Origin of the sequence: Roseicyclus persicicus (assembly GCF_012395815.1) — a bacterium.
In the GTDB taxonomy this organism is placed as follows: Bacteria; Pseudomonadota; Alphaproteobacteria; order Rhodobacterales; family Rhodobacteraceae; genus Roseicyclus; species Roseicyclus persicicus.
Genome location: NZ_JAAZQQ010000003.1, coordinates 220,288 through 277,299 on the forward strand (window position 1 = coordinate 220,288; position 57,012 = coordinate 277,299).

The following is a 57,012-nucleotide window of genomic DNA, read 5'->3' on the forward strand; positions in this document are numbered from 1 at the left end:
TTCGAGTACGACGGCGAGATGGCGGTGGACGTGGCGCTGAACCCCGAGGTGATGGCGCAGTATCCCTTCACGCGGCTGTCCGGGCCGGCCAACGTGCTGGTCGTGCCGGCGCGGCACTCGGCGTCGATTTCCGTGAAGCTGATGCAGGAGATGGCGGGCGCCACCGTGATCGGGCCGATCCTGACGGGGCTGAAAAGCCCGGTGCAGATCTGTTCCTCGGTCTCGACGGCGAACGACATCCTGAACATGGCCGTGATGGCGGCCTGCGAGATCGGGCGGCGCTGACCGCGTTTGCGCTTTGGATGCGCCTTCCGGGTGTGTATGTTGGGCACACACGGAGGGTGCACCATGGGCAAGCAGCGGACCAACATCACGATCGACGCCGACCTCCTGGCCTATGCGCGGGAGAAGGGCCTGAACGTGTCGGCCATCACGGAGGAGGCACTTCGCGCCGCCCGGCGCGAGGCGTGGGCGCAGGAGAACGCGGCAGCCATCGACTCGCTGAACGCGTGGGTCGAGCAGAACGGTCTGCCGCTGGCGAAATATCAGGTGCTCAAGGTCTGATGGCGCAGTATCGGGTCTACCGCCTGCAAGGGGGCGAGCTGGTGCTCGACCTTCAGACCGACATGATCGCGACGTCCACCCGAATCGTCGCGCGCCTCGTGCCGCCCGAGGAGGTCGGGCCGGCCCTGAAGGACGCCACGCCGATCCTGCGGGTGGACGGGCGGCCCATGTTGCTCCTGACGACGCACATGGCGGCTGTGCCGGGGGCGATCCTGCAGGACGAGGTGCAGGATCTGTCGGGTGACAGCTACACCATCCTCCGCGCCGTCGACATGGTGTTCACCGGGATCTGAGGCTCAGCCGGTCATCCCGTCCCAGAAGTTCTTGACCTTGTCGAAGAACCCGCTGGCGTTGGGGTTGTTCGACTTGGCGCTGATCTCCTCGAACTTGCGCAGCAGGTCCTTCTGCTCGGAGGTCAGCTTCACCGGCGTCTCGACCTGCAGCTCGATGTACATGTCGCCGATGCCGGGGCCGCGGAGCTGGGGCATCCCCTTGCCGCGCAGGCGCATCTGGCGACCCGATTGCGAGCCCTCGGGCACCTTCACGCGGGACCGGCCGCCGTCGATCGTCGGCACCTCGATCTCGCCGCCGAGCGCGGCCTTCACCATCGACACCGGAACCCGGCAGAACAGGTCGATGCCGTCGCGCTGGAACAGGGTGTGCTCGCCGACCTCGATGAAGATGTAGAGATCGCCCGCCGGCCCGCCGCGCAGGCCCGCCTCGCCCTCGCCCGACAGGCGGATGCGGGTGCCGGTCTCCACCCCCGCGGGGATGTTCACCGACAGCGCCCGCTCCTTTTGCTGGCGGCCGGCGCCGCCGCAGGTGCGGCAGGGGTTCTTGACGATCTGGCCGACGCCCGAGCAGGTCGGGCAGGTCCGTTCCACGGTGAAGAAGCCCTGCTGCGCGCGCACCTTGCCCATGCCGGAACAGGTGGGGCAGGTGGTGGGCTCGGCGCCACCCTCCGAGCCGGTCCCGTTGCACGACCCGCAAGCGACCGAGCTGGGCACGGTGATCTGCTTGGTCAGGCCCGCGTAGGCCTCCTCGAGACTGATCCTGAGGTTGTAGCGCAGGTCCGAGCCGCGGCTGGCGCGGGTGCGGGCGCCGCCGCGCTGGCCGCCCATGAAGTCGCCGAACAGGTCCTCGAACACGTCCGAGAAGGCGCTGGCGAAATCGCCCTGCCCGGGCCGCCCGCCGAAGCCGCCGGCGCGCGCGCCGCCCGCCATGCCGCCGTCGAAGGCCGCGTGGCCGAAGCGGTCGTAGGCCGCCTTCTTGTCGGGGTCCTTGAGCACGTCATAGGCCTCGTTCACTTCCTTGAACTGGGCCTCAGCGTCGGGGTTGTCGGAATTGCGGTCGGGGTGAAGCTCCTTCGCCTTCTGGCGATAGGCCTTCTTGAGCTCTTCGGCGGAGGCGCCCTTCGAGACCCCGAGCACCTCGTAGTAATCGCGCTTTGCCATGTCGTTCCTTCCCTGAACGCATGGACCGGCCAGGGTTGCCCCGGCCGGTCGCCTTGGTCACGTCACGCGATCAGCCGCGCTTGCGGGAGTCGTCGAGATCCTCGAAATCGGCGTCGACGATGTCGTCGTCCACCGGGCGGGCGCTGTCGCCATCATCGGAATCGGCCTGCTCCTGCTGCGACTTGTAGATCGCTTCGCCCAGGCGCATGGCCGCATCGGTGACGTTCTGGATGCCGCCCTTGATCTTGCCGGCGTCCTCGGTCTCGATCTGCTCCTTGAGGTTCTTGATGGCGAGCTCGATCGCCTCGACCGTGGCCGGGTCGACCTTGTCGCCGTGCTCCTCGAGCGACTTCTCGGTCGAGTGGATCAGGCTTTCGGCCTGGTTCCGGGTCTCGACCAGCTCGCGGCGCTTCTTGTCGGCGTCGGCGTTCTCCTCGGCCTCGCGCACCATCCGTTCGATATCCTCGTCGGACAGGCCGCCCGAGGCCTGGATCGTGATCTTCTGCTCCTTGCCGGTGCCCTTGTCCTTGGCGGACACCGAGACGATGCCGTTGGCGTCGATGTCGAAGGTCACCTCGATCTGCGGCACGCCGCGGGGCGCGGGCGGGATCTGCTCGAGGTTGAACTGGCCGAGCATCTTGTTGTCGGCCGCCATCTCGCGCTCGCCCTGGAACACGCGGATCGTCACGGCGTTCTGGTTGTCCTCGGCGGTCGAGAAGATCTGCGACTTCTTGGTCGGGATCGTGGTGTTGCGGTCGATCAGGCGGGTGAACACGCCGCCCAGCGTCTCGATGCCGAGCGACAGCGGCGTCACGTCGAGCAGGACCACGTCCTTGACGTCACCCTGCAGCACGCCGGCCTGGATCGCCGCGCCCAGCGCCACGACCTCGTCGGGGTTGACGCCCTTGTGCGGCTCCTTGCCGAAGAACTTGGTCACTTCCTCGACGACCTTGGGCATCCGGGTCATGCCGCCGACGAGGACCACCTCGTCGATGTCGCCCTTGGACAGGCCCGCGTCCTTGAGGGCCGCGGCGCAGGGCTTCATCGACTTGGAGATCAGGTCGCCCACCAGGCTTTCCAGCTTGGCGCGGGTCAGCTTCATCACCAGGTGCAGCGGCTGGCCGGTCTTGCCCATCGAGATGAAGGGCTGGTTGATCTCGGTCTGGCTGGCGGACGACAGCTCGATCTTGGCCTTTTCCGCCGCTTCCTTCAGGCGCTGGAGCGCCATCTTGTCGGCGGTCAGGTCGACGCCATGCTCCTTTTTGAACTCCTCGGCGAGGTAGTTCACGATCCGCATGTCGAAGTCTTCGCCGCCCAGGAAGGTGTCGCCGTTGGTCGACTTCACCTCGAACAGGCCGTCGTCGATTTCCAGGATGGTGATGTCGAAGGTGCCGCCGCCGAGGTCATAGACCGCGATGGTGCGGGTTTCCTTCTTGTCGAGACCGTAGGCCAGCGCCGCGGCCGTCGGCTCGTTGATGATGCGCAGCACCTCGAGGCCCGCGATGCGGCCGGCGTCCTTGGTCGCCTGGCGCTGGGCGTCGTTGAAGTAGGCGGGCACGGTGATGACGGCCTGCGTCACCTCTTCGCCGAGGTAGCTTTCGGCGGTTTCCTTCATCTTGGTCAGGATCTGCGCCGAGACCTGGCTGGGCGAGAACTTCTCGCCGCGCACCTCGACCCAGGCGTCGCCGTTGCCGCCGTCGACGATCTTGTAGGGGACCAGCTTCTTGTCCTTCTCGACCTCGGCGTCGCCGAGGCGGCGGCCGATCAGCCGCTTGACCGCGAAGATGGTGTTTTCCGGGTTGGTGACGGCCTGCCGCTTGGCGGACTGGCCGACCAGCCGCTCGTCCTCGGTGAAGCCGACGATCGAGGGCGTGGTGCGCGCGCCTTCCGAGTTCTCGATGACGCGGGGCTGGCTGCCATCCATGATGGCGACGCAGGAGTTGGTGGTGCCGAGGTCGATGCCGATGACTTTGGCCATGTCGATCAGGTCCCTTCTTTCAAGCGAACGGGCGGTGGCGGGTCCGTTCCGGCCCCCGATGCCGCCTTGCAGATGGCTATGGAATTGGCCGGGATGCACGCCCCGACCGGTTCGGAGGGTATATAGGAGGGGGGTCTGGGCCCTGCAAGCGGGGCCGTCGGACCGGAAAAGGAGGAAATTCGCGTGATTTCGGCGCTGGATGTGGGGGGTGTGGCGGTGTGGGCGGGCTGGCTGTCGCCCGCGGCGCAGGCCCAGATGGTCGCGGATGTCCGCGCGGTGGCCGCGGCCGCGCCCTTCTTCACCCCCGAGACGCCGCGGGGGCAGAAGATGTCGGTGCGGATGACGGCGGCGGGCGACTACGGCTGGGTCAGCGACCGGCGCGGCTATCGCTACGAGCGCCGCCACCCCTCGGGCGTGGCCTGGCCGCCGATCCCCGGGTCGGTGCTGGCGGTGTGGCGGGCGCTGTCGGGGGTCGACCGCGCGCCCCAGTGCTGCCTCGTGAACTGGTACGGCGAGGGCGCGAAGATGGGCCTGCACCAGGACCGCGACGAGGCCGATCTCGCCATGCCGGTGGTGTCGATCTCGCTGGGCGACGACGCGCTGTTCCGTGTCGGCGGGACCGTCCGGGGTGGGCCCACGCGGTCGGTCTGGCTGCGGTCGGGCGACGTGGCGGTGCTGGGCGGTGCGGCGCGGCTGGCCTACCACGGGATCGACCGGGTGCGCCCGGGGTCGTCCACCCTGCTGCCCCGGGGCGGGCGGATCAACCTGACGCTGCGCGTGGTGGATTAGCGCCCGGCGCTCCAGCTCGCCGAGGCGTGCTTGCGGGTATAGGCCTCGGCCATGAAGCCGATGAGCAGGCCGACCAGCGTGAAATACAGCGGGTATTCCCAGTTGGAGTGGTGCGGGAAATAGTTCCGGAACACGAAGCCGCGCGACTGGTCGATGATGTGGAACAGCGGGTTCCAGTCGAAGAAGGCGATGATCGACGTCGGCAGCATGTTGGCGACGAACATCTTGCCCGAGGCGATCATGTTGGCGCGGACATAGACCAGCTGGATGATGTGCACGAGGTCCGGCGCCCAGGGCTTGGCCGCCATCAGGACGATCCCGATCACGCAGCCCGTGGACCAGGCCAGCAGGAACATCAGGAAGGCGCCGGGCCAGTAGTGGATGTCGAGCGGCGTGAACAGCGTGTGCAGCACCAGGAGCAGCACGAACAGGCTGACCGTCTTGATGTAGAGCACGGACAGCGCCGTCGACAGGATCGACACCAGCGTGTTCATCGGCGCGTGCTGCATCATCGCCGAGGTGGGCCCCTCGGCGTTCATCACCTGCTGCACCGCCTGGATATGGGTGAGATAGGCGAAGATGCCGGTCATCAGGTACAGCATGAAATCGCCGCGCACCGAGACCGAGCGTTGCCCCAGCACGGTGAACATCACGTAGAAAGCCGCGATGAACAGCATCGACTGCACCACGCTGAGCACGATCGCCCAGATCGCGTTGCGGTGCTTCTGCCGCACCTGCCGGGCCGCCGCGAAATAGGTCAGCTGCAGCATGTTCAGCGCGAGGCTGAGCGTGGATCGTGTGCGTCTGGCCTCGAACATGCGCGGTGTGCCCCGCTTGCTACCTGTGGTCTGCTCTGCCCGTGTTTCGTCGCGCGGCGGGGAGGGCCGGACTTGCCCCGCGGGCCTGTGGCGACGATAACGCGCGAGGAGTTAACAGGCAATCAAGGCCAAATGGAGGCGGATGTGGATTACGATCGGATGATGCGGGTGTTCCGGGCGGCCGCGATCGAGGCGGGCGACCGCATCATGGAGATCTACGGCGCCGAGGATTTCGAGGTGCGCGCCAAGTCCGACGCCAGCCCTGTGACCGAGGCCGACGAGGCCGCCGACGCGCTGATCTCGGCGCGGCTGCGGGTGGCCTTTCCCGACCTGCCGCTGGTGACCGAGGAACAGGCCGACAGCCACGACCAGTCGGCCGCGACTTTCCTGATCGTCGACCCGCTGGACGGCACCAAGGAATTCGTCCAGCGCCGCGGGGATTTCACCGTGAACATCGCCTTTGTCGAGGCCGGCGTCCCCGTCCGCGGCGTGGTCTATGCCCCGGCCAAGGGGCGGCTGTTCTACACCGACGCCGAGGGCAACAGCGTCGAGGAAGACGGCCCCTTCGACATCGAGAAAACAGGCTCCGTGCGGCCGATCCGGGTCGGAAAACCGGACAACGCGGCGCTCTACGTCGTCGCGTCCAAGTCGCACCGGGACGCGGCGACCGACGCCTACATCGCCCACTACGGCGTCGCCGACCTGAAGAGCGCCGGATCCTCGCTCAAGTTCTGCCTCGTGGCGACCGGCGAGGCCGATCTCTACCCGCGGCTCGGGCGCACGATGGAGTGGGACACGGCGGCCGGCGACGCGGTGCTGCGCGGCGCGGGAGGGCACGTGATCCGCTTCGAGGACCACGCGCCCTTCACCTACGGCAAGCCGGGTTTCGCCAACGGCTTCTTCATCGCCCATGCGCCGGGCGTCGCGCTGGTGAAACCTTGAGCGTCGTCTGCGTCATCCCGGCGCGCTACGCCTCGACCCGCTACCCGGGCAAGCCGCTGGCGTTGCTGCGCGGCGCGACCGGCGAGGCCCGCAGCCTGATCGAACGCAGCTGGCGCGCGGCCTGCGAGGTGTCGGGCTTCGACGCGATCCACGTCGCCACCGATGACGACCGCATCGCCGAGGCCGCCCGCGCCTTTGGCGCCAGTGTCCTGATGACCTCGTCGGACGCCCGCAACGGCACCGAGCGCTGCGCCGAGGCGCTGGCGCAGCTGGGCGAGGGTGTCGAGATGGTGGTGAACCTGCAGGGCGACGCGCCGCTGACGCCGCCCTGGTTCCTCGAGGCGCTGATCGCGGGCCTGCGCGCCGACAGCCAGGCCGCACTCGCCACCCCGATCCTGCGCTGCGACGGCGAGACGCTGGCCGCGCTCAAGGCCGACCGCGCCGCCGGGCGCGTGGGCGGCACCACGGCGGTGGTCGATAGCGCGATGCGGGGGCTCTACTTCTCCAAGGAAGTGATCCCCTACACCTCCAGCCCTTACGCCGCCGAGGCGCCGACGCCGGTGTTCCACCATGTGGGCGTCTACGCCTACCGGCCGTGGGCGCTGCACGCCTATCCCGACTGGCCGGTCGGGCCGCTGGAGACGCTGGAGGGGCTGGAGCAGCTGCGCTTCCTCGAGGCCGGCCATGCCGTGCGCTGCGTCGAGGTCGAGGCGCGCGGGCGCAAGTTCTGGGAGCTGAACAACCCCGAGGACATCCCCCGGATCGAGGCGATGCTGGCCCAGATGGGCCTGCCCTGATGGACGCCCCGCGGCTGAGCGTGGTCGTGGTCAGCGCCGGGCGCCCCCGCGCGCTGGCCCGCTGCCTCACCGCGCTGGGCCAGCTGCGCTCCACCCGGGTCGAGGCGATCGTGGTCGCCGACGCGCCGGGGCTGGCGGTCGCGCGGGCGCATCCGCTGGCCGACCGGCTGGTGCTGCTGCCGCAGGGCGAGGAGAACATCTCGGCCGCGCGCAACGCCGGGATCGCCGCGGCGGCGGGCGAGGTGGTGGCCTTTGTCGACGACGACGCGGTGCCCGAGCCCGGCTGGGCCGAGGCGATCCTGGCCGGGTTCGACGACCCGCAGGTGATGGCGGCGACCGGGCCGGTGATCGGGCGCAACGGGTTCTCGCTTCAGTGGGGGCGGATGGCGGTGGACGCCACCGGCCGCGACCGCTGGCTGGCCGCGGACGAGACGCCGGGGCCGGCCGAGGCGCCGAAGCTGCACGGCACCAACATGGCGCTCCGGCGGGACTGTGTGACCCGAACGGGCGGGTTCGACACCGGTTTCCGCTTCTATCTCGACGAGACCGACCTTGCCCTTCGGTTGCACCGCGCCGGTGACCGGATGGCCTGGCTGCCCGGCGCGGTGGTGCATCACGGCTTTGCGGCCAGCCGGCGCCGGACCGAGGACCGGGTGCCGCTGGACCTGTTCGACGTCGGCGCCTCCACGGCGCTGTTCCTGCGCAAGCACGCCCCCGACGCGCTGGAACCGGCGCTGTCGCAGCTGGAGGCCGACCAGCGGGCGCGTCTGTTGCGGCTGGCGCGGCGGCGCAGGCTCGGGGCGCGCGAGATGCGGGCACTGATGGAGAGCCTGGCCGCCGGGATCGCCGAGGGGCGTGGCCGCGACAGCGCGGTGCCGGCGCTGTCGCCGTCGGACCGGCCCTTCCTGCCGCTCCGCCGCGACCTGCCGCCCGCCATGGCCGGCCTGCACGGCTGGCGGCACCGGGCCGGCGCGCTGCGGGCCGAGGCGGCGGCGCGGGTGGCCGAGGGCCAGCCGGTGGCGCTGGTCCTGCTGGACCCGACGCCGCGCAAGCACCGGTTGAGCTTTACCGAGGGGGGCTGGTGGGAACAGATGGGCGGCCTCTACGGCCCGTCGGACCGTGCCGGACCGCGCCTGCAGCCGTGGCGGTATCGCAGCCGAACCGCCGCCGAATTGCGCAGATGGGCCATGTAACGACGGCGGAGTTCCCGCTATTTGTTCACATGGACATGCAATTCCGATTCGGCCGTGATAGATGGGTGGGGCACCCTCTCCCGGCGGGGCATGTCGCGGGAATTGAGCGAGGACCATTTCCATGAAGAAACGTGTAACGAAGGCCATCTTTCCCGTGGCGGGCCTGGGAACCCGCTTCCTTCCGGCGACGAAGTCGATCCCCAAGGAGATCATGACCCTCGTCGACCGCCCGCTGATCCAGTATGCCATCGACGAGGCGCGCGCGGCGGGGATCAAGGACTTCATCTTCGTCACCAGCCGCGGGAAATCGGCGCTGGAGGACTACTTCGACAACGCCCCCGAGCTCGAGAACGAGCTGCGCAAGAAGGGCAAGACCGAGCTCCTCGAGATGCTCAAGACCACCAACATGGAATCGGGCGCCATCGCCTACATCCGCCAGCACAAGGCGCTGGGCCTCGGCCACGCCGTCTGGTGCGCGCGGCGGCTGCTGTCCGACGAGGCCTTTGCCGTCATCCTGCCCGACGACGTGATCGCCGCCGAAACCCCCTGCCTGCAGCAGATGGTCGAGGCCCATGCCGAGACCGGCGGCAACATGGTCGCCGCGATGGAAGTGCCGGCCAGCAAGACCTCGTCCTACGGCATCCTCGACATCGGCGAGGACATGGGGTCGGTCGTGAAGGTCAAGGGCATGGTGGAAAAGCCGGCGCAGGGCACCGCGCCGTCGAACCTGGCCGTGATCGGCCGCTACATCCTGACGCCCGAGATCATGCAGAACCTGAGCCGCATCAAGTCGGGTGCGGGCGGCGAGCTGCAGCTGACCGACGCCATCGCGCAGGAGATCGAGCAGTCGCAGAACGTCTACGGCTACCGGTTCCGGGGCCAGCGGTTCGACTGCGGGTCCAAGGCGGGCTTCCTGCAGGCGACCGTCGCCTTCGGGCTGGCGCGCGAGGACCTGCGCGACGAGTTCGCGCATTTCCTCAGCGACATGGTCTCATCGCGCAGCGCCGCGCAGTAATCCACGCCATGGCGGGGTTGGGTCAGGCCGGGACGATCTGGCTTGACGTGACCCGGCTTGTGACCCGCGCCGGGCGTGGCGTGCTGACCGGCATCGACCGGGTCGAACTGGCCTACCTCCGACATCTGCTGGCCGCCGATGCGCCGGACACGCGTTACCTGTTGCGGTCGACGCGGGGCCACCTCCTGCTCGACCGGCGCGGGGGCGCGCGGCTGGCCGATCTTGCCGCCGGCGGCGCGCTCCCGGCGCGGGGCGATCTGCTTTCCCGCCTCATCGGAAAAGGCTCGAACCCGCGGCACAGGGTCGAATCCGCGCTGCGCCCGGTGGCGGTCGACCGCTGTCTGCCGTCGGGCCTGCCGCGGATGTTGCGGCGGTCGGGCGGGGCGCTGACCTATCTCAACACCGGGCACGCGAACCTGTCGGAGGCAACGCTCGGCGCACTTGGCGCCGACCCGCGGGTCCGGGTCGCGGTGCTGATCCACGACCTGATCCCCATCGCCCACCCCGACCTCGTCGCCGAGGACATGCCTGCGCGCTTCGCCGGGCGGCTGGGGTGGGTGCGGGCACATGCCGACCTCGTCATCTGCAACTCGGCCGCCACCGCGGCCGAGCTGTCGGCCCATTGGGGCGACGGGGCGCCGCGCCCGCCCGCCGTGGTGGCGCCACTGGGCCTCGACCCGGCCCCGCGGGGCGCCGGCCCGCGCGACCCGCTGCATTTCGTGATGCTGGGCACCATCGAGCCGCGCAAGAATCACGCCCTGATCCTCGCGGTGTGGGAACGGCTGGCCGAGGCGCTGCCGGCCGACCGGATGCCGAACCTCCACGTCATCGGCCCGACCGGCTGGCGGGTCGAGGCGCTGATGGCGCGGCTGGCCCGACATCCGCTGACGGGGCGGTCGATCCACCTGCACGGCGCCCTGCCCGAGGCGGCGGTGCAGGACCACCTGGCGCGCGCCGTGGCGCTCCTGTTCCCGTCGCTGGCCGAGGGCTACGGCTACCCCCCGCTCGAGGCCGCGCTGGCCGGGGCGTTGCCGATCTGCAGCGACCTGCCCGTGTTCCGTGAAACGCTTGGCAAGAGCGCCGTTTACCTTGACGGGACGGACGCTTATCCTTGGCTGGAAACGATCAAGAAACATGTCCTGGGTACAGAGGTGCTGCCGACCCTGCCCGCGCCCGTGGCGCCACGCTGGGGCGCGCACTTCGACACGGTAGGCCCGGCGTTGGGCAGCATCGAGCGGAAGGGCCCTGAATGAAGGCGGTGAAACGGTATGCATTGCGCCTGGAGCGCAAGAAATACCTCGTTCGCGCCTGGCGAAAGAGCCGGTCCCTGCGCGTCGTCGCGGACCGGACGGACGCGATCGGCCCGCGGGACGTGCTGTGCTTCTGCACGCTCCGCAACGAAAGGGTGCGGCTCAAGTATTTCCTGTCCTACTACCGCGACCGGGGCGTGTCGCATTTCCTGTTCGTCGACAACGACAGCAACGACGGCACCCGCGAGTTCCTGGCCGAGCAGCCCGACTGCTCGGTCTGGACCACGCCCGAAAGCTACAAGCGGTCTCGCTTCGGGATGGACTGGATCAACCGCCTGCTGCGGCTTTACGGGCACAAGCACTGGTGCCTGGTGGTCGACCCCGACGAGTTCCTGGTCTATCCGTTCAGTGACACCCGGCCGATCCCGGCGCTGACCGACTGGCTCGAAGCCTCGTCGATCAAGAGCTTCGGGGCCATGATCCTCGACATGTACCCCAAGGGCCCGATCACCGCGCAGCCCTATGCCGAGGGGCAGGACCCGTTCGAGATCGCCTGCTGGTTCGACCCCGGCAACTACGTGATCCGCCGCAACTGGGACTACGGCAACCTCTGGATCCAGGGCGGCCCGCGGGCGCGCCTGTTCTTCGAGGAGACGCCGGCCAAGGCGCCGGCGCTGAACAAGATCCCCCTGGTGAAGTGGCACCGGAGCTATGCCTACGCCAGTTCCACCCACATGCTGCTGCCGCGGGGCCTGAACCTCGTGTTCGACGAATGGGGCGGGGAAAAGACCTCGGGCGTCCTGTTGCACGCCAAGTTCCTCGACACCTTCACCGAGAAGGCCGCGGAGGAGCTGGACCGGCGCGAACACTACGCCGCCTCGGCCGAATACCGCGCCTACCACGAGGGGCTCAGCCGCAACCCGGACTTCTGGACCAAGTGGTCCGAGCGCTACATCAATTGGCGCCAGCTGGAGATTCTGGGTCTCATGTCCAAGGGGAACTGGGCATGAGCACGCTGGGCTTCGTCATGCTGTGCCACACCGCGCTGCACCGGGCGGCGCAGGTCGCGCGCCACTGGGCCGAGCGCGACTGCCCCATCGTCATCCATGTCGACCGCCAGGTGAAGCGCGCCCGCTTCGAGGCGTTCCGCAAGGAGCTGGCCGATCTCGAGAACGTGCGCTTTTCCCGCCGGGTGCATTGCGAATGGGGCACCTGGTCGCTGGTGCAGGCGTCGCAGATGGCGGCCGAGCAGCTGCTGGCCGAGTTCCCCGCGGTGCGGCACGTCTACCTGGCCTCGGGCTCCTGCCTGCCGCTGCGCCCGGTGGACGAGCTGCGCGCCTACCTCGCCGCGCGGCCGATGACCGATTTCATCGAGAGCGTCACCATCCGCGACGTGGACTGGACGGTGGGGGGCCTGAACGACGAACGGTTCAAGCTGCGCTTTCCGTTCTCGTGGAAACGGCACCGGGTCCTGTTCGACGCCTACGTGGAGCTGCAGCGCAAGATCGGCTTCAAGCGGCGCATCCCCGACGGCGTGGTGCCGCACCTGGGCAGCCAATGGTGGTGCCTGACCCGCCAGACCCTGAGCGCGATCCTCGAGGATCCGCGCCGCCGCGAGCTGGAGGCGTATTTCCGCCTCGTCTGGATCCCCGACGAAAGCTATTACCAGACGCTTGTGCGCAACTACGCCCGGACGATCGAAAGCCGGTCGCTGACCCTGTCCAAGTTCGATTTCCAAGGCAAGCCGCACGTCTTCTACGACGACCACCTGCACCTGCTGCGCCGGTCCGACTGCTTCGTGGCGCGCAAGATCTGGCCCCGGGCGAACCGGCTCTATTCCACCTTCCTGACCGACGACGCCGCGGTCAGCCGCATGGCCGAACCCGCGCCGGGCAAGATCGACCGGGTGTTCTCCAAGGCGCTGGAGCGGCGGACACGGGGGCGGCCGGGCCTCTACATGCACAGCCGCTATCCCAATCCCGACTGGGAAAACGGCAAGACCGCCGCGCCCTATTCGGTGTTCCACGGCTTCAACGACCTGTTCGAAGATTTCGAAAGCTGGCTGTCGCGGCGGCTGGGCACCAGCGTCCATGGCAACATCTTCGACCGCAAGCGCGCCCGCTTTGCCGGCGACGCGGCGATCTACGCGGGCTGCCTGTCGGCCAACGCCACGCTCAGGGACTACGACCCCGAGCATTTCCTGACCAACCTGATCTGGAACACCCGCGGTGAGCGGCAGGTGTTCATGTTCGGCCCCGCCGACAACCAGCAGGTCGGGTCCTTCATGGCCGGCGACGCGAACGCGCAGATCTCGGTCATCAGCGGGGCCTGGGCGGTGCGGCTCTACCGCACGAACCGCAATTTCTCCGAGATCCGGCAGGAGGCCGCGGCGCTGCAGCGGCGCGAAATCGACTTCATCAACACGCTCCGCCACGTCAAGGCGCGCGCCGACATCCGCATCTGGACCCTGGCCGAGTTCGTCGAGGAGCCGATGGAGAACCTGCAGGGCATCCTCGACGCGATGGAGGGCGCCAACGCGCTCCGGCTGACCGAGGCGCCGCGCATGGTCGACCTGTCGGGCTTTGCCGGGTTCCTGCAGTCGCTGCGCAACCAGGGCATGAACCCGATGACGGTGGGCGACTTCCCGCAGGAGGGGCTGGTGCACCGCCCGCCGTCCGACCGCAACCGCCCCTATCTCGTGACGTGAGCCATGGCCGACCGCCGCTTTGACGCCTTCGTCCTGTTCGCCGAGATGCGGACCGGCTCCAACTACCTGGAAGACAGCCTGAACGCGCTGCCCGACGTGACCTGCCACGGCGAGGTCTACAACCCCACCTTCCTCGGCCATCACAACCGGTTCGAGCTGTTCGGCTACGACATGGACCGGCGCGAGGCCGATCCGCTGGGCCTGCTGGACGCGATGATCGCGCAGACCGACGGGTTGCCGGGGTTCCGCCTGTTCCACGACCACGACGACCGGGTGGTGGACCGGGTGCTGCCCGATCCGCGGATCGCCAAGGTGATCCTCACGCGCAACCCGCTCGACAGCTACGTCAGCCGCAAGATCGCCACCGCGACGGGCCAGTGGCTCCTGAAGGACGCCAAGAACCGGCGCAGCGCGCAGATCCGCTTCGACGCTGACGAGTTCGCCGAGCTGATGGAACGGCTCGCCGCGTTCCAGGACCGGCTGCGGCGCGGGCTGCAGGTGAGCGGGCAGGCGGCCTTTCACATCCGCTACGAGGACATCAACGATGCCGAGGTGCTGAACGGGCTGGCGGCCTTCCTCGGCTCCGAAGGCAGGCTCGACGCGGCGTCGAAGACCCTGAAACGGCAGAACCCGGGCGACCTGTCGGAAAAGGTCGAGAACTACGCCGAGATGCTGGCGGCGCTGCGAGAGGTCGACCGCTTCGGCCTGACCGCGAGCCCCGAGGCGGAACCGGCGCGCGGGGCGCAGGTGCCGGGCTTCGTCGCCCATCCCACGGCGGGGCTTTTGTTCCTGCCGGTCAAGGGCGCGCCCGAGAACGCGGTGATCGACTGGCTGGCCGAGATCGGCGGCGTGGGCCGCGACGCGCTCCTGCGCAAGCTGACCCAGAAGGACCTCAAGCAGTGGATGAAGGACCATCCGGGCTACCGCAGCTTTACCGTGCTGCGGCACCCCGCCCGGCGGGCCTATGCCAGTTTCTGCCGCTTCGTCCTGCCCGACGACCGCCCCGCCTATGCCGAACCGCGCAAGGTGATGCGACAGCGCTACAAGCTGCCGATCCCCGACGGCGCCCCCGGCCCCGGCTGGACCGAGGCGGAGCAGAAGGCGGCCTTTGCGGCCTTCCTCGACTTCCTCAAGGCGAATCTCGCCGGGCAGACCAGCGTGCGGATCGACCCGGCCTGGGCCTCGCAATCGGCGATCCTGCAGGGCATGGCGCAGGTGGTGCAGCCCCACCACATGATCCGCGAGGAGGAGATGGCGACCGCGCTGCCCGACCTCGCCCGCGCCGCCGGCGTGGCCGAGCCGCCCGTGCCCCGCGCCGAGGCGATCCCGGGCGGCATCCCCTTTGCCAAGGTGATCGACGGCAAGGTGGAAAAGGCCGCGATCAACGCCTACCGCCGCGACTACCTCGGGCTGGGCTTCGGCCGCTGGGGCAAGGGCTGAGGCGCGGCGGTCAGGCGGCCTTGCTGGCCTCGTACTCGGTCAGGAGCGTATGCAGCGTCGCGGCGTCGGAATTGGCGCGCAGCTTGGCGCAGAGCGCCGGGTCGCGCAGCGTGCGGGACACCAGCGCCAGTGCCTTGAGGTGGTCGACGCCGGTGTCGGCCGGCGCGAACAGGGCAAAGACCAGGTCAACGGGCTGCCGGTCGGCGGCGTCGAAGTCGATCGGTCGCTCCAGCCGGAAAAAGGCGCCGTGCACCTCGGTCAGCTCGGACAGGCGGGCGTGCGGCAGGGCGACGCCGTGGCCGACGCCGGTGGGCCCGAGGCTTTCGCGCTCCTGCAGGGCGTCGAAGATCTGCGCCTCGGGCAGCCCGATCAGGTCATGCGCGAGATCCGCGATCGACTGCATCAGGCGCTTCTTGCTGGTCACGTCCGCCAGCACCCTCACGGCGCGTGGCTTCAGCAGCGACGACAGGTTCATCCCATCCCCCTCGTGACCCGCTGACCGGATCGGTTGCCTGGCGCGGCGGCCCCGTTCCGGGGCGCGCCGCGTGGTCTGCTCATTCCATCCGGGGGTCTATCCAGCCGACGTTTCCGTCCTCGCGCCGATACACGACGTTGACCCCGCTGTGCTTTTCGTTCCGAAACACCAGGACGGGCGCACCGGCCAGTTCCATCTGCATCACCGCTTCGCCGACAGAGAGGGACGGGATCCGCATCTCCATCTCGGCCACGATGATCGGCTGCAGATCTTCCGGCTCGTGCTCCTCTTCCTCGTGCCCTGATCGGGCAAGGACATACATGGGTGCCTGCTCGGTTTCAACGGGGTGCGGCCTATCGCGGTGATGGTCTTTCAGGCGGCGCTTGTAGCGGCGCAGCTGCTTGTCCATCTTCTCGCAGGTGCTGTCGAAGGCGGCGTAGATCTCGTGCGCATGGCCCTTGGCCGAGGCGGTCAGGCCGGTCGACAGGTGAACAGTGGCTTCGCAGACGAACTCGGCACCGGACTTCGAGAACACCACGGTCGCGTCGGTCGGGCGCTGGGCATACTTGCCCACCGCGGCGCCGAGGCTGTCCTTGACGTGGGTCTGCAGCGCATCGCCGATGTCGATCTGTTTTCCACTGATTTGATAGCGCATGGGTCCTCCGCTATTCGGGCGCGCGGGGGGTGCCGGGCCGGAATGGCCCGTTCGCCCCGCGCATGAGGCTGTCCGGTCGGTTCGGGTTAAGGGCGATCCCGGGGCCGTTTTCGCGGTCCTGCGTCCGGGGTCCGGACGGGGGGATCGAGGATGAAGCGAACGCGAACATCACCCCCATTAGGCGATGGGTCACGGGCGCTGTCAACGTAAAGCGGAGTGGTCCGGCTCAGGAGATGCGGAAGCTCTGCCCGAGGTAGACGCGGCGCACGGTCTCGTCGCGCACGACCTCGTCGGGGGTGCCCGACATGATGATGGTACCATCGTGCAGGATGTAGGCCCGGTCCACGATCTCCAGCGTCTCGCGGACGTTGTGATCGGTGATCAGCACGCCGATCCCGCGCGTCTTGAGGTCCTGCACCAGGTGACGGATGTCGCCCACCGCGATCGGGTCGACGCCGGCGAAGGGCTCGTCCAGCAGCACGTAGCGCGGGTTCGAGGCGAGGCAGCGCGCGATCTCGGCCCGGCGCCGCTCGCCGCCCGACAGCGACAGCGCGGGCGCGCGGCGCAGGTGGCCGATCGAGAACTCGGACAGGAGTTCCTCCAGCCGCTCGGCCCGGTGGGTGCGGTCGGGTTCGACGATCTCGAGGATGGCGAGGATGTTGTCCTCGACCGACAGGCCGCGAAAGATCGACATTTCCTGCGGCAGGTAGCCGATCCCGGCGCGGGCGCGGCGGTACATCGGGAACAGGGTCACGTCCTGCCCGTCGATGGTGACGGTGCCGCCGTCGGGCGTGATGAGCCCGGCGATGCAGTAGAAGGACGTGGTCTTGCCCGAGCCGTTGGGGCCCAGCAGCGCCACGACCTCGCCCCGGTTCAGGCTCAGCGACACGTCGCGGATCACCGGGCGCTTCTTGTAGCTTTTCCGAAGGCGGTGGACGACGAGGCCCTGGCCGCCCTGCGTCACGGTGAGGGACGGGCGGCTCACGGGGCGGATCCGGGGTCCAGGACCGTGCGCACGCGGCCCTCGACGGTGCCGCTGCCGGTGGTCATGTTCACCACCATGCGGTCGCCCGAGATCGCGGTCGGCCCCTGCGTGACCAGCACGTCGCCCACCATGGTCAGAAGGGCGGCGGTGATGTCGTAGGTCGCCTCGGCGCCCTCGGCGGCGTCCGCGCCGCGGGTCACAAGGACGCCGCCGGTGGCGATCACGCGCTCGACGCTGCGGGCGCCGCCGGTGTCGGAATAGACCACCTCGACCCGGCCCGCGGCCATGCGCAGGTCGCCCTGCACGATGATGACGTTGCCGTCGAACACGGCGCGGCCCGTGGTCTGGTCGATCCCGAGGCTGTCCGACGTGACCTCGACCGGCTGGCGGGAATCATGCGCGACGCCGCCGAATCCGATCTGCACCTGCGCGGCCGCCGGGCCGGACAGGGCAAGGAACGCGGCCAGCGTGGCCAGGCGGATCAGGTGGCGCATCGTGCAGACGTGGCTCTTCATTGGTCCCCCGGCTGGTATAGCAGCCGCACGCCGCCTGTGAAACTCAGGAAAGCCTGCCCTTCGGGGCCCGTGATCTCCATGGCGCCCGCCTCCAGCGTCATGCCGGGCCCGGTCAGCACCACCGGCCCCGGCGCGGCCAGCCGCATCGTGTCCATCGCCACCGTGACCCGCTCGGACCTGAGCGCGAAGCCCGCCGTGGTCGCCGCGTCGACCGTGCCCGCCAGATCGACCCGCTGCGCGGCGAGGTCGATGTCGCCGGTGGCCGCCGTCAGGGTCAGGCGGTCGCCGGCGCCCAGCGTCACCCGCGTCTCGACCTCGGTCAGCAGGATCAGGTTGGGGTTGGTCGTCGCCGGCGCCGCCGTTTCGGCCACCAGCGTCACCTCGCGCCCGTCCTCCATGGTGCCGGCAAAGCGCGGGCGCGACAGGCGCTGCTCGCGGGCCAGCTGCTCGACGTCGACCGCGGCGAAGGGCAGCGCGTCCTCGGGGTTGGGCGTGCGCGAGAACAGGAACAGCGTCGACAGCAGCGCCAGCGCGATCAACGGCAGGGCCACCTTGGTCCAGGCGATGAGGGTGGAATATCGGTTGGGCGCGGCCATCGGCGCGTCAGTGCGCGAAGATGTCGATCTCGGGCCAGCCGGCGAGGTCAAGCCGCGCCCGCGCCGGCAGGAACTCGAAGCAGGCCTGCGCCACGTCCGTGCGGCCCTCGCGAGCCAGCATCCCGTCGAGCGCCTCCTTCAGCCGGTGCAGGTACAGCACGTCCGAGGCGGCATAGGCCTTCTGCGCCTCGGTCAGCCGCTCGGCGCCCCAGTCGCTGGTCTGCTGCTGCTTGGAGATGTCGATCTCCAGCAGTTCCTGCAGCAGGTACTTCAGCCCGTGCCGGTCGGTGAAGGTGCGCACCAGTTTCGACGCGATCTTGGTGCAGTAGACCGGCGCGGCCAGCGCCCCGAAGGCGTGGTACATCACCGCGATGTCGAATCGCCCGAAGTGGAACAGCTTGAGCACCTCGGGGTCGGTCAGCAGCCGCGCGAGGTTCGGCGCCTCGGTCTGGCCCTGGGCGACCTGAACCAGGTGCGCGTGCCCGTCGCCGCCCGACAGCTGCACCACGCACAGCCGGTCGCGGTGCGGGTTCAGGCCCATCGTCTCGCAGTCGATGGCCACCACGGGCCCGAGGGACAGGCCATCGGGAAGGTCGTTCTGGTAGAGGTGGATGGTCACGCCATTGTCCCTTTCCGTCGCCGTCGGTGCCGGCTCCTGCCCTCACGCTCCCGAAGGGGGAAGGGCATCGAGGGATATGGTGCCCAGGAGAGGACTCGAACCTCCACGGCCGTTAAGCCACTGGTACCTGAAACCAGCGCGTCTACCAATTCCGCCACCTGGGCAGGTGTCGTGAGCGGGGCTGATATAGCCGCCGCGGGGGGCTGTCAACGGGGTGTCCGCGGGAAAAAAACGACGGCGCTCAGTAGTCGCGTTCAAAGAACACGCCGAGGCTGGATGTGCCGTCGGAGGTGAAGCTGCCGCGGGCGGTGATGCTGGGGGTCAGGTCGATGTTCAGCGACACGCCAGTGTTGCCGGCGTCGCCGATCACGACGTCGGTGTAGATGTTCTCGGACAGGTAGCGCCCGGCCCGCAGCGCGGCGCTGCCGTCCTCGCTGGTCTGCAGGTCGAGGTCGTCGAGGCCCAGCCCCTCGCGCAGCCGGGCGAAGATGCCCGACTGGCTGGACCCGCCGGCCAGCCCGGCCACCGCGTCGGCCATCTGCAGGATCTGCACCGGAGACAGAGCCGAGACCGAGCGCCCGAACAGGAGCTGCGCCAGCACCTCGTCCTCGGGCAGCGCGGGCGTGGAGGTGAAGGTGATCGTCGGCGCGCTGACCGGGCCGTCGAGGTCGATGCCGATGGTGTAGCCGCCCGCCCGCGAGGTGGCGAGCAGCCGGATGTAGGGGTCGAACCCGCCCTGCAGGGTCGCCGAGCCGTCGGTCAGGTCGAGCCGGGTGCCGAGGATCGACAGCCGCCCGCGGATCAGGTCGAAGCGGCCCTCGGGAATCACGTTGGCGGTGGTGCCGAAGATGCGCAGCTGGCCGCCCAGCTCGGCGTCGAGACCGCGGCCGCGGATGAACACGCGCCCCGGCGCCCGGATCGTCAGGTCGAGGCCCACGCGCTGCGACCCGCCGCCGCCCGAGGTGACCGGCCCGAGGCCCGCGGCGATGCGCGTGCGCCGTTCCGCGGCGGTTTCGCCCAGGTGCGCGATCGGCGGGATCGGGGCCGAGCCGCCAAGACCGGTCTCGGGCACCCGCAGCTCGGTCTCGCCCAGCACGACCGTGCCGCCCACCTGCAGCGTGCCGGCCAGCGCGCCGCCCACGGTGATGTCGGCGCTGGCGATCCGCGCCTCGTAGAGCGTGGGATCGACGATGCGCAGGTCGCGCCCGGTGACGGTGATCTGCGCGGGCAGGCTGGGGGCGTTGACCGTGACGGTGCCGCTGGCCGACAGCGACCCGCCGGTGCCGAGCGCGCCGCCGGCGTCGAAGCTGACGCGGCCGGCGGACAGGGTGCCCGAGGCGGTCACGTTCTCCAGCGCGGTGCCGAAGGTCGGCAGCGTCACCCGCGCGCCCCCGGTGCGGAAGCTGCCCGACAGCGTGTCCAGCCCCGGCGCGCCGCGCATGGCGAGATCGAAGCCCAGCGTGCCGAACACGCTGCGCGGGGCCAGCGCCCGGTTCGCCAGCGCAAGGGGCAGTTGCCCGGTAGCGGTCAGGTCGACGGTGCCGTCCGCGGGCTGCACGTCGCCGCGCAGCGTGGTCGAGATGCCGGCCTGGCTGCGCAGGTCGGCGACGATGCGCCAGGGCGCGGCGTCCGACGGGCCGCGCGTGGCGTCGAGCGCCGCCGTCACCGGCCCGCTCAGGGCGTCGGTGAACAGCCCGACATTGGCGAGGCGCGCGTCGACATCGACAAGCGCGCCGCCCGAGGACACGCGGCCGGTGCCCGCCAGCGACAGCTCGCGCCCCTGCAGGGTCAGCTCGCGCAGGATCAGCCCGGTTTCGTCGCGGACCGCCGACAGGGTCAGCGTGGTGTCGCCCGCCAGCAGCGCGGGCGGCACGCCCTCGGCCACGCGCAGGTCGGTGCCGGTGCCGGTCAGCACCACGTCGAAGGCGCCGGACAGAAGCTCCGCCTCGGCGTCGAGCTGGGCCGACAGCCGGCCGGCCAGCGGCTGCCGGGCCAGCGGCGCGAAGCGGGCAAGGTCGCCCGCCTCGGCGGCCAGCGCCGTCGCCAGCACCAGCCGCGCCCCGCCGGTGGTCAGGGTCGCGTCGCCCCGCAGCGCCAGGTCGCCCGCCTCGGCCACGAGGTTCGCCAGGCCCAGCGGCCCGCCGCTCTGCCAGGACAGGTCGGCCGACAGGGTGGCCGCGCTGCCCAGCGCCTGCGACAGTGCCGGGTCGGCGTGGGTCAGGCCGGCGAGGACCAGCGTGATGGGCGAGGCGACCGTCAGGCCCGCGTCGGTCTCGGCGATGGTGCCGCCCGCGTCGAGCCGCAGGCTTTCCACCGCCGCCGGGCCGAGGTCGAGCGCCTGCACCAGCGCCTGGGCGCGGTAGCCGTCGCCGGCGGCGGCGTTGTAGCTGACCCCTAGGTCCACCGCGCCCACCGTCACCACCGCGTCGGGCACCGGCAGGCGCACCGGCCCGCTGCCCTCGGGCCCCGCGATGCGGCCGGTCAGCTCGAAGGCCCGCGGCTGGCCGCCGGGCGCCAGCGACATCTGCCCAGCCAGCGCCAGCTGCGCCGCGCGCAGGCTGAAGGTGTCCAGTTCCACCGCGCCGTCGGGCATCAGGCGCAGCCGTGTTACCAGCCCCACGTCGGGGCCGAAGAAGTCGCGGTAATCGGGCAGGAACAGCGGCGTGATGTCGCCGCCGATGTCGGCGTCGACGCTGCGCACGCCGGTGTCCAGCGCCAGGCGGGTGGCCACGGTGCCGGCCAGCCGCGGTTCCCCGTCGCTGTCCAGCGCGATCTGGGCTTCAAACCCGTCGATCGGCCCGGCGCCGGCCGCCGTCAGCCGGATCGCCGGCGCGCCCGGCAGGCCCAGCAGCGTGGCGGCGAGGCCGCCCGCCTCCTCCTCGACCAGCAGCGACAGGTCCAGAACGCGGGTGGTGTTGCCGTAGCCGGCGGCCAGGTCGAAGGCCCCCCGCGGCCCGTCGAGGCGCAGGAGTTCGATGTCGGCCGCGCCCTCGCCGTCGGCCAGCCGGGCGCTGCCCTCCACCGACAGCTCCACCGCCTGCCCCAGCAGCGTGGGGCCCAGCGACACGCGGGCGATGGCGGTGCGGTCGACCGCGATCGAGACCGGCAGCTCGGGCAGGGCGAAGGGCGTGGCCTCGGCCGGCGGCAGGTCGAGGCCGGCGGGCTCCGTCACCGGGGCGCGCAGGATCTCCAGCCGCTCGGCGGTCAGCGAATCGATCTGCAGGGCCCCGCGCAGGAGCGCGGCGCGCGACCAGGTCAGCTCGGCGCCCTCCAGCGTCAGCCAGACGCCCTCGGCATCTGCGATGGTCAGCAGGTCGAGCTCGGCGGTGGAGCTGAGCGCGCCGCGGAAGCCGCGGATCGTCACCTGCCGCGCGCCGTCCGACAGCTGCTCCTCGAGGAAGCGGACGATGCGCGAGCGGTCGTCGTCCTGGGCCAGGACGGGGCCCGGCAGCAGCACCAGCGCCAGCGCGAGGAGGGACAGAAGCCGCCGCATCAGAAGGCCTGCCCGATGCCGATGTAGAGATAGGCCTCGCGCCCGGCCTGATCGCCGGTCACGGGGGTGGCCAGGTCGACGCGGATCGGGCCGAAGGGCGTGTCGTAGCGCACCCCGATCCCGGCCCCGGCGTGCCAGTCGCTGGGCCCTTCGCCCCAGGCGTCGCGGCTGATCACGCCCGCGTCGGCGAAGCCCACGATCCCGAAGGCGGTGTCGCCGATGTCGTGCCGCACCTCGCCGGACAGGCCGGCAAAGCTGCGCCCGCCCGCCGCGAAGCCGCCCTGTTCCGCCCCGAGGGACTGGTAGGATTGCCCCCGGACGGTGCCGGCGCCGCCGGAATAGAACAGGTCGTCGGGCGGGATGGTGGCGATGTTGCCGCCCTCCAGCGTGCCGAGCTGCAGCCGCGCCGCGACCCGGGTGCGATCGTCTTCGCCGAAGCCCCAGTAGGCGCGCCCGTCCAGCGTCATCCGGATGCCCGCGCCGTCGTCCAGCACCTGGAACGGGGTCAGGGATATGTCGGCATAGGCGCCGGCCCGGGCGTCGAGCGGGTTGTCGCGGTTCTCGTAGGTCGCGCCCAGCGGCAGGGTGACGCGGGTGAGGTCGTAGGCCCCGCCGCCCCACTCGAAGTCGAAATAGGCAAGCCCGATGCCGCCGCGGATCGTCACCGTGTCGGACAGGCGGTGCAGCAGCGACGCCTCCAGCTCGGCCCCCTGGATCACGAACAGCCGCTCGTCGGCATAGCCCAGCGCCAGTTCCAGCGCGAAGGTGGTGTCGGGGGTGAAGGTCGCCGGGCGCTCGAAGCGGGTGCGCAGCTCGGCGGTGAGGCCGCTGTCGAGGCTGCGGATGCCCGAGACCTCGGCGTCGAAGCGCAGCCGCTCGGCCCCGCCGAGCAGGTTGCGGTGCAGCCAGTAGGCGGTCAGGCGCAGGCCCTCGTCCGTCGCCACCTCGGCGCCGAAGCCGAGCCTGCGCAGCGGCGCCTCGTCGACCACGGCGGTGACGTCGGCGATGTCGCCCGCGCGCGGGTCGCCCAGCTGCAGGGACACGGCGGAAAAGGCGCCGGTCTCGCGCAGGCGGTCCTCGGCGCGCTGCAGCGCCTCGGGGGAATAGACCTCGCCGGTGGGCAGGCCCGCGATCTCGAGGATGCGGGCGACGCGCATCCGCTCGTGCCCCTCGGGCAGGAGGGCGCCGAAGGTGATGACCGGGCCGGGATCGACCCGGATCGCCACGTCCAACAGCGCCTCGGGGTGGCGCGCGGTGATCTGCTGCCCGGCGATGTCGGCGACGGCGTGGCCGCGCGCGCGCCAGCCGTCCAGCGCCGCCTCGGCGGTGTCGCGCAGGAGCGGCGTCGAGGCGGGTTCGCCGGGGCGGAACCCGTCGGGCAGGGCGGTGTTGGGGTCGAGCGGCCCGATCTCGGCCCGGCCGAGCCGGAACGGCGCCCCGGTGTCGACCACGATCTCGACCCGGCGCACGTCGGCCGGCGCGCTGAAGGGCGAGATGGCCGACGCCTCGCGCCCGTCCAGCCGGATCGCGATGACCGGGGCAAAGAACCCCTCCTCGTAGAGCACCCCGATCAGGCGGCCGTAATCGGCGCGGGCCGCGGCGACGATGTCGCTGCCGGTGCGGGTGGTGCCCTCCTCGGGGTCGCGGAACAGGAGCGCGTTCAGGCGCAGCCGCTCGACCAGGTCGTCCGAGGCGCCGGGCACCGACAGGGTGACCTCCTGCGCGGCGGCAGGGCCAAGGGCCACCAGCGCGGCGAGGGCCGTCGCGGGCAGCGCGGTGCGGATCAGGCGGGGCAGCGCAGACATATCCCTAGTGGTAGAGCCCCCGGGCCCGGCTTGCCAGTCACCATTCCGCGTATCGGCGGGTTTGGGCGGGGATTGGGACGATTTGCGCCTTGTCGGGCCGCGGGGGCGCGCCTATCACCCGGGCCAGACCGGGACCGGAGGGCATGAGACATGTCGAAACTCGTCACCATTTTCGGCGGATCGGGCTTCGTCGGCCGCTACATCGCGCGCCGCATGGCCAAGGAAGGCTGGCGCGTGCGCGTCGCCGTCCGCCGCCCGAACGAGGCGCTGTTCGTGCGCCCCTACGGGGTTGTCGGGCAGGTGGAGCCGGTGCTCGCCAACGTGCGCGACGACGCCAGCGTGCGCGCCGCCATCCACGGCGCGGACGCGGTGGTGAACTGCGTGGGCATCCTGTCCGAGCGCGGCCGTAACCGCTTTGACCAGGTGCAGGCCGAGGGCGCCGCCCGCGTCGCCCGCATCGCCGCCGAGGAGGGCGTGGCGCGGCTGGTGCAGATCTCGGCCATCGGCGCCGACGCCCACAGCGACAGCGCCTATGCCGCGACCAAGGGCGCGGGCGAGGCCGCGGTGCTGGAGGCCTTCCCGACCGCCGTGATCCTGCGGCCCTCCATCGTGTTCGGCCCCGAGGACCAGTTCTTCAACCGCTTTGCCGCGATGACGCGCCTCGGCCCGGTCCTGCCGGTGGTGGGCGCCGATACGCGGTTCCAGCCGGTCTATGTCGACGACGTGGCGCAGGCCGCCGTGATGGGCGTGCTGGGCACGGCCGGGCCCGGCATCTACGAGCTGGGCGGCCCGGACGTCGAAAGCTTCCGCGCGCTGATGCAGCGGATGCTGGGCGTGATCCGGCGGCGCCGGCTGATCGTCAACGTTCCGTTCGCCGTGGCCGGGATCATGGCGGCGGTGCTGGACCTGGTGCAGACCCTGTCCCTGGGCCTGATCCACAACGGGATGCTCACCCGCGACCAGGTCCGCAACCTGCGCCGCGACAACGTGGTGGGCGAGGGCCGCATGGGCTTTGCCGACCTCGGGATCTCGCCGACCGCGATGGAGGCGGTGCTGGAGGAGTACCTGTGGCCCTACCGCCCGGGCGGGCAGTATTCCGAGATCAAGGAAACCGCCCGCCACCTGCGCGGTCAGGAATAGGCGATCCCCAGCAGGACAACGCCGAGGATCACCCTGTAGATCACGTAGGGCGTAAAGCTGACCTTCGGCAGGAAGCGCATCATCAGCGCCAGCGCGCCGAAGGCCGCCGCGAAGGCGAACAGAGCCGCCAGCGCGATGGGACCGAGCGGCAGGGCCGCGCCTTCGGTCAGCGCGTCGCGCAGGAGCACCGCCCCGGTGGCCAGCGTGATGGGGATCGACATCAGCATGGAGATCCGCGCGGCCTCGGCCCGCCGGTAGCCCAGCGCGCGGGCCGCGGTGATCGAGATGCCCGAGCGCGACACGCCGGGGATCAGCGCGACCGCCTGCGCGAGGCCCAGCAGCACCGCCTGCCGCGGGCCCCAGGCGTCGATCGCGGCGACCTCGGGGCCCCAGCGGTCGGCGGCCCAGAGGATCACGCCGAACAGGATCATCATCCAGCCGATCACCGTCATGCTGCGCAGCGCGTCGACCCAGCCGGTGACGACCAGCAGCGCGCCGAACAGGATCGCCGGGATGGTGGCGATGACCAGCGCCAGCGCCAGCCGCGCGCCGGGCTCGGCGGCGCGGCCGCGCGCCAGCGGCACCAGCCCGCGCACGGCCCGGGCGGCGTCGTCGCGGAAGTAGAGGATGACGGCGAGAATCGACCCCAGGTGCACCGCGACGTCGAGGGCGAGATCGTTCTCGCTGCCGCCGAAGGCATCGTGCAGCAGGATCAGGTGACCCGAGCTGGAGATCGGCAGGAATTCGGTGATGCCCTGGATCAGGGCCAGCAGGATCAGCGTCCAGAGCGTCATGCCGCAAGGCCCCGCGCGAACGGGAGGAAGGCAAGGTCTTGAGACATGGAGGTTATTTTCCTGATAGGTCCGAAAGTTTACCAATTTCCCGGTTTTCGACCCGGGTGTCGTGCGATCCGGCCCGGAAAATCGACAAATAGGTCAGCACTGCTGTCTTTTTATCCCGCGGCGAGGCCGGTATAGGGGCGGCGAAAGAATGGGAGATGTTTCGTGGCCAAGCAACCCATGTTGAAATTCGTGACCGTGGAAAAGGAGATGCCCGAGAAGCGTCCGCCGATTCTGCGCAAATCCGATTTCCACGAGATTTACGGCGAGTACGCCCGCGAGAAGGCGGCCGAGCAGGCCGGGCGCTGCAGCCAGTGCGGCGTGCCCTACTGCCAGTCGCATTGCCCGCTGCACAACAACATCCCCGACTGGCTCAAGCTGACGGCCGAGGGCCGGCTTCAGGAAGCCTACCAGATCAGCCAGGCGACCAACACCTTCCCCGAGATCTGCGGCCGCATCTGCCCGCAGGACCGGCTCTGCGAAGGCAACTGCGTGATCGAGCAGTCTGGTCATGGCACCGTCACCATCGGGTCGGTCGAGAAGTACATCACCGACACCGCGTGGGAGGAAGGCTGGGTCCAGCCGATCGCGCCGTCGGTGGAGCGCCCCGAGTCGGTCGGCATCATCGGCGCCGGGCCGGGCGGCCTTGCCGCGGCCGACATGCTGCGCCGCGCCGGCCTGCAGGTGACGGTCTACGACCGCTACGACCGCGCGGGCGGGCTGATGACCTACGGCATCCCCGGCTTCAAGCTGGAGAAGGACGTGGTCATGCGCCGCATCGACCAGCTGGAGGCGGCGGGCATCGAGTTCGTGCTGAACTGCAACGTGGGCGAGGATGTCAGCTTCGACGCGATCCGCGGCAAGCATGACTTCGTCGTCATCGCCACCGGGGTCTACAAGTCGCGCGACCTGAACGCGCCGGGCGTCGGCGCCACGGGGATCGTGCGCGCGATCGACTATCTCACGGCCAGCAACCGCAAGAGCTTTGGCGACGAGGTGCCCGAGTTCGACTCGGGCGAGCTGAACGCCCACGGCAAGCGCATCGTCGTGATCGGCGGCGGCGACACCGCGATGGACTGCGTCCGCACCGCGGTGCGGCAGGGCGCGACCAGCGTGAAGTGCCTGTATCGCCGCGACCGGGCCAACATGCCCGGGTCGCAGCGCGAGGTGGCCAACGCCGAGGAGGAGGGCGTCGAGTTCGTGTGGCTGAGCGCGCCCAAGGGCTTCACCGGCGATGTGGTGGACGGCGTGATGGTGCAGAAGATGCGCCTCGGCCAGCCGGACCAGACCGGGCGCCAGAGCCCCGAGGTGATCGAGGGCGCCGACTACGTCGAGGGCGCCGACATGGTCATCAAGGCGTTGGGCTTCGAGCCCGAGGACCTGCCGACGCTCTGGGGCTGCCCGGAGCTGGAGGTCACGCGCTGGGGCACGATCAAGGCCAATTTCCGCACCCACGAGACCCAGATCCCCAATGTCTACGCGGTGGGCGACATCGTGCGCGGCGCGTCGCTGGTGGTTTGGGCGATCCGCGACGGGCGCGAGGCGGCCGAGGCGATCCTCGAGAAGCTGGCGGTCTCCGGCGCGGTGGCGGCGGAATAGGAACGGGCCCGTGACCCGCGTACACCGCCCGTACACAGGGCGTACATACGCGGGCCGGATGGACAGGTCAGAAGGGCTGACGCGATGAGACGGACTAGGACACCGGGCCTTGCCTCGACCGCGCTTGCGGCTGCGATGGCCTGTGCCCCGGCCCTGCCCGTCGCGGCGCAGCAGGGCCCCGCGCTGTTCGAGGTGCCGGCGGGTTGCACCGCCTTCCTGACGGTGCAGTCGCGCGGTTGCATGGTGAGCCATCACTGGACCTGCGAGGGCGACCCGCCGGGCACGCACTGGCGCGCCTCGCTGGACGAGGACAGCCCGTTCTACGTCAGCTTCACCGACGCAGAGTTCCGCTGGCTGCGCAGCTGGGACCTGCGCGGCGGCGGCCAGTCGGTGCTGATCGAGCCCGAGGACGACCCCGCCAGCCTGTCCGAGCTGCTGTCGACCGGCAGCGATGCGATGGTGTTCAGCCTGCGCACCGAATCGCGTTTCGGCATTGAACAGCGCGACTACACCGGCTTTGACCGGCTGACCGGCGACGAGGTGGCGGTGGACGGCCGCACCCTGCTGGTGACCGAGTTCACCTACCAGTACCCGGTCGAGGGCGGCACCCGGCAGGTGACGGGTAACCAGTTCGTTCACGAGGGCTGGCGCATGTTCTTCGGCGGGCTGGAAACCGTGACCGAGCCCGACGGCACGACCTTCGAATACAACAACAGCCCGATGGAGTTCGCCGAACCCGGCGAGCGCGGGTTCCTGACGATGCAGCCGATCTACGACTGCGGCGAGATGATGAGCGACCTCGGCCCCGCGCCGCTGTGGAGGGCCGCGCAGTGATCGACGCCTACCGCCGCACCGGGGTGCTGGACGGGCGCTGCCTCTGCGGGGCGGTGTCGATCCGCATCGATGGGCCCTACATCGCCGCCGTCGGCGCCTGCCACTGCGGCATGTGCCAGCGCTGGAACGGGGTGCTGCACGGGTCGTTCGACGCCGAGGCGCAGGCGGTGACGGTCACCGGGCCGGTCACGCGCCACCCGTCGTCGTCGTTCTCGGAGCGCGCCTTCTGCGCCGTCTGCGGCAGCCACCTGTGGATGCGCAACACCGACGAGGCCGACCAGAACTACGAGTTCATGCCGGGCCTGTTCCCGGCCGCGGCGGGGTTCCCGCTGATTTCCGAGATCTACACCGACCGCGCGCCCGCCTATCTGCGGCTGTCGGGCGACCACCGCCGGGCGACCGGCGCCGAATACGAATCCAAGCACCTCTTTGTCGAGGGAGACACGCCATGACGAAATACGACGCCAGCTGGGCCGCCGCCGAGCAAGCCAAGCGCGAGTGGATGGCCGAACACGGCATGTATTCCGAGGCCGAGGAGCATTCCTCCTGCGGCGTCGGCCTGGTGGTGTCGATCGACGGCCGGGCCAGCCGCAAGGTCGTGGAGAACGGCATCAACGCGCTCAAGGCGGTGTGGCACCGGGGCGCCGTGGACGCCGACGGCCGGACCGGCGACGGCGCGGGCATCCACGTGCAGATCCCCGCCACCTTCTTCTACGACCAGGTGCGCCGCACCGGCCACGAGCCGCGGATGGACCAGCGCATGGCGGTGGGCCAGGTGTTCCTGCCCCGCACCAATTTCGGCGCGCAGGAGACCTGCCGGACCATCGTGGAATCCGAGGTCCTGCGGATGGGTTACTACATCTACGGCTGGCGCCACGTGCCGGTGAACGTGTCGGTGCTGGGCGACAAGGCCAACGCGACCCGGCCCGAGATCGAGCAGATAATCATCTCGAACGCCAAGGGCGTCGACGAGGAGACCTTCGAGCGCGAGCTCTACGTCATCCGCCGCCGGATCGAGAAGGCCGCGCAGGCCGCGGGCATCCGCGAGCTGTACCTGTGCTCGCTGTCCTGCCGGTCGATCATCTACAAGGGGATGATGCTGGCGCAGGACGTGGCCGAGTTCTACCCCGACCTCAAGGACGAGCGGTTCGAGAGCGCCTTCGCGATCTACCACCAGCGCTATTCCACCAACACCTTCCCGCAGTGGTGGCTGGCCCAGCCGTTCCGCATGTTGGCCCACAACGGCGAGATCAACACGCTCAAGGGCAACGTCAACTGGATGAAGAGCCACGAGATCCGGATGGCGTCGAACTACTTCGGCGAGCTGGCCGAGGACATCAAGCCGATCGTGCCGCAGGGCGCGTCGGATTCGGGCGCGCTGGACGCCGTGTTCGAGGTGCTGGTGCGCGCGGGCCGGTCCGCGCCGATGGCCAAGACCATGCTGGTGCCCGAGGCCTGGTCGAACACCGCCGCCGAGCTGCCGCAGGCGTGGCAGGACATGTATGCCTATTGCAACAGCGTGATGGAGCCGTGGGACGGCCCCGCCGCGCTGGCGATGACCGACGGGCGCTGGGTCTGCGCGGGCCTCGACCGGAACGGTCTGCGGCCGATGCGCTATGTCGTGACCGGCGAGGGGATGCTGATCGCGGGGTCCGAGGCGGGGATGGTGCCCGTCAACGAGGCCACCGTGCTGGAGAAGGGCGCGCTTGGCCCGGGCCAGATGATCGCGGTCGACATGGCCGAGGGCAAGCTGTTCCACGACACCCAGATCAAGGACAAGCTGGCCGCCTCGCGCCCCTTCGGCGACTGGGTCGGCAAGATCACCGACCTTGCGCAGGCGACCGTGGGCCTGACCGAGACCGCCCAGTTCGACGGCACAGAGCTGCGCCGCCGGCAGGTGGCCGCGGGCTATTCCATCGAGGAGCTGGAGCAGATCCTCGCGCCGATGGCCGAGGACGGCAAGGAACTGGTCGCCTCGATGGGGGACGACACGCCGGCCGCCGTGCTGTCGAGCATGTACCGCCCGCTGTCGCATTACTTCCGCCAGAACTTCAGCCAGGTCACGAACCCGCCGATCGACTCATTGCGCGAATACCGCGTGATGAGCCTCAAGACCCGGTTCGGGAACCTCAAGAACGTGCTGGACGAGGATTCGTCGCAGACCGAGATCCTGGTGCTGGACAGCCCCTTCGTGTCGAACGCCCAGTTCGCCGAGATGGTGAAGCATTTCGGCCAGGAGCATGTCTCGATCGACTGCACCTTCCCGACCGGGGGCAAGGCCGAGGCGCTGCGCGAGGGGCTGGAGCGGATCCGCCGCGAGGCCGAGGATGCCGTGCGCTCGGGCGCCGGGCACCTGATCCTGACCGATGTCGGCCAGGGCGAGGGCCGCGTGGCGATGCCGATGATCCTGGCCACCAGCGCCGTGCACAGCTGGCTGACGCGGCAGGGGCTGCGGACCTTCTGCTCGCTCAACGTGCGCTCGGCCGAATGCATCGACCCGCATTACTTCGCGGTGCTGGTGGGCTGCGGCGCGACCACGGTGAACGCCTATTTGGCGCAGGACAGCATCGCCGACCGCATCGACCGCGGCCTGATCGACGGGACGCTGACCGAGGCGATGGCGCGGTATCGCGCGGCCATCGACGCGGGGTTGCTGAAGATCATGTCCAAGATGGGCATCTCGGTGATCTCGTCCTACCGCGGCGGCCTGAACTTCGAGGCCGTGGGCCTGAGCCGCGCGATGGTGGCGGAGTATTTCCCGGGCATGGTCAGCCGGATTTCCGGCATCGGCGTCAGCGGCCTGCAGAAGAAGGCCGAGGAGGTCCATGCCAAGGGCTTCCTCCGTGGCGAGGGCGTGCTGCCCATCGGCGGCTTCTACAAGGCCCGCCGCTCGGGCGAGAAGCACGCCTGGGAAGCGACTTCGATGCACATGCTGCAGGAGGCGTGCAACCGCGCGTCCTATTCCCTGTGGAAGCAGTATTCGGAAAAGATGCGGAGCAATCCGCCGATCCACCTGCGCGACCTGATGGACATCAAGCCGCTGGGCAAGCCGGTGCCGATCGAGGAGGTGGAGAGCATCACCTCGATCCGCAAGCGCTTCGTTACGCCGGGCATGTCGCTGGGCGCCCTCAGCCCCGAGGCGCACAAGACGCTGAACGTGGCGATGAACCGGATCGGCGCGAAGTCGGATTCGGGCGAGGGCGGCGAGGATCCGGCGCATTTCGTGCCGGAACCGAACGGCGACAACCCGTCGGCCAAGATCAAGCAGGTCGCCTCGGGCCGCTTCGGCGTGACGGTGGAGTACCTGAACCACTGCGAGGAGCTGGAGATCAAGATCGCCCAGGGTGCCAAGCCCGGCGAGGGCGGCCAGCTGCCCGGCATGAAGGTCACCGACCTGATCGCGCGGCTGCGCCATTCGACCAAGGGCGTGACCCTGATCAGCCCGCCGCCGCACCATGACATCTACTCGATCGAGGACCTCGCGCAGCTGATCTACGACCTCAAGCAGATCAACCCGCGCGCCAAGGTCACGGTCAAGCTGGTGGCGTCGTCGGGCGTGGGGACCATCGCGGCGGGCGTGGCCAAGGCCAAGGCCGACGTCATCCTGATCTCGGGCCACAACGGCGGCACGGGCGCGTCGCCCGCCACGTCCATCAAGTACGCGGGCCTGCCGTGGGAGATGGGCCTGACCGAGGCGCACCAGGTTCTCGCCATGAACAACCTGCGCGACCGGGTCACGCTGCGCACCGATGGGGGCCTGCGCACGGGCCGCGACATCGTCATGGCGGCGATGATGGGGGCCGAAGAATACGGCATCGGCACCGCGGCGCTGATCGCCATGGGCTGCATCATGGTGCGCCAGTGCCAGTCGAACACCTGCCCGGTGGGCGTCTGCACGCAGGACGAGCGCCTGCGCGCCAAGTTCACCGGCAACGCGGACAAGGTGGTGAACCTCATCACCTTCTACGCGCAGGAGGTGCGGGAAATCCTCGCCTCGATCGGCGCGCGGTCGATGGACGACGTGATCGGCCGGGCCGACCTGCTGACGCAGGTGTCGCGCGGCGCGGCGCATCTGGACGATCTGGACCTGAACCCGATGCTCATCACCGTCGATGGCGCGGACCGGATCAAGTACGACCGCTACAAGCCGCGCAACGTGGTGCCCGACACGCTGGACGCCCAGATTGTCAAGGACGCGCACCGCTTCCTCGAGGACGGGGAAAAGATGCAGCTGTCCTACGCGGTGCAGAACACGCTGCGCACCATCGGCACCCGCACGTCCAGCCACATCGTGCAGGCCTTCGGGATGCGCAACGCGCTGCAGCCCGATCACCTGACGGTCAAGCTGCAGGGGTCGGCGGGACAGTCGCTGGGGGCCTTCGCGGCGCCGGGGCTGAAGCTCGAGGTGTCGGGCGACGCCAACGACTACGTCGGCAAGGGCCTGTCGGGCGGCACCATCGTGGTGAAGCCGGTGCAGGACAGCCCGCTGGTGGCGCATGACAACGTCATCATCGGCAACACCGTGCTTTACGGGGCGACGAACGGCTACCTCTTTGCCGCCGGCCGGGCGGGCGAGCGGTTCGCCGTGCGGAACTCGGGCGCCAAGGTGGTGGTCGAAGGCTGCGGGTCGAACGGCTGCGAGTACATGACCGGCGGGGTCGCCGTGATCCTCGGGCGGATCGGCGCCAACTTCGGCGCCGGCATGACCGGGGGCATGGCCTACCTCTACGACCCCGAGGGGGCCGCGCGCATCAACATGAACCTCGAGACGCTGGTGACCTGCCCGGTGACCGTCGAGCACTGGGAGGCGCAGCTGAAGGGCCTGATCGAAGCGCATCTGCGCGAGACCGGATCCCGCCGGGCCGCGTCGATCCTGCAGCACTGGGAGGTGGAGCGCGGGAATTTCCTGCAGGTCTGCCCGAAGGAGATGCTGGACAAGCTGGCGCACCCGCTGGGGATCGAGGCGAAGGCGGTGCCGGCCGAGTAAGGCCCGATTCGCCACATTCCTGCCGCAATTCGGCTGTCAGGGCCCCGCGCATCCCACGCGGGGCCCTTTCGTTTCGCCTTGTCTGGAAGGGAAACCCGCGCCTTGACGCCGGTCGCGGCCGGGCCCCGCCGGTCCGCATGATTTTCCGCGTTGTTCCCGAAAATCGTCTCAATTCCGTCTCATGCTGCGCGCCGAGCAGATCAGCAAGGCGCGCAAGATGCCGACGACCTATATCGACCAGTTCTACGTGATGGACCCGGCCAACCCGCCGGCCCGGAACACCTTCCTGCAGGTGCAGGAGTTCCAGATCGTCGACTTCAACGACAACAACTTCATCGAGAGCCCCGGCTTCGACTCGATCGACGGGGTCGACGTGACCGCCGTCTGGCCGGGCGACCGCGTGCGCATGCGCATCGACGGGCAGAACGTGTGGATCGAGGGGACCACCTTCTACCTCGCCGATGGCCGCGCGGTGTTCACCCCGACGGACGGCACCATCCTGCAGGACGGCCGGTTCCGCGACAGCGATTTCGTCACCGTCGAGGACCCGATGCCCATCGGCGACCTCGGGCCGCCCTGCCTGATGGCGGGGACGCTGGTCGACACCGACCGCGGGCGCGTGCCGGTGGAACAGCTGCGCGAGGGCGACCGGGTGATGACCCTGGACCACGGGCCGCAGCCGCTGCTGTGGCTCGGCGTCACCACGGTGCCGGGGCTGGAGGCGCACGCCCCCGTGGTCATCGACGCCGGCGCGCTGGGCAATTCCGAGACGCTCCGGGTCTCGCCGCAGCACCGGGTGCTGGTCGGCGGCTGGCAGGTCGAGCTGATCCACGGCGCGCCCGAGGTGCTGGTCGCGGCCAAGCACCTCGTCAACGGCACCACGATCCGCACCGCGCCCGCGCGGCGCGTGGTCTACTACCACCTGCTGTTCGAGCGGCACGAGATCATCCGCACCGGCGGCGTCTGGACCGAGAGCTTCCTGCCCGAAGCCGGGCTGGAGCGCGACGTGCCGGCGATGCACGACGCGCTGGCGCGGATGCACCCCGAGCTTGCCGAGCGGATGCGCGGTGCGCCGCTGGCCCGGCCGCAGCTGCGCCATTTCGAGGCGGCGCTGCTGGCCGCCTGAGCCTAGCCGGCCACGAAATCGCGGCGTTCGTAGCCCTGGATGTACAGGAGCGCCGTGAGGTCGCCGTGGTTGATCGCGTGGGCCGCCTGCGCGCGGACCACCGGCTTGGCGTGCACGGCCACGCCCAGACCGGCGCGCTGCAGCATCCCGAGGTCGTTGGCCCCGTCGCCGATCGCCAGCACGTCCGCCGCCGCGATCCCGAAGCGCGCCGTCAGGTCCTCGAGCGCGGCGACCTTGGCCTCGCGCCCCAGGATCGGCTCGGCCACCGTGCCGGTCAGGGTGCCGTTCTCGACATGGAGCGTGTTCGCCCGGTGCTCGTCGAAGCCCAGCTTCGCCGCCACCGCCGCCGTGAAGGCCGTGAACCCCCCCGACACCAGCGCGGCATAGGCGCCGTGCGCCTTCATCGTGGCGACCAGCGTGGCGCCGCCCGGCATCATGGTGATGCGCCGGGCCAGCACCTCGGCGATGGTCGTCTCGGGTAGGCCGCGCAGGAGCGCCACGCGTTCCTTGAGCGCCGCCTCGAAGTCGAGCTCGCCGTTCATCGCCCGAGCCGTGATCTGCGCCACGCGGTCGCCGATGCCAGCGGCGGCGGCCAGCTCGTCCACGCATTCCTGCTGGATCATGGTCGAATCCATGTCGGCCAGCAGGAGCTTCTTGCGCCGCCCGGCGCTGGGCTGCGCGACGAGGTCGACGCCCTCGGCGGTCAGGCTGGTGCGGATGTCGTCGAGGGTGCGGGGCAGCTTGGCCACCTCGAACTCGGCGGCGCAGTTGGGGTCGAGCCACACCGCGTCGCCGCCGCCCAGCGCATCGCGCAGCGCGCGCACCAGCGCGGGGTCGAGGATCATCGCGGGGTTGGTGACGAGGGTCAGCGTGAACATGCGGGCATCCGGGCAGGTTTGGCGCCATAGACCATGAAGCGGGGCGCGGGGCCAGAGGCTTTGGCGGTTGGCAGCGCCGCCCGGGACGCTAGATGTGTCAGGGCAGATTGACGGACGGTTTACATGACTCGCGGCATCGTGGCGGCGCTGATCGCGCTCCTCTCCATCGGGATCGGCCTGTGGGGGCTGGAGGCGCCGCGGGCGGGGCTCGAGATCACGCAGGCCGAGGTCGGCGAGACGCCGGTGACGGTGATGCGCCGGCCCGAGGCACAGGGCCCGGTGGTGGTGATCGCCCACGGTTTCGCGGGGTCGCGGCAGCTGATGGCGGCCTGGCAGCTCAGCCTCGCGCGGGCCGGCTTCGTGACCGTCAGCTTCGATTTCGAGGGGCACGGCCGCAACCCGGTGCCGATGTCGGGCGATGTCACCTCGGTCGACGGCACCACGCGGCTGCTGATGGCCGAGACCGCCCGGGTGACGGATTTCGCCGTGTCCTTGCCGGGGGCCGAGCCGCGGGTGGCGCTGGTGGGGCACTCCATGGCCTCCGACATCATCGTGCGGCAGGGGCTGGCGGACCCCCGCGTCGCGGCCATCGTCGGCATCTCGGTGTTCTCGCAGGCAGTGACGGCCGAGGCGCCGCAGAACCTCCTGATCCTGAACGGCGCCTGGGAGGGCGCGCTGCGCGACGAGGCCCGCCGCGTCATGGCCGAGATCGGCGCGGCGGAGGGCGACACGGTCGGCACCCCCGGCGACGGATTCGCCCGGCGCGCGGCGGCGGTGCCTTATGCCGAGCATGTCGGCGTGCTCTACGCGCCCTCTGGCATCGCCGAGGGGATCGCCTGGCTGTCGGCAAGCCTCGGCGTGCCGGCGCAGTCCGGCCTGGTGGCCCTCGGCCCCTGGATCCTGCTGACGCTGTTCGGGGTCGTGCTGCTGGTGCTGCCGGCGGCCCACCTCCTGCCGCGCGGGGAGGCGCCCTGGCATCCGCCCCGCGGCGTGTTCTGGGCGCTGGCGCTGGGGCCCGCCGTCGCCACGCCGCTGATCCTCAGCCTGTTCGACACGCGGTTCCTGCCGGTCCTGGTGGCCGACTACCTGGCCCTCCACCTCGCCCTCTACGGTGCGCTGGTGCTGGGTGGCGCGGCCTGGGTCGGCGGCCTGCCCCGGCGCGCGGGCTGGGCCTGGGGCCTTGCCCTCGCGGCCTACGGCATCCTCGTCTTCGGCGGGATCATGGACCGCCACGTGGGCAGCTTCGTGCCGCACCCCGGCCGGGTGCCGGTGATGCTGGCGATCCTGCCCGGCGCGATCCTTGCCATGATCGCCGACGCGCTGCTGCTGGAGGCGACACGTGCGGCGCTCTGGCGGCGGATCGTGGCGCGGGGCGCCTTCCTCGTCTCGCTCGGCATCGCGGTGGCGCTGGATTTCGAGCGGCTGTTCTTCCTCATCATCATCCTGCCGGTGATCCTGTTGTTCTACCTGGGCTACGGGATGATGGGCCGCTTCCTCGGCAAGCGGACGGGCTCGGTCCTGGCTATGGGTCTGGGTCTCGGGATCGTGCTGGGCTGGGCGCTGGGCGTGACCTTCCCGATGTTCGACCCGAGCCTGTGACGGCTCAACGGAACCGGATCGGCAGGGAAAACCCGTAACTCGCCTCGGTCAGACCCGCCGGCGCGGCCGGGAACCGCCCCGCGCGGCGCACGGCATCGAGCGCGGCGGCGTCCAGCGCCGGGTCGCCCGAGGACCGGCTGACCGACAGGGCCGCCAGCTGCCCGTCGCGCGCGACGCGCAGCGCCAGCAGCACCTGCCCCTCGCCCCGTACGCGGGGTCGGGCGCGCTCGATCCGGGCCATGATCTGCCCGCCCCACTGCGACATCAGGCTTTGCTGCTGGCCCGCGGACAGGGCGGGTGCGGCGGCGGGCGCGGCGCTGCCCTGCGTGGCGCCGGTGCCGGTGCCGGCGGCGACACGGGCCGGCTGCGGGGCCGAGGCGGGGGCGGGTGGCTCGGCCGCGACGGGCCGCTGCGGCGGGCGCGGCGAGCGGTCGGTGGCCAGCGCGGTGCGCACGGGCGGCGGGGGCGCGGTGTCGGCCGCGGGCGCCTCGGGCGGCGCGGGGGCGGCAAGGCGCGGGGCGGCGGGCCGGGCCGGTGCGCTGTCGGCGCGCGCGGTCTGCGGCTGCGGCGCGGACAGCTCCGGCAGGGCCGGCGCCTCGGGCACTGGTGCCAGGGTCGGGCGTGGGAAGGCCGGGGGCGGCTCGGGGCGCGACACCGCCGCCTCGGCGGTCGGGGCGACGGGGGCGGATGGCTGAAACAGGCTCGAAACGGCGGTTTCGGGTCTGATCTCGGGGATGTCGACGGCTATCTCGGGCGGGGCCAGCGGGGCCGGGGCGGCGACGGGATCGGGCGGGGTGGTCCAGCGGTCGGCCAGCGCCGACAGGCTTTCGGGCGCGGCCTGCAGGGTGACGCGGGACGCCCCGCCCGCGCCTTGCCCCTGCGCCCCGCCCATGGCGTCGCCGAAGCCGGCCACCACGCCCGCATGGACCGCCGCCGAGAGGCCGAGGAAGGCCGCGATCTCGGCCACGCGCCTCATGGCTGCACCGTGACGAGGCGGATCGCCTCTACCCCCGCCGCGGCCAGCCGCGGCAGCAGCCGCGCAAGCTCGGCCGCCGGGTAGGCCGCGTCGGCCATCACGGGCAGCGGGTCGGGCGGCGCCCCGGCCAGGGCGGCCAGCGCGCCGTCCCCGGTCTGGTCGCCATAGGCCAGCGTCCCGTCGGCGGCGATGTAGAGCGTGCCGGGCGCGGGTTCGGCCAGCGGCGCCTCGGCGACGGGTGGCGCGATGTCGAGCGGCGGCGGCGGGGTCAGGCTGGCCGTCATCAGGAAGAAGATCAGCAGCAGGAAGACCACGTTGATCATCGGCACGATGGCCCGGTCCTGCGCGCCGCGCGGCGCCTGTCGCGGGGCGAAGATCACGGGTCCACCAGCGCGAGCGAGGTGAGGCCGCCCGCCTCCAGCAGGGCCATCACGTCAAGCAGCCGTTGCAGCGCCACGCCCTCGGCGGGCTGGATCAGGACGAGGTCTGAGTCAGTCTCTACAAGGCTGCGCAGAGCCTCAACCAGCTCCTCACCCTCCACGGCCTGACCGTTCAGCCGCACCCCCTCGGCCTCCACCTGCACCAGTCGCGGCGGGCCCTCCCACGCCGTTCCGCCGCCGCCGGCGATCCGCAGGTCGAGGACCCCCTCCTGTCCGAAACGGGCGGCCAGCATGAAGAACACGAGCAGCAGGAACACCACGTCGATCATCGGCGTCAGGCTGGGGCGGCGGCGCGGGCGCGGCTCGGCGAAGCGGAAGCTCATGGCCGCGCCCCCCCGCGGGTGAAGATGCGCGTCGCGTCATCCTCCATCTCGGATTGCAGCCGGTCGGCCACCGAATCGAAGAAGGTCAGCGCCATCGAGGCTGGGATCGCCACCGCCATGCCGGCGGCCGTGGTCAGCAGCGCCTCCCAGATCCCGCCGGCGAGCGTCGCAGGGTCGGTCTGCGCGCCGGCCTCCTGCAGCGCCTGGAAGGCGGCGATCATGCCGAGGACCGTGCCCAACAGGCCCAGCAGGGGCGCAATCGTCACGATCAGGTCCAGCGGCCTCAGCCCCGCCCGCAGCTCCGCCAGAAGCGCCCGGGCGATGCGCGTGGTGTCCTCGCGCGCGGCCTCGGGCGTCAGGGCGGGGTCGCGCCAGGCGGTCATCGCGGCCTGGGCCAGCCGCGCCCGGACGGACCGGCGCGGGGCGAGCCGGGCCAGCGCGCTCTCCGCCTCGCCCGCCTGCCACAGCGCGATCGCCTCGCCCGTGACCCGCCCGCCGGACCACGCGCCCAGGGCCGAGAGGCGGAACAGCTTCCACAGGATCAGCGCGAGCGTCAGCACCGACAGTGCGCCGATGGCCCAGATGACGGGGCCGCCACGGGTCAGGAGGTCGGGCAGGTCGGTCATGGCAACACCTCGAGCGGCTGGAAGATGACGCCCTCGGGGCCACGGGTCAAATGCGCCGAGATGTGGAACACCGCGCGCAGGTTGTCCTGCGTCAGCACCGCCTCGGGCGGGCCGTCGGCGTGGATGCGGCCCTTGTGCATCAGCACCAGCCGGGTGCAGTGCCGCGCGGCGAGGCCAAGGTCGTGCAGCGACACCACCAGCGCCTTGCCGGCGCGGGCCAGCGCGGCGAAGGCGGCCATGGTGGCGATCTGGTGGCCGGGGTCGAGGCCGGCGATCGGCTCGTCGGCCAGGATCAGGGCCGTGTCCTGCGCCAGCGCGCGGGCGATCAGGACGCGGGCCTGTTCGCCGCCCGACAGCTCGGTCGCCGGCCGGGTCTCGAAGCCCGCGAGGTCCATGGTGGCGATGGCCCGCGCCACCGCGGCGCGGTCGGCGTCGGTGGGCCGCTGCCCGGCGGCGAGGTGCGGCGTACGGCCCAGCATCACCAGCGTTTCGACGCTGACCGGCCAGGCGATCTCGCGCGATTGCGGCAGCCAGGCGGCGTGGCGGGCGCGGGCCTGCGGCGCGAGGTCGGTCAGCGACGACCGCCCCTCGTGCGGCAACAGCCCCAGCGCCCCGCGCATCAGCGTGGTCTTGCCGGCGCCGTTGGGCCCGATCAGGCCCACCAGCTCGCCGGCCGCGACCGACAGGGTGGCGGCATCCACCACCGGGCAGGCGCCGCGGCGGACGGTGAGGCGGTCGAGGGACAGGAGGGTCACGCCGCGGCCCTCCGGGTCTTGAAGATCAGGTGCAGGAACAGCGGCGCGCCGACGATGGCCATGAGGACGCCGAGCTTGAGGTCGCGCTCGGGCAGGACCAGCCGCACCGCGATGTCGGCCAGCAGGACCATCGCCGCCCCGCCCAGCGCCGAGGCGGGCAGCAGCACCGAGGGGCGCGCCCCCACCAGCGGGCGCAGCAGGTGCGGCACCACGAGGCCGACGAAGCCGATCGCGCCCGCCACCGCGGTGGCCGCGCCCACGCAGGCGGCGACCCCGAGGACCAGCCGCAGCCGCAGCCGGGCGAGCCGGACCCCGAGGGCGGCGGCCGCATCCTCGCCCAGCGTGAGGGCGTCGAGGCCCCGGCCGAGCGGCAGCAGCAGCGCCCAGCCCAGCGCCATGAAGGGCGCGGCGAGCCAGACATGCGTCAGGCTCCGGTCGGCGAGCGAGCCCATCATCCAGAACACGATCTCGGCGGTGGCGAAGGGGTTGGGCGACAGGTTCAGCGCCAGCGAGGTCAGCGCGCCGGCCAGCGCCGAGATGGCGATGCCGGCGAGGATGAGGGTCAGCGACCCGCCGCGCGGCCCGGCGAGCAGCAGGATCAGCAGCACCGCGACCACGGCGCCGGCCAGCGCCATGAGCGGCAGGGCCAGCCCGAAGGCGGCCGCCGCGCCGGTCTGGAGCGCGATCACGGCGCCCAGCGCGGCCGAGCCCGAGACGCCGATCAGGCCCGGTTCCGCCAGCGGGTTGCGCAGGTAGCCCTGCAGCGCCGCGCCCGACAGGCCGAGGCTTGCGCCAACCAGGACGGCGAGGAGCGCGCGGGGCAGGCGGATCTCGCGCATCACCAGGGTCACGGCCTCGCCCTGGCCGGTCAGCAGCGCCGACAGGCTTTCGCCCGGCCCGAAGCCCGCCGGCCCCGTCAGCAGCGACACCAGCACCAGCGCGGCGGTCAGGAGGACGAGGCCGGGGAACAGCGCGCGGGTCACGGGGCGGCCTCCATCGCCTGCCGCGCGTCCACGAGGTCGCGCAGCGCCGCGATGATGCGGGGGGTGCCGCAGGCCCAGTCGGGGCTGTCCTCGTGGCCGGTGCCGGCGGCGATCAGGGCCATCAGCGCGGGATGGTGCAGGATCTCCTCGGCGCGGGAGGCGCCGGGAAAGGTCTCGGCCCGCACGATCAGGTCGGGCGCGGCCATCACCAGCAGCTCGAGCGCGATCTGCCCGGTGTCGCTGCGCCCGATCTCGGCGGCGACGTTGCGAAAACCGGCCCGGGTCAGGACCTCGTGCGCCAGCGCCCCCTCGCCGGTGGTATAGCCGTTCGGGCCATAGAGCACCGCGCGCGGGCCGAGGTCGGCCGCCGTCAGGGCGGCCAGATCCGTCTCGAACCGGCGGATCAGTGTCTGTGCGGCCTCTTCCCGGCCCAGCAGCGCGCCGACCTCGGCCAGACGCGCGGGGATGTCCGGCAGGCTGTCCACGCCGGGCACCTGCACCACCCGCAGCCCGAGCCGCCGCAGCATGGCAAGCGCGGTGGGGTCGGACCACGGGTGCGCCAGCACGAGGTCGGGGGACAGGAGATAGATCTGCTCGGCCCCGCCGTGGTTGAGGTGCAGCCCCGCGGTGGCCGCGGCCATCGGCGAGGAGACCGGATCGGCCGAGACATGGCTGACCGACACGAGCTGCCCCGGCGCGGCGAGCATCAGCGCGTACTGGTCGGTGCAGAGGTTCATCGACACGACCCTCTGCGGCGCGCCCTCCGGCGCGTCGGCAAGGCCCGGCCCGGCGGCGAGCGCAAGGCCCGCCGCCAGAACCGCGCCCCGGAGGCGCTCAGAACCGCGAGCGCAGGCCAATATAGACCGCCCTGTCGCTGGTGCCGTAGTTGCGGAACAGCTGGTACTCCTCGTCGGTCAGGTTCTCGATCCGCAGGTAGGCCTCGACCTCCTCGGCCAGCGCGTAGGTGAAGGTCGCGTGGGCGATGGTGTAGTCGCCCAGCGTCGGACGGTCCCACACCGACTGCACCGAGAGCGCCAGCGACAGCCGGTCGGTCAGGTCGCCGGTCAGGGTCAGCGAGGCGTCGTGCTCGGGGAACTCGAGGTTCCATGCGTTGCCGCTGTCCAGCGGCGGGTTGCGCCCGTCGGTGTAGGTGTAGCTGCCGTCGATCCGCCAGGCCGCGCCGATCGGCGCGCCGGCCTCCAGCTCCACCCCGCGCCGGATCACGGTGCCGGCGACCTGCCGGTAGACGTAGGGCGAGCCCGGGATGAAGGGCAGGTCGATCAGGTTGGTCGTCTCGTTGTAGAACAGGGTCGCGCGGGCGAAGGCGTCGGGGCCGAAGCGCCGTTCGACGCCGAGGTCGACCGACCGGCTTTCCTCGGGCTGCAGCGCCGCGTTGCCGAAGGGGCCGTAGAGCTCGTAGAGCGACGGGGCCCGGTAGCTCTGGGCGGCCGATGCGCGGACGATCCAGTCGTCGCTCGGGCGCCACGACATGGCGATCCGCCCGGAGGTCAGGCCGCCGAACTGCGAGTGGTCGTCGTGGCGCAGGGTCGCCGCGACGTCGATGCCCGGAGCGGGCGACCACGCCACCTCGCCGAAGAGGCCGAAGATCTCGCTCTCGCCCCGCGCGGGGCCGAAGTCGCCGGCCTGGGAAAAGGTCTCGCGCGTGGCGTCGAGGCCGAAGCGCAGCTCGGTCGTCGGGGCGACCTGCGCGACGCCGAGGTAGCTCAGGCCGACGCGCTCGCCCATGTAGACGTTGTTGGCCCCGCCGAACCCGGTCGAGCCGCGCACGTCGCGCTCGATCTCGTACCAGGTGGCGGCGAAGGTGCTGTCTATCGGGCCGGTCGGCAGCTCCAGGTAGGCGCGCAGGCCGACCGAATCGTTGTAGGACACCTCGTCGGGGCTGCCGTCGCCGACGGGGAACTGCTCGTCGAACTCGATCCGCGCCTCCTCGACGAAGCCGTTCAGCCCGACGCGCCCGCCATTGGCGAGGTCATGGCCCAGCGAGAAGCTGAGCCGGGTCGATTCGAACCCGTCGGCCTCGGTGTTGCCCTGGTTCTCGTCGGCGGCCGAGAAGCCCTCGGTCTGCGTGCGCGACAGGGTGAAGGCATAGTCGAACGCGCCGATCCGGGCCGCCACGCCATAGCTGCCGCGGAGCGTGTCGTAGCTGCCGGCCTCGAGGCTGAGGGTCTGGGTGACGCCCTCCTCCTCGGCGCGCAGCGTGGTGATGTTGATGACGCCGCCGATCGCCTCGGAGCCGTAGACGGCCGACTGTCCGCCGCGCAGTAGCTCGATCCGCGAGATGTCGGCGGTGGTCAGGCTGCCGAAGTCGAAGGCCACCTGCGGGCCCGACACGTCGCTGACGTCGATGCCGTCGACGAGGACGCGGACGTAGTTCTGCCCGGCGCCGCGGATGGTGATCGAGGTGAGGCCGCCGATCGGCCCGCGCGCGCGGACGTCGACGCCCGGCAGGCGGGCGAGGTAGTCCACCAGGCGCGTCTCGCCGGTGGCCTGAAGCTCCTCGCGGGTGACGACCGAGACGGTGGCGCCGGTTTCCTCCAGCGTGGTTTCGCCGAAGGCGCCGGAAAAGACGATCTCGTCGAGGTCGAAGACGGTCTGCGCCGACGCGACGGCCGGCAGGAGCAGCGCCGGGAGCAGCGCCGCTGTGACGTGGTGTTTCATATGTCCCCCTCGCGGGCCAGCCTCGGCCCGTCAGGATTGCAGCGATGTTCTTGAGGGGGGCAGACAGACCCCTCCCGCGAACGGTGAAGTGTGTCACCACGACGGAAGGGTCCGTTGCCCATGGCGCCCACCGCGCCCGGACAGGGTGATCACTCCGGCAGGTCTCCTGACTTGCGGGTCGTCGCGGGTGCCGGGCCTTCCCGGGGGTCGCCCCCCAGTGGCATGTGCCGGTGCCGCTCGCCGCTTACAGTTGCGGGGGCAGTCGCGGGTTTGCACCGCGTTCCCTTTTCACCGGACGGTTGAACCGCCCGGACCGAAGCGCCCTCACGGTAGCGTGAAGCCCGCCGCCGCGGCAAGGCCATGTGCGACGCCTGCCGGTCCGAAACCGAATTTGCCGCAGGGCCGTTGCATCCGGTTCCGCCTTGCGCCTTGCTGGCCGCGACGAGAGGGAGGGCGCCATGCCGATCACCGACTGGGACGATGCCTACGCCAATGCCGCCCACATCCCGGGCGCCGAGCGCTTCCTGGCCGACTGGCCCGCGCGCACCGCCGCCCTGCGCGACCTGCACCCGCCCGAGGTGCTGCGCTACGGGCCGGGCGCGCGTCAGATGATCGACCTGTTTCGACCCGAAACCGCCGTGCAGGGTCTGACGGTGGTGGTGCACGGGGGCTACTGGATGCGGTTCTCGCCGGACGAGTTCGGCTTTCTCGCCGGGGGGCCGCTGGCGCGGGGGCAGGCGGTGGCCGCGCTGCGCTACACGCTCGCCACCGAGGCACGCATCGCCGAGATCACGCGCGAGATCGCCGCGGCGATCCGCGTGGCCGCGGCGGCGGTGCCGGGGCCGATCCACCTGACCGGGCATTCGGCCGGCGGGCACCTCGTCACGCGGATGGTCTGCGAGGGCGTGCTGGAGGATGCCGTCGCCGCGCGCATCGGGCATGTTCTGTCGGTGTCAGGGGTGCATGACCTGCGGCCGCTGCTGCGTACGGGGATGAACGCCACGCTGCGGCTGGATGCGGCCGAGGCCGCCGCCGAGAGCCCCGCGCTCCTGCTGCCGCGGCCGGGGGTGCGGGTGACCTGCGCGGTCGGCGCCGACGAGCGGCCCGAGTTCCGGCGGCAGACCGACCTGTTGGCGAATGTCTGGTGGGGGCTGGGGGCCGAGACGCGGGCGGTGCATCTGCCCGGCCTGCACCATTTCGACGTGATCGACGGGCTGGCCGCGCCGGACGGCGCGCTGACGCGGCTCCTGCTGGATCAGAGCCGTTCGTAGAGGCCGCCGATCGTCGTTTTGAGGCAGGCGCGGTCCTCGGGGCCGAGTTCCTCGAGGATGGTCGATTCGATCTCGCGGGCGAGGAACTTGAGCCGCGTCACCTCCTCGGTGCCCTTGTCGCTCAGGCGCACCACGAGGCGGCGGCGGTCGGCGGTGTCGCGCACCACCGAGATCATGTCCAGATCCTCCAGCCGGCGCTGCGCCCGGCTGACGCGGGCGGCGTCCATCGCGGTCAGGACGCAGAGATCCTGGCTGGAACAGGGTTGGTGGGCCGGCAGCGCCATCATGATCCGCCATTCGGGCACCTGCATGCCCGCGACTTCCATGATCTGCTGAAAGGCCCGACCTGCGATCACCGACATCTGGAAAGGCAGGAAGTCGGTCAGGTCGAAGAGGAGGGTGTTGGCCTGGTCGCGCACGCGAGACCCCAGTGCTGGTTGTGTTCTTCGTGGGTCGTTCGCCTCAGAGTTTAGCGCCGTGCCGCGCTTTCGGGCAAGCGGTTTGTCAACCGGGCTGGACAGCTGCGGGAAAAAACCGCGGCGCCCTGTCAGTTAAGATTGTCATATCAAGGGCATGTCGCCGTCGCGCGGGGCCCGCACCCGTTGCCGCAGGCCCCGGGGTCCGGGCCACCACGCGGGCGGGTTTCCGATCGTGAACCGGCGTCGCGGCGGCGCGCCCGAATGCGACGTTTCGGGCGCATTTTCCGTCTTGCCGGGTGCATCGGCGCCCCGTATGAGCAGCGGCGGGACACCCCTCCCCAACGAGGGGCGTATATCTGAGAGGATATCAGATCATGGCACCGACCACTGCGGCGTCGCTGGACGCCGTGCGCAAACCCGACGTGAAGCCCGCCAATCCGCGGTTTTCCTCCGGCCCCTGCGCCAAACCCCCGACATACTCGCTCGACAAGCTGGCCGACGCGGCGCTGGGCCGTTCGCACCGTGCCGGCGTGGGCAAGGTCAAGCTGAAGGCCGCCATCGAGACCACCCGCGAGATCCTCGGCGTGCCCGCCGACTACCGCATCGGCATCGTGCCCGCGTCCGACACCGGCGCCGTGGAGATGGCGATGTGGTCGCTCTTGGGCGCGCGGCCCTGCACCATGATCGCCTGGGAAAGCTTCGGCGAGGGCTGGGTCAGCGACGCGGTCAAGCAGCTGAAGCTGGACGCGAAGGTGCTGAAGGCCGACTACGGCCACATCGTCGATTTCGCTGAGGTCGATTTCGACACCGATGTGGTGTTCACGTGGAACGGCACCACCTCGGGCGTGCGCCTGCCGAACGGCGACGCGATCCCGGCGGATCGCGCGGGCTTGACCATCTGCGACGCGACCAGCGCGGCCTTCGCGCAGGACCTGCCGTGGGACAAGCTGGATGTCACCACCTTCTCCTGGCAGAAGGTGATGGGCGGCGAGGCGGCGCATGGGATGCTGATCCTGTCCCCCCGCGCGGTCGAGCGGCTGGAAAGCTACACGCCGCCGTGGCCGATGCCCAAGATCTTCCGCATGACCAAGGGCGGCAAGCTGATCGAGGGCATCTTCGTCGGCGAGACGATCAACACGCCGTCGATGCTGGCGGTCGAGGATTACCTCGTCGCGCTCGACTGGGGCAAATCCATCGGCGGGCTGCCGGCGCTGATGGCGCGGGCGGATGCCAACGCGCAGGCCATCTTCGACTTCTGCGCGGCGCGCGACTGGATCGACAACCTCGCCGTCGACCCGGCAACGCGGTCGAACACGTCGGTCTGCCTCAAGTTCACCGATCCGCGCATCACCGACGGCGCCGCCTTTGCCAAGGCCGTGGCCAAGCGGCTGGAGGCCGAGGGCGTGGCGCTGGACGTGGGCGCCTACCGCGACGCGCCTCCGGGCCTGCGGATCTGGTGCGGCGCGACGGTCGAGACGGCGGACGTCGAGGCGATGCTGCCGTGGCTCGACTGGGCCTTCCACACGGAAATCGACGCTCTGGCCCAGGCGGCCTGAGCGTCCCCTTCATCTTTCCCCAAATACGCATGTGCCGGTCCGCCACGGGGCGACCGGCCTGTCCAGAGGAGTGCCCGACATGGCCCCCAAGGTTCTGATTTCCGACAAGCTGTCGGACGCCGCCGTGCAGATCTTCACCGATCGCGGCATCGACGTGACCTTCGACCCCTCGATCGGCAAGGACAAGGACAAGCTCCTTGCCGTGATCGATCAGTATGACGGCCTCGCCATCCGCTCGGCCACCAAGGTCACGGAAAAGATCATCGCCGCCGCCACCAACCTCAAGGTGATCGGCCGCGCCGGCATCGGGGTCGACAACGTCGACATCCCGGCGGCGTCGAAGAAGGGCATCATCGTGATGAACACGCCCTTCGGCAACTCGATCACCACGGCCGAGCACGCCATCGCGATGATGTTCGCCGTCGCCCGCGAAATTCCCGAGGCCAACGCCTCGACCCATGCCGGGAAGTGGGAAAAGTCCCGCTTCATGGGCGTGGAGCTGACCGGCAAGACGCTGGGCGTGATCGGGGCGGGCAACATCGGCTCGATCGTCTGCAACCGGGCGCAGGGCCTGAAGATGAAGGTCGTGGCCTACGACCCCTTCCTGTCCGAGGAGCGCGCGACCCAGATCGGCGTCACCAAGGTGGAGCTGGACGAGCTGCTGGCGCGGGCCGATTTCATCACGCTGCACGTCCCCTACACGGACAAGACCGCCAACATCCTGTCGGCCGAGAACCTGGCCAAGACCAAGAAGGGCGTCCGCATCATCAACTGCGCCCGCGGCGGGCTGGTCGACGAGGAGGCGCTGGCGGGGCTCCTGAAATCCGGCCATGTCGCCGGCGCGGCCTTCGACGTGTTCAAGGAGGAACCGGCCACCGAGAACCCGCTGTTCAACCTGCCGAACGTGGTCGTCACGCCGCACCTCGGCGCCGCCACCACCGAGGCGCAGGAGAACGTCGCCCTGCAGGTCGCGGAACAGATGGCCGACTACCTGCTGACCGGCGCGGTGTCGAACGCGCTCAACATGCCGTCGGTCACCGCCGAGGAGGCGCGGATCATGGGGCCGTGGCTGAAGCTGTCGGAGCATCTGGGTGCCTTCGTCGGCCAGCTGACCGACGAGCCCATCGAGTCGATCGAGGTGGTCTACAACGGCATCGCCAAGGACATGAACCTCAAGGCGCTGAACTGCGCCGCCATCGCCGGCGTGATGAAGGCCACCAACCCCGACGTGAACATGGTCTCGGCCCCGATCATGGCCAAGGAGCGGGGGGTCGAGCTGTCGACCACCACGCAGGACAAGACCGGCGTCTTCGACGGCTACATCCGCCTTGTCGTGACCACGCCGACCCGGACGCGGTCGATCGCCGGCACGGTGTTCAGCGACGGCAAGCCGCGCTTCATCCAGATCAAGGGCATCAACATCGACGCCGAGATCGGGCAGCACATGCTCTACACCACCAACAAGGACGTGCCCGGCATCATCGGCACGCTGGGGCAGACGCTGGGCCAGGGCGGGGTGAACATCGCCAACTTCACCCTCGGCCGGTCCGAGCGCCACGGCGAGGCCATCGCGCTGCTGTACCTCGACGAGACGCCGCCGGCCGAGGTGCTGGACAAGCTGACCGCGACCGGCCTGTTCCAGCAGGTGCGCCCGCTTCAGTTCGACGCGGCCTGAGCCCGTCCTGCGCGACCATAAGGCCCGCCGCACCCGCTTGCGGCGGGCCTGTCTTTTGCGCCACTCTCGCACACAACCGTAACGGGTGCCGGTGCCATGACCGATCCCTTCGTCCTCGACGGCTTCCTGCCCTACCGCATCGCGGTGCTGGCCGGGCGGCTGAGCCGCGAGTTCTCGCGCTTCTACCAGGAGCGATTCGGGCTCTCCCGCGCCGAATGGCGGGTGATGGCGCATCTGAGCCAGGAGGCGGAGGTGTCGGTGCGCGAGATCCACGCCCGCGTCGACATGGACAAGTCCAAGGTCAGCCGCGCCGCCACCCGGCTGGAGGAGGCCGGCATCGTCACCAAGCAGGTCAGCCAGCGCGACCGCAGGCTGGTGGTGCTGGCGCTGACCGACAAGGGCTCCGCGATGATGGCCGAGCTGGCCGGGGCCGCCCGCGCCTACCACGACGAGCTGATCGGGCGGCTCGGGCCCGAGGCGGCGGGGTTTCTCGGCGGCATCGACGCGCTGATGGGCGAGGCGGGGGCGACGCCACGTCACACTGGCGCGGTGCGGTCCGCCGCGGGCGAATAGACACGGGGTCACGGAGGAGAGAACCACCATGGACGAGATCGTCATCCTGTCGGGCGCACGCACCGCCATCGGCACCTTCGGCGGGTCGCTCGCGGCCGTGCCGCCCACCCGGCTCGGCGCCATCGCCGCGAAGGCCGCGCTGGAGCGCGCCGGCGTCGAGGGCGGGCAGATCGGGCACGTGGTGTTTGGTCACGTCATCAACACCGAGCCCAAGGACATGTACCTGTCCCGCGTCGCGGCGATGGACGCCGGCATCCCCGACACCACGCCGGCGATGAACGTCAACCGGCTGTGCGGGTCGGGCGCGCAGGCGATCGTGTCGGTGATCCAGTCGCTGGCGCTGGGCGACGCGCAGTTCGGCCTGGCGGGCGGCGCCGAAAGCATGTCGAACGGGCCGCACATCCTGCCGGCGGCAAGGTTCGGGCAGAAGATGGGCGATGTCCGCGCGCTAGACATGATGATCGGCGCGCTGCACTGCCCCTTCGGCACCGGGCACATGGGGGTGACGGCCGAGAATGTCGCGGCCGAGCACCACATCAGCCGCGAGCAGCAGGACGCCTTTGCGCTGGAAAGCCAGAGCCGGGCGGCGCGGGCCATCGCCGAGGGGCGGTTCAAGGACCAGATCGTGCCGGTGGAGATCCAGGTGAAGCGCGAGACCGTGGGCTTCGCCACCGACGAGCACCCCAAGGCCACCAGCGCCGAGGCGCTGGCGGGGCTGCGGCCGGCCTTCCGCAAGGACGGCAGCGTCACCGCGGGCAACGCCAGCGGCATCAACGACGGCGCGGCGGCGCTGGTGCTGGCGCGGGCCGAGGCGGTCGAGAAGGCGGGGCTGAAGCCGCGGGCGCGGGTCATCGGCTACGCCCATGCCGGGGTGCGGCCCGAGGTGATGGGCATCGGCCCGGTGCCGGCGGTCGAGAACCTGCTGGCGCGGACGGGGCTGAAGATCACCGATTTCGACGTGATCGAATCGAACGAGGCCTTCGCGGCGCAGGCGCTGGCGGTGAACAAGGGCCTGGGGCTCGATGCGGCGAAGGTGAACCCGAACGGCGGCGCCATCGCGCTGGGCCATCCGGTGGGGGCGACCGGCGCGATCATCACCGTCAAGGCGATGTACGAGCTGGAGCGCATCGGCGGCAAGCGCGCGCTGATCACCATGTGCATCGGTGGCGGCCAGGGCATCGCGCTGGCGATCGAGCGGGTCTGACCCGGCGGTCAGGGCGCGCCGGTTTCCTCGAGGAAACCGGGTGGGAAAACTCGAGTTTTCCCACCCGGAAACCTGCAGTTTTCCGACCCCCCTACGGCGCCGCGATCTCGACCCCAACCCGCGCCGCGCGCCCCTCGGCGTCGATCACCGTCAGCTCGCCGAAGCCCAGGCCCGGCGTCTCCAGCATCACCTCCCGGTCGCGCGCGCCCGTCACCAGCGGCGCGCCGTTCCACAGCCAGGTGAAGGGCGGCGCCCCCTCGGCCACGCGGGCCACCACTGGCAGGCCCGGGTCGTAGGCCAGCACCACGCCGTCGGGCGGAAACGCGATCTCGGGGCCGGTTTCCGCGGCGGTCGCGCCGAATCGCTGCAGCGGCGGGGGCAGCGCGCTCCACCCCACGGTCAGGGCGCCCGGCGGCGGGCCCGGGCGCGGCGTCATCGGCACGCCCAGCTGCGCGAAGGCCTCGAACAGCACCGGCGCCGAGACCTCGGCCCCGAAGGACCCCGGCACCGCCGCCCCATCGGCCCGGCCCATCCAGACGCCCACCACGTGCCGCCCGTCGTAGCCGAAGGCCCAGGCGTCGCGGTGGCCGTAGCTGGTGCCGGTCTTGTAGGCGAGCCGGACGCGCGGCGCGGTGGCCGGCGGCGGCACGCCCCCCAGCACGTCGCCGAGATACCAGGCCGCGACCGGGCCGATCACCCGCTGTCCCTCGGCCATCGGGTCGTCGGCGTGCCAACGCAGCCGCACCGCGGTGCCGCCGCGCGCCAGCGCCGCGTAGAGGCCCATCAGGTCCTCCATCCGCGTGCCGATCCCGCCCAGCGCGATCGCCAGCCCCGCGCCGGCCTCGCCCTCGGGCAGGGTCACCTCCATCCCCGCCCGCCGCATCGCCGACAGCATCTGCGCCGGCCCCAGCGCGTCCAGCAGCGCGACGGCTGGGATGTTGAGCGAAGCCTGCAGCGCCTCAGCCACGCTGATCTCGCCGCGGAAGGCGTTGTCGAAGTTCTGCGGCCGGTAGCCGCCGAAGCTGGTCGGCCGGTCCGCGATCCGTGTCTCGGGATGGACGAGGCCCGCGTCGAAGGCGAGCCCGTAGATCAGCGGCTTCAGCGCCGATCCGGGCGAGCGCACGGCCCGCGTCATGTCGACGAAGCCCTCGCGCCCGGTGTCGGTGAAATCGGGCGAGCCGACCGAGGCGAGGATCTCGCCGCTGCGGTGGTCCAGCACCATGATCGCGGCACTCATCCGCGCGCCCTGCCCCTCGGCGGCGCGGGCGGCAAGGCGCTCCATCCGCGCCTGCAGGTCGCGGTCGAGGGTCAGGCGGTGCAGCCCCTGAGTCGGCCGCTCGGTGCGGATGCGGTCGGCGAGGTGGGCGGCCAGCGCCGGGAAGGCCTGCCGTTCGGTCGGGATCGGCGCGGCGCGGGCCCAGGCGACCTCGGCCTCGGTCAGCGCGGTGAAGCGCACGGCGCGGTCGAGCACGCGGTCGCGGGCGATGCGGGCGGCCTCGGGAAAGCGGTCGGGCCGGCGCGAGGCGGGCGCCTGCGGCAGCGCCACCAGCAGCGCCGATTGCGCGGCGGTCAGGCGGTCGGGTTCCACCCCGAACCAGGTCAGCGTCGCCGCGCGCAGCCCCTCGATGTTGCCGCCGTAGGGCGCGAGGTGGAGGTAGAGCGTCAGGATCTCGTCCTTGGACAGCCGCCGTTCCAGCGCCAGCGCCAGCCGGATCTGCCGGATCTTGCCGTCGAGCCGCCCGGTCCCCGACGCCTCCAGCAGCCGGGCCACCTGCATGGTCAGGGTCGAGCCGCCCGACACGACGCGGCCCGTGGTCGCCGCCTGCCAGGCCGCCCGGACGAAGGCGCGCGGGTCGATGCCGTTGTGGCTCCAGAACCGCCGATCCTCGTAGGCGACCAGCATCTCGATGAAGCCGGGGTCGACGCCGTCGAGGCTGACCGCGAGGCGCCAGCGCCCGTCCTCGACCGTGTAGGCGCGCAGGAGGTCGCCGTTGCGGTCCAGCACCTCCACCCCGGTTTCCAGCACCAGCGGGGGGATCTCGGTCTCGTCGATCCAGCGGTCGAGCCAGAGCACCGCGCCGACCGTAAAGATGGCCGCGATCAGCGCCAGCGTGCCGGCGATCTGGCGGATCATTCCGTCACGACGACCCGGCCCGAGGCGGTCTGGGCCCGGTAGGCGGGGCGGTACATGTCCTCGACGCCGGCGGCGGGGTGGTGGAAGCTGCCGGGCGTGACCGCGCGCACGATGTAGGCCAGCCGCAGCGGATCCTGCGACCGGCTGTCGATGGCGGCGAGGAAGCGGTCCTGCCGGAACTCGGTGTGCTCGGCCCAGGCGGTCAGGTCGATGCCCTGCAGCCCGCGCACGTCGCCCGAGGCGAGCAGGTTGGGGTTGTCGATCTCGAAGCCCGCCGGCAGCGGGTCGGTGACCATCAGCCGCCCCTCGGGCGCGCCGAGCGGCGTGACGGTCAGCAGCACCACCATCCGCGTGCCCTGCCGCACGGTGGCCGGGTCGGCCGGCGCGCCCTCGAGCGTCAGGTAGTCCCGGTCGATCCGGTAGCGGTTGCCGAACTGCTCCGTCCCGCCCTCGGGCAGGCCGAAGCGGGTCAGCGTCAGCACCTCCTCGCGCGGGCCGGTGTTGGTGACGGTGCGGGTGGTCGTGTCGCCCGCCCGCAGCGCCTCGACCAGCGGGCCGCTGACCGGGGCGCCATCCAGCATCAGCCCCTCGGCGGCGGGATTGTCGATGAGGGCGTGGGCGGCCAGCAGCGTCCACACCGCCTCCTGCGTCGAGACCGCGTCGGCCGGCGCGGCCAGCAGCGCCGCCGGATCGGGCAGCGTGTCGGACCCCGCCGCGGCGGCCAGCGCCACCAGCCCCGCGGCGTCGCGCGCCGGCGTGCCGTAGTCGACGCGCCACAGCTCCGGCTCGGGCGCGGCGCGCAGCCGGGCAAAGCCCGCCCGGAACATCGCGTCGGCGCGCGGCTGGTCCCCGTACATCGCCAGCGCCGCGCCCAGCTGCCCCAGCGCCAGCGGCGTGGCGAAGCTGTCGGCCTTGACGTCGGCGTAGTAGCGCAGGTCGCCCATGCTGGCCTGCCCCTCGCGGGCCAGCACCATCAGCGCATAGGCCAGCCCCTCGCCGCCGTTCTCGAAATCGCCGTGGGCCGCGACCTCGTTCGCCAGGTTGTCGAGCGCCAGCCGGAACGGGATCGCCGGCACCGTGTGCCCCTCGGCCCGCGCGCGGCTCAGGAAATCGGTGACATAGGCGTCGAGCCAGAGGTCGCCGCCGCCGGCGCGCCACAGGCCGAAGCTGCCGTTGCCGGCCTGGTTCACCAGCACCTGCCCGATGGCGTCGTCGATCCGCGCGGACAGGTCGCCCGCGGTGCCGAGGTCCAGCGCCTCGGCGACCGAGGACAGGTAGAGGAGCGGCATCGCCTGGCTGGTGACCTGCTCGGTGCAGCCCCAGGGGTAGGCGTCGAGCCGCGCCAGCAGCCCCGCCGCGTCGAACCGCGCCAGCGGCCCCGCGGCCAGCATCGCCCGGCCCGTGCCGGCGCGGGTGCCGGCGAAGACCTGCGCGTCGAGGGTGAAGGACTGCCCGGGCGCCAGCGCGATGCGCGAGGTTTCCGCGATCTCGGGGTCGTTCACCTGCACCGGCAGGGACAGCTCGCGGGTGAGCACGCGACCGTCGGGCAGCGTGGCCGCCACCGTCACGCGCTCCACGTCGGTGCCGTCCAGCGCCGTCACCGGCAGGCTCAGCCGCGCGGTTTCCTGCGCGCCCAGCATCACGGGCGCGGGCGTGCCGCCCAGCGACAGGCCCCCGGTCGTGGTGACGGCCAGCGCCACCTCGCCCACCGGCCCCTCGGCGTGGGTCAGTTCCAGCAGCATCCGCCCGGTGTCGCCGGGCGACAGGAAGCGCGGCAGGCTGGCGGTGACGACGACCGGGTCGCGCACCAGCACGTCGCCCGACGCCTGCCCAACCCCGGTCTCGGACCAAGCGACCGCCATGACGCGCACCGTGCCGTTGAAGGCGGGCAGGTCGAAGCTGACGCGCGCGGTGCCGTCGGCACCCACGGTGACGGGGCCGGAGAACTCGGCCAGCAGCTCCTCGGTCGGCGGGGGCGCCTGCATCCGCAGCCCCGCGCCGCCGTCGCCGCCCTGCCGGATGCGCCCCTCGGCGCCGTCGCGGGCGTCGATCAGGCGGCCGTAGACATCGCGGAAGGCGACGCCCAGCCGGCGCTGGCCGAAGAAATAGCCCTGCGGGTCGGGCGCGTCGAAGCCGGTGAGGTTGAGGATGCCGAGGTCGACCGCGGCGAGGGTGGCGTAGACCGTCTCCCCCTCCCGCGCGCCGTCGACGCGCAGCACCACCTCCAGCGGGCCGCGCGGCTGGGCGGTCGCGGGCAGGTCCAGCGCGGCGGCCAGCGCCCGGGCGCCCGGCGCGACGGTGGCATGGGCAAGGCCCAGCGCGCGGGCGGGCACTGGGCCCGACACCGCCGACAGCGGCCGGATCAGGGTGGCGGTGACATAGGCGCCGCTGCCCCAGTCGGCGGTGACGGGCAGGGCGATTTCGGTGGGGTCGTCACCGATCTCGACCATCTGCATCGCGATAAGCCGATCCGAGACCACCTGCACCAGCGCCAGCCCGCCCTGCCGCGGCACGATCCGCAGCATGGCGGTGTCGCCCGCGGCGTAGCTGTCGGCGTCGAGCGAGACCTCGAGCACGTCCGGCGTGTCGGTGCCCTCGGTCGCCCCGTACCAGCCGGCGGCAAAGCCGACCGACGACAGGGCATGGCCGCCCTCGTCCGTCTCGACCCTCAGTTCGTAGTCGCCCCAATCCAGCGGAACCGACAGGTCCACGGGCTCGGTGCCCAGCACGGCGGTGCCCTCGGCCACGCGGGACCGCGTCGTCACCGGCTCCCACGACCAGTTGCCGTTCTGCTGGTACCACTGGTAGCGCCGGTCGACCCGGTTCACCGTCCAGCGCACCGGCAGCGCGGTGGCGTTCACCGCGATCAGCCGGAACCCGGCCTCGGCGCCCTCGGGCAGCACGTCGTCGAATAGCGGGCGGATGCCGATCAGGGGCGCCTCGGGCATCACGGGCCGCGTGATGCGGCGCTCCACCGGGCGGCCGGAGCCTTCGGTGATGGTGGCCGTGACCGTCATCAGCCCCGGCTGCGGCGCGCCCTGCAGCGCCGGCACCTCGACCCGCACCGATCCTGCCCCTACGGCATCACTGCGCAGCGCGCCGAGGCCCGCGAAGGCGGCCTCCGGCGCGGCATCGTGGCGGCCGAAGCTGTAGCCGGGAAAGGCATCGAGCGTGGACACGGGGCGCAGCGCCACCTGCCCCTCGACGGCTAGGTCGGCGGCGGGCGCGCCGAACAGGTAATCGGCCTGCAGCGTCAGGATCGGCCGGTCGCCGGGGGCGAAGGGGCCCGCGTCCATGTCCAGCACCAGGTCCAGCCGCTCGGGCAGGAAATCCTCGACCAGCACGCTGGTCTCGGCCAGGGCGGGGGCGTCGGGGTCGGCGTGGAGCGCCAGCCGCCAGGTCCCGCGCGGCACCTGGGTGCCGATGGGGAGCGAAAAGGCATAGCCGCCCGCGCCGGCCTCGGTCACGAGGGTGCGGCTGTATTCCACCCCGTCCGCGCGGGACAGGATCGCGGTCAGGGGCAGGCCGGTGACCGCCTGCGCCTGCGGGTCGCGGGCCAGCGCGGTGGCGTGGATCACCTCGCCCGCGCGGTAGGCGCCGCGCTCGGTGGTCAGGAACACGTCGACGGGGTTCGCCGGCGCGCGGCCCTCGACGCCGCGGTCGCTCAGGTCGAACTCGGCCTCGCGCAGCGACAGGAAGGCGAAATCCGTCTCGCCGTCGCGCACCGACACCAGCGCCGGCGCCGCGCCGCCGGTGCCGCGGGCAAGCCCGGCCTCGAACCGCGCATACCCGTCCGCGTCGGTCACCGTCTCGGCCAGCACCCGGTTCGATTCGGAGACCAGCGCCACCGTCACGCCCGGGCGCGGCCCGGCATCGGCCAGACCCCGCACCACGACATGCACGCCGTCGCTGCCGGTCAGCACCGACAGCCCGAGGTCGCTGACCAGGAACCACTGTGTCGCCGGCACGCCGTCCGTGCCGGCACCCTCGACCCGCGCCTCGAGCGCGTAGAGCCCAGGCGGCAGCCCCTCCAGCACCGCGTCCATGGGCAGCCGGGTGGTCACCGCGCGGTTCTGTTCGCGGGCGATCTCGGCCGTGCCCTCCCAGACCCGCTCGGCGATGTCGCGTTCGAGGAAATCGAACTGCCAGGCCCGCAGCGGCTGGCCGAAATAGTCCTCCTGCAGGCTGCGCAGGATGTTGCGGTCGGATACCGCGTAGAGGGTCAACTCCACCGTGTCGGCGTTCACGCCCACGATGGGCAGCGCCCCGCCGGCGCTTGCGGCAAGGATGTAGGCGCGGCCCTCGA

General features: G+C 71.1%; 48 protein-coding genes, 1 tRNA gene and 1 riboswitch (2 of these 50 cut by a window edge). Of the genes, 24 read left to right on the top strand and 25 right to left on the bottom strand.

Features of this window, described 5'->3' with window-relative positions; all coding sequences use genetic code 11:
- From HCU73_RS10935 to HCU73_RS10945, 3 genes are all read left to right on the top strand, one after another.
- Positions 1–285 carry the 3' end of an NADP-dependent malic enzyme gene (locus tag HCU73_RS10935; protein WP_168623495.1) on the top strand. It extends 1,980 nt beyond the left edge of the window, so 285 of the gene's 2,265 nt are visible here — the last part of the coding sequence; its start codon lies off the left edge, out of view; the stop codon is at positions 283–285.
- 63 nt (positions 286–348) lie between these two features.
- Positions 349–564, top strand: a complete 216-nt coding sequence (locus tag HCU73_RS10940) for a type II toxin-antitoxin system CcdA family antitoxin (RefSeq protein WP_168623496.1) — start codon at positions 349–351, stop codon at positions 562–564.
- Positions 564–857 carry a CcdB family protein gene (locus HCU73_RS10945; protein ID WP_168623497.1) on the top strand — a complete coding sequence of 98 codons (294 nt, stop codon included), beginning with the start codon at positions 564–566 and terminating at the stop codon, positions 855–857. The genes HCU73_RS10940 and HCU73_RS10945 overlap by 1 nt, the downstream gene beginning before the upstream one ends.
- Before the next feature lie 3 nt (positions 858–860).
- On the opposite strand, the gene dnaJ is transcribed toward HCU73_RS10945, so the two are convergent.
- The gene (gene dnaJ / locus HCU73_RS10950; protein WP_168623498.1) at positions 861–2,018 is read right to left on the bottom strand and encodes a molecular chaperone DnaJ; all 1,158 of its coding nucleotides are present in this window, start codon (positions 2,016–2,018) and stop codon (positions 861–863) included.
- A gap of 70 nt (positions 2,019–2,088) precedes the next feature.
- Positions 2,089–3,996, bottom strand: a complete 1,908-nt coding sequence (gene dnaK / locus HCU73_RS10955) for a molecular chaperone DnaK (protein WP_168623499.1) — start codon at positions 3,994–3,996, stop codon at positions 2,089–2,091.
- 183 nt (positions 3,997–4,179) lie between these two features.
- Here dnaK and HCU73_RS10960 point away from each other — a divergent pair, with 183 nt between their 5' ends.
- Complete coding sequence (locus HCU73_RS10960) at positions 4,180–4,785, top strand: alpha-ketoglutarate-dependent dioxygenase AlkB family protein (RefSeq protein WP_338052080.1); 606 nt, start codon at positions 4,180–4,182, stop codon at positions 4,783–4,785.
- On the opposite strand, the gene HCU73_RS10965 is transcribed toward HCU73_RS10960, so the two are convergent.
- On the bottom strand, positions 4,782–5,603 hold the full coding sequence (locus tag HCU73_RS10965; RefSeq protein ID WP_168623500.1) for an ABC transporter permease: 822 nt from the start codon (positions 5,601–5,603) through the stop codon (positions 4,782–4,784). The genes HCU73_RS10960 and HCU73_RS10965 overlap by 4 nt on opposite strands.
- Before the next feature lie 132 nt (positions 5,604–5,735).
- Between HCU73_RS10965 and cysQ the strand changes: the two genes are divergently transcribed.
- The 8 genes from cysQ (at position 5,736) to HCU73_RS11005 (ending at position 14,947) form a co-directional block, all read left to right on the top strand.
- A complete protein-coding gene (gene cysQ, locus HCU73_RS10970) occupies positions 5,736–6,545 on the top strand; it encodes a 3'(2'),5'-bisphosphate nucleotidase CysQ (RefSeq protein ID WP_210730597.1) in 810 nt (269 codons plus the stop codon).
- Positions 6,542–7,342: a 3-deoxy-manno-octulosonate cytidylyltransferase gene (locus HCU73_RS10975; protein WP_168623502.1), complete on the top strand. Its 801-nt coding sequence runs from the start codon at positions 6,542–6,544 to the stop codon at positions 7,340–7,342. Before cysQ ends, HCU73_RS10975 begins: the two co-directional genes overlap by 4 nt.
- Positions 7,342–8,535 carry a glycosyltransferase family 2 protein gene (locus tag HCU73_RS10980; RefSeq protein ID WP_168623503.1) on the top strand — a complete coding sequence of 398 codons (1,194 nt, stop codon included), beginning with the start codon at positions 7,342–7,344 and terminating at the stop codon, positions 8,533–8,535. Before HCU73_RS10975 ends, HCU73_RS10980 begins: the two co-directional genes overlap by 1 nt.
- Before the next feature lie 121 nt (positions 8,536–8,656).
- The gene (gene galU, locus HCU73_RS10985) at positions 8,657–9,550 is read left to right on the top strand and encodes a UTP--glucose-1-phosphate uridylyltransferase GalU (protein WP_168623504.1); all 894 of its coding nucleotides are present in this window, start codon (positions 8,657–8,659) and stop codon (positions 9,548–9,550) included.
- A gap of 8 nt (positions 9,551–9,558) precedes the next feature.
- Positions 9,559–10,803: a glycosyltransferase gene (locus HCU73_RS10990; protein WP_210730598.1), complete on the top strand. Its 1,245-nt coding sequence runs from the start codon at positions 9,559–9,561 to the stop codon at positions 10,801–10,803.
- Positions 10,800–11,810: a glycosyltransferase family 2 protein gene (locus HCU73_RS10995; protein ID WP_168623506.1), complete on the top strand. Its 1,011-nt coding sequence runs from the start codon at positions 10,800–10,802 to the stop codon at positions 11,808–11,810. Before HCU73_RS10990 ends, HCU73_RS10995 begins: the two co-directional genes overlap by 4 nt.
- Positions 11,807–13,507 (top strand): beta-1,6-N-acetylglucosaminyltransferase, encoded by a 1,701-nt coding sequence (locus tag HCU73_RS11000; protein ID WP_168623507.1) that lies wholly within the window; start codon positions 11,807–11,809, stop codon positions 13,505–13,507. The genes HCU73_RS10995 and HCU73_RS11000 overlap by 4 nt, the downstream gene beginning before the upstream one ends.
- A gap of 3 nt (positions 13,508–13,510) precedes the next feature.
- On the top strand, positions 13,511–14,947 hold the full coding sequence (locus HCU73_RS11005) for a sulfotransferase (protein ID WP_168623508.1): 1,437 nt from the start codon (positions 13,511–13,513) through the stop codon (positions 14,945–14,947).
- Positions 14,948–14,957: 10 nt separating this feature from the next.
- On the opposite strand, the gene HCU73_RS11010 is transcribed toward HCU73_RS11005, so the two are convergent.
- The 9 genes from HCU73_RS11010 to HCU73_RS11050 form a co-directional block, all read right to left on the bottom strand.
- Positions 14,958–15,422 carry a PTS sugar transporter subunit IIA gene (locus HCU73_RS11010; RefSeq protein WP_168623509.1) on the bottom strand — a complete coding sequence of 155 codons (465 nt, stop codon included), beginning with the start codon at positions 15,420–15,422 and terminating at the stop codon, positions 14,958–14,960.
- Positions 15,423–15,501: 79 nt separating this feature from the next.
- Positions 15,502–16,077 (bottom strand): ribosome hibernation-promoting factor, HPF/YfiA family, encoded by a 576-nt coding sequence (hpf, locus tag HCU73_RS11015; RefSeq protein ID WP_168623510.1) that lies wholly within the window; start codon positions 16,075–16,077, stop codon positions 15,502–15,504.
- Between the two features lie 226 nt (positions 16,078–16,303).
- Positions 16,304–17,062, bottom strand: coding sequence for an LPS export ABC transporter ATP-binding protein (lptB, locus tag HCU73_RS11020; protein WP_168623511.1), 759 nt, complete (start codon positions 17,060–17,062; stop codon positions 16,304–16,306).
- The gene (locus tag HCU73_RS11025) at positions 17,059–17,577 is read right to left on the bottom strand and encodes an LptA/OstA family protein (RefSeq protein ID WP_239025535.1); all 519 of its coding nucleotides are present in this window, start codon (positions 17,575–17,577) and stop codon (positions 17,059–17,061) included. The genes lptB and HCU73_RS11025 overlap by 4 nt, the downstream gene beginning before the upstream one ends.
- Positions 17,574–18,173, bottom strand: coding sequence for an LPS export ABC transporter periplasmic protein LptC (lptC, locus tag HCU73_RS11030; RefSeq protein ID WP_168623512.1), 600 nt, complete (start codon positions 18,171–18,173; stop codon positions 17,574–17,576). Before lptC ends, HCU73_RS11025 begins: the two co-directional genes overlap by 4 nt.
- Positions 18,174–18,180: 7 nt before the next feature.
- Positions 18,181–18,792 (bottom strand): ribonuclease D, encoded by a 612-nt coding sequence (locus HCU73_RS11035; protein WP_168623513.1) that lies wholly within the window; start codon positions 18,790–18,792, stop codon positions 18,181–18,183.
- A gap of 77 nt (positions 18,793–18,869) precedes the next feature.
- Positions 18,870–18,956, bottom strand: a tRNA-Leu gene (locus HCU73_RS11040).
- A 77-nt stretch (positions 18,957–19,033) separates the two neighbouring features.
- Complete coding sequence (locus tag HCU73_RS11045; protein WP_168623514.1) at positions 19,034–22,285, bottom strand: translocation/assembly module TamB domain-containing protein; 3,252 nt, start codon at positions 22,283–22,285, stop codon at positions 19,034–19,036.
- Positions 22,285–24,090, bottom strand: coding sequence for an autotransporter assembly complex protein TamA (locus tag HCU73_RS11050; RefSeq protein WP_168623515.1), 1,806 nt, complete (start codon positions 24,088–24,090; stop codon positions 22,285–22,287). The genes HCU73_RS11045 and HCU73_RS11050 overlap by 1 nt, the downstream gene beginning before the upstream one ends.
- 150 nt (positions 24,091–24,240) lie before the next feature.
- Between HCU73_RS11050 and HCU73_RS11055 the strand changes: the two genes are divergently transcribed.
- A complete protein-coding gene (locus HCU73_RS11055) occupies positions 24,241–25,230 on the top strand; it encodes a complex I NDUFA9 subunit family protein (RefSeq protein WP_168623516.1) in 990 nt (329 codons plus the stop codon).
- Here HCU73_RS11055 and HCU73_RS11060 read toward each other — a convergent pair.
- Positions 25,221–26,024, bottom strand: coding sequence for an undecaprenyl-diphosphate phosphatase (locus tag HCU73_RS11060; protein WP_168623517.1), 804 nt, complete (start codon positions 26,022–26,024; stop codon positions 25,221–25,223). The genes HCU73_RS11055 and HCU73_RS11060 overlap by 10 nt on opposite strands.
- 210 nt (positions 26,025–26,234) lie before the next feature.
- On the opposite strand from HCU73_RS11060, the gene HCU73_RS11065 reads away from it, so the two are divergent.
- The 5 genes from HCU73_RS11065 to HCU73_RS11085 all read left to right on the top strand — a co-directional run bounded on the left by HCU73_RS11065 (position 26,235) and on the right by HCU73_RS11085 (position 34,615).
- Positions 26,235–27,668 carry an FAD-dependent oxidoreductase gene (locus tag HCU73_RS11065; RefSeq protein WP_168623518.1) on the top strand — a complete coding sequence of 478 codons (1,434 nt, stop codon included), beginning with the start codon at positions 26,235–26,237 and terminating at the stop codon, positions 27,666–27,668.
- Positions 27,669–27,752: 84 nt separating this feature from the next.
- Positions 27,753–28,502 carry a hypothetical protein gene (locus HCU73_RS11070; RefSeq protein WP_210730599.1) on the top strand — a complete coding sequence of 250 codons (750 nt, stop codon included), beginning with the start codon at positions 27,753–27,755 and terminating at the stop codon, positions 28,500–28,502.
- Positions 28,499–28,954 carry a GFA family protein gene (locus tag HCU73_RS11075; protein ID WP_338052082.1) on the top strand — a complete coding sequence of 152 codons (456 nt, stop codon included), beginning with the start codon at positions 28,499–28,501 and terminating at the stop codon, positions 28,952–28,954. Before HCU73_RS11070 ends, HCU73_RS11075 begins: the two co-directional genes overlap by 4 nt.
- Positions 28,951–33,489, top strand: a complete 4,539-nt coding sequence (gene gltB / locus HCU73_RS11080) for a glutamate synthase large subunit (RefSeq protein ID WP_168623520.1) — start codon at positions 28,951–28,953, stop codon at positions 33,487–33,489. The genes HCU73_RS11075 and gltB overlap by 4 nt, the downstream gene beginning before the upstream one ends.
- A 217-nt stretch (positions 33,490–33,706) precedes the next feature.
- Complete coding sequence (locus HCU73_RS11085) at positions 33,707–34,615, top strand: Hint domain-containing protein (RefSeq protein ID WP_168623521.1); 909 nt, start codon at positions 33,707–33,709, stop codon at positions 34,613–34,615.
- Positions 34,616–34,617: 2 nt separating this feature from the next.
- Here the strand turns inward: HCU73_RS11085 and serB are convergent, their stop codons facing one another.
- Positions 34,618–35,493, bottom strand: coding sequence for a phosphoserine phosphatase SerB (gene serB / locus HCU73_RS11090; RefSeq protein WP_168623522.1), 876 nt, complete (start codon positions 35,491–35,493; stop codon positions 34,618–34,620).
- 123 nt (positions 35,494–35,616) lie between these two features.
- Between serB and HCU73_RS11095 the strand changes: the two genes are divergently transcribed.
- On the top strand, positions 35,617–37,092 hold the full coding sequence (locus HCU73_RS11095; RefSeq protein WP_168623523.1) for an alpha/beta fold hydrolase: 1,476 nt from the start codon (positions 35,617–35,619) through the stop codon (positions 37,090–37,092).
- Between the two features lie 4 nt (positions 37,093–37,096).
- On the opposite strand, the gene HCU73_RS11100 is transcribed toward HCU73_RS11095, so the two are convergent.
- From HCU73_RS11100 to HCU73_RS11135, 8 genes are all read right to left on the bottom strand, one after another.
- Positions 37,097–38,068: an energy transducer TonB family protein gene (locus HCU73_RS11100; protein WP_168623524.1), complete on the bottom strand. Its 972-nt coding sequence runs from the start codon at positions 38,066–38,068 to the stop codon at positions 37,097–37,099.
- Positions 38,065–38,448, bottom strand: coding sequence for a biopolymer transporter ExbD (locus tag HCU73_RS11105; RefSeq protein WP_168623525.1), 384 nt, complete (start codon positions 38,446–38,448; stop codon positions 38,065–38,067). Before HCU73_RS11105 ends, HCU73_RS11100 begins: the two co-directional genes overlap by 4 nt.
- Positions 38,445–38,831 carry an ExbD/TolR family protein gene (locus tag HCU73_RS11110; RefSeq protein WP_168623526.1) on the bottom strand — a complete coding sequence of 129 codons (387 nt, stop codon included), beginning with the start codon at positions 38,829–38,831 and terminating at the stop codon, positions 38,445–38,447. The genes HCU73_RS11105 and HCU73_RS11110 overlap by 4 nt, the downstream gene beginning before the upstream one ends.
- Positions 38,828–39,457: a MotA/TolQ/ExbB proton channel family protein gene (locus HCU73_RS11115; protein WP_168623527.1), complete on the bottom strand. Its 630-nt coding sequence runs from the start codon at positions 39,455–39,457 to the stop codon at positions 38,828–38,830. The genes HCU73_RS11110 and HCU73_RS11115 overlap by 4 nt, the downstream gene beginning before the upstream one ends.
- Positions 39,454–40,212 carry an ATP-binding cassette domain-containing protein gene (locus tag HCU73_RS11120; protein ID WP_168623528.1) on the bottom strand — a complete coding sequence of 253 codons (759 nt, stop codon included), beginning with the start codon at positions 40,210–40,212 and terminating at the stop codon, positions 39,454–39,456. The genes HCU73_RS11115 and HCU73_RS11120 overlap by 4 nt, the downstream gene beginning before the upstream one ends.
- The gene (locus tag HCU73_RS11125) at positions 40,209–41,195 is read right to left on the bottom strand and encodes an iron chelate uptake ABC transporter family permease subunit (protein WP_168623529.1); all 987 of its coding nucleotides are present in this window, start codon (positions 41,193–41,195) and stop codon (positions 40,209–40,211) included. The genes HCU73_RS11120 and HCU73_RS11125 overlap by 4 nt, the downstream gene beginning before the upstream one ends.
- Positions 41,192–41,932 (bottom strand): ABC transporter substrate-binding protein, encoded by a 741-nt coding sequence (locus HCU73_RS11130; protein ID WP_168623720.1) that lies wholly within the window; start codon positions 41,930–41,932, stop codon positions 41,192–41,194. The genes HCU73_RS11125 and HCU73_RS11130 overlap by 4 nt, the downstream gene beginning before the upstream one ends.
- A 97-nt stretch (positions 41,933–42,029) precedes the next feature.
- Positions 42,030–43,874 carry a TonB-dependent receptor plug domain-containing protein gene (locus HCU73_RS11135; RefSeq protein ID WP_168623530.1) on the bottom strand — a complete coding sequence of 615 codons (1,845 nt, stop codon included), beginning with the start codon at positions 43,872–43,874 and terminating at the stop codon, positions 42,030–42,032.
- Positions 43,875–44,013: 139 nt separating this feature from the next.
- Positions 44,014–44,207: riboswitch (cobalamin riboswitch) on the bottom strand.
- A gap of 125 nt (positions 44,208–44,332) precedes the next feature.
- Between HCU73_RS11135 and HCU73_RS11140 the strand changes: the two genes are divergently transcribed.
- A complete protein-coding gene (locus HCU73_RS11140; RefSeq protein WP_168623531.1) occupies positions 44,333–45,145 on the top strand; it encodes an alpha/beta hydrolase in 813 nt (270 codons plus the stop codon).
- On the opposite strand, the gene HCU73_RS11145 is transcribed toward HCU73_RS11140, so the two are convergent.
- Complete coding sequence (locus HCU73_RS11145; RefSeq protein ID WP_168623532.1) at positions 45,130–45,564, bottom strand: MarR family transcriptional regulator; 435 nt, start codon at positions 45,562–45,564, stop codon at positions 45,130–45,132. The genes HCU73_RS11140 and HCU73_RS11145 overlap by 16 nt on opposite strands.
- A 374-nt stretch (positions 45,565–45,938) precedes the next feature.
- Here HCU73_RS11145 and HCU73_RS11150 point away from each other — a divergent pair, with 374 nt between their 5' ends.
- The 4 genes from HCU73_RS11150 to HCU73_RS11165 all read left to right on the top strand — a co-directional run bounded on the left by HCU73_RS11150 (position 45,939) and on the right by HCU73_RS11165 (position 50,572).
- Positions 45,939–47,120 carry a phosphoserine transaminase gene (locus HCU73_RS11150; RefSeq protein WP_168623533.1) on the top strand — a complete coding sequence of 394 codons (1,182 nt, stop codon included), beginning with the start codon at positions 45,939–45,941 and terminating at the stop codon, positions 47,118–47,120.
- A 79-nt stretch (positions 47,121–47,199) separates the two neighbouring features.
- The gene (gene serA, locus HCU73_RS11155) at positions 47,200–48,795 is read left to right on the top strand and encodes a phosphoglycerate dehydrogenase (RefSeq protein ID WP_168623534.1); all 1,596 of its coding nucleotides are present in this window, start codon (positions 47,200–47,202) and stop codon (positions 48,793–48,795) included.
- 96 nt (positions 48,796–48,891) lie between these two features.
- Complete coding sequence (locus HCU73_RS11160; RefSeq protein WP_168623535.1) at positions 48,892–49,368, top strand: MarR family winged helix-turn-helix transcriptional regulator; 477 nt, start codon at positions 48,892–48,894, stop codon at positions 49,366–49,368.
- Between the two features lie 28 nt (positions 49,369–49,396).
- Positions 49,397–50,572: an acetyl-CoA C-acyltransferase family protein gene (locus HCU73_RS11165; protein ID WP_168623536.1), complete on the top strand. Its 1,176-nt coding sequence runs from the start codon at positions 49,397–49,399 to the stop codon at positions 50,570–50,572.
- 91 nt (positions 50,573–50,663) lie between these two features.
- Here the strand turns inward: HCU73_RS11165 and pbpC are convergent, their stop codons facing one another.
- Positions 50,664–52,706, bottom strand: coding sequence for a penicillin-binding protein 1C (gene pbpC / locus HCU73_RS11170; RefSeq protein WP_168623537.1), 2,043 nt, complete (start codon positions 52,704–52,706; stop codon positions 50,664–50,666).
- Positions 52,703–57,012, bottom strand: the 3' portion of a protein-coding gene (locus tag HCU73_RS11175; RefSeq protein ID WP_168623538.1) for an alpha-2-macroglobulin family protein. It continues 1,096 nt past the right edge of the window; 4,310 of the gene's 5,406 nt are visible here — the last part of the coding sequence; its start codon lies off the right edge, out of view — the gene reads right to left on this strand; it ends in the stop codon at positions 52,703–52,705. Before HCU73_RS11175 ends, pbpC begins: the two co-directional genes overlap by 4 nt.

Bases quoted from the DNA above. Each gene is read 5' to 3' on its own strand.
- HCU73_RS11100 (WP_168623524.1), bottom strand. From the start codon at position 38,068: ATGAGGCGCGTGGCCGAGATCGCGGCCTTCCTCGGCCTCTCGGCGGCG.
- HCU73_RS11070 (WP_210730599.1), top strand. From the start codon at position 27,753: ATGAGACGGACTAGGACACCGGGCCTTGCCTCGACCGCGCTTGCGGCT.
- HCU73_RS11050 (WP_168623515.1), bottom strand. From the start codon at position 24,090: ATGTCTGCGCTGCCCCGCCTGATCCGCACCGCGCTGCCCGCGACGGCC.
- HCU73_RS11160 (WP_168623535.1), top strand. From the start codon at position 48,892: ATGACCGATCCCTTCGTCCTCGACGGCTTCCTGCCCTACCGCATCGCG.
- gltB (WP_168623520.1), top strand. From the start codon at position 28,951: ATGACGAAATACGACGCCAGCTGGGCCGCCGCCGAGCAAGCCAAGCGC.
- HCU73_RS11025 (WP_239025535.1), bottom strand. From the start codon at position 17,577: ATGAAGAGCCACGTCTGCACGATGCGCCACCTGATCCGCCTGGCCACG.
- HCU73_RS10940 (WP_168623496.1), top strand. From the start codon at position 349: ATGGGCAAGCAGCGGACCAACATCACGATCGACGCCGACCTCCTGGCC.
- HCU73_RS10965 (WP_168623500.1), bottom strand. From the start codon at position 5,603: ATGTTCGAGGCCAGACGCACACGATCCACGCTCAGCCTCGCGCTGAAC.
- HCU73_RS11055 (WP_168623516.1), top strand. From the start codon at position 24,241: ATGTCGAAACTCGTCACCATTTTCGGCGGATCGGGCTTCGTCGGCCGC.
- HCU73_RS11095 (WP_168623523.1), top strand. From the start codon at position 35,617: ATGACTCGCGGCATCGTGGCGGCGCTGATCGCGCTCCTCTCCATCGGG.
- HCU73_RS10990 (WP_210730598.1), top strand. From the start codon at position 9,559: ATGGCGGGGTTGGGTCAGGCCGGGACGATCTGGCTTGACGTGACCCGG.
- HCU73_RS10980 (WP_168623503.1), top strand. From the start codon at position 7,342: ATGGACGCCCCGCGGCTGAGCGTGGTCGTGGTCAGCGCCGGGCGCCCC.
- dnaK (WP_168623499.1), bottom strand. From the start codon at position 3,996: ATGGCCAAAGTCATCGGCATCGACCTCGGCACCACCAACTCCTGCGTC.
- HCU73_RS11000 (WP_168623507.1), top strand. From the start codon at position 11,807: ATGAGCACGCTGGGCTTCGTCATGCTGTGCCACACCGCGCTGCACCGG.
- lptC (WP_168623512.1), bottom strand. From the start codon at position 18,173: ATGGCCGCGCCCAACCGATATTCCACCCTCATCGCCTGGACCAAGGTG.
- HCU73_RS11005 (WP_168623508.1), top strand. From the start codon at position 13,511: ATGGCCGACCGCCGCTTTGACGCCTTCGTCCTGTTCGCCGAGATGCGG.
- galU (WP_168623504.1), top strand. From the start codon at position 8,657: ATGAAGAAACGTGTAACGAAGGCCATCTTTCCCGTGGCGGGCCTGGGA.
- dnaJ (WP_168623498.1), bottom strand. From the start codon at position 2,018: ATGGCAAAGCGCGATTACTACGAGGTGCTCGGGGTCTCGAAGGGCGCC.
- HCU73_RS10945 (WP_168623497.1), top strand. From the start codon at position 564: ATGGCGCAGTATCGGGTCTACCGCCTGCAAGGGGGCGAGCTGGTGCTC.
- hpf (WP_168623510.1), bottom strand. From the start codon at position 16,077: ATGCGCTATCAAATCAGTGGAAAACAGATCGACATCGGCGATGCGCTG.
- HCU73_RS11085 (WP_168623521.1), top strand. From the start codon at position 33,707: ATGCCGACGACCTATATCGACCAGTTCTACGTGATGGACCCGGCCAAC.
- HCU73_RS11135 (WP_168623530.1), bottom strand. From the start codon at position 43,874: ATGAAACACCACGTCACAGCGGCGCTGCTCCCGGCGCTGCTCCTGCCG.
- HCU73_RS11130 (WP_168623720.1), bottom strand. From the start codon at position 41,932: ATGAACCTCTGCACCGACCAGTACGCGCTGATGCTCGCCGCGCCGGGG.
- serA (WP_168623534.1), top strand. From the start codon at position 47,200: ATGGCCCCCAAGGTTCTGATTTCCGACAAGCTGTCGGACGCCGCCGTG.
- cysQ (WP_210730597.1), top strand. From the start codon at position 5,736: ATGGAGGCGGATGTGGATTACGATCGGATGATGCGGGTGTTCCGGGCG.
- HCU73_RS11045 (WP_168623514.1), bottom strand. From the start codon at position 22,285: ATGCGGCGGCTTCTGTCCCTCCTCGCGCTGGCGCTGGTGCTGCTGCCG.
- HCU73_RS11060 (WP_168623517.1), bottom strand. From the start codon at position 26,024: ATGACGCTCTGGACGCTGATCCTGCTGGCCCTGATCCAGGGCATCACC.
- pbpC (WP_168623537.1), bottom strand. From the start codon at position 52,706: ATGATCCGCCAGATCGCCGGCACGCTGGCGCTGATCGCGGCCATCTTT.
- serB (WP_168623522.1), bottom strand. From the start codon at position 35,493: ATGTTCACGCTGACCCTCGTCACCAACCCCGCGATGATCCTCGACCCC.
- HCU73_RS11165 (WP_168623536.1), top strand. From the start codon at position 49,397: ATGGACGAGATCGTCATCCTGTCGGGCGCACGCACCGCCATCGGCACC.
- HCU73_RS10995 (WP_168623506.1), top strand. From the start codon at position 10,800: ATGAAGGCGGTGAAACGGTATGCATTGCGCCTGGAGCGCAAGAAATAC.
- HCU73_RS11140 (WP_168623531.1), top strand. From the start codon at position 44,333: ATGCCGATCACCGACTGGGACGATGCCTACGCCAATGCCGCCCACATC.
- HCU73_RS11150 (WP_168623533.1), top strand. From the start codon at position 45,939: ATGGCACCGACCACTGCGGCGTCGCTGGACGCCGTGCGCAAACCCGAC.
- HCU73_RS11115 (WP_168623527.1), bottom strand. From the start codon at position 39,457: ATGACCGACCTGCCCGACCTCCTGACCCGTGGCGGCCCCGTCATCTGG.
- HCU73_RS11010 (WP_168623509.1), bottom strand. From the start codon at position 15,422: ATGAACCTGTCGTCGCTGCTGAAGCCACGCGCCGTGAGGGTGCTGGCG.
- HCU73_RS11110 (WP_168623526.1), bottom strand. From the start codon at position 38,831: ATGAGCTTCCGCTTCGCCGAGCCGCGCCCGCGCCGCCGCCCCAGCCTG.